The 51048-nt window shown below is 31.7% G+C and carries 41 protein-coding genes, 1 tRNA gene and 1 rRNA gene; 14 read left to right on the forward strand and 29 right to left on the reverse strand.

The genetic code is table 11. From position 1 onward, the window contains the following. Positions 1-81 precede the first annotated feature (81 nt). The 5 genes from BXY80_RS12685 (at position 82) to BXY80_RS12705 (ending at position 4837) form a co-directional block, all read left to right on the forward strand. Entirely contained in the window at positions 82-1236 is a 1155-nt protein-coding gene (locus tag BXY80_RS12685; protein ID WP_120202507.1) for a 5-(carboxyamino)imidazole ribonucleotide synthase, read from the forward strand. Positions 1237-1238: 2 nt separating this feature from the next. After that, entirely contained in the window at positions 1239-1721 is a 483-nt protein-coding gene (purE, locus tag BXY80_RS12690; RefSeq protein WP_120202508.1) for a 5-(carboxyamino)imidazole ribonucleotide mutase, read from the forward strand. 218 nt (positions 1722-1939) lie between these two features. Further along, positions 1940-3958, forward strand: a complete 2019-nt coding sequence (locus tag BXY80_RS12695) for a M3 family metallopeptidase (RefSeq protein ID WP_120202510.1) — start codon at positions 1940-1942, stop codon at positions 3956-3958. Between the two features lie 35 nt (positions 3959-3993). Continuing rightward, a complete protein-coding gene (locus BXY80_RS12700) occupies positions 3994-4545 on the forward strand; it encodes a sigma-70 family RNA polymerase sigma factor (protein WP_120202512.1) in 552 nt (183 codons plus the stop codon). Between the two features lie 34 nt (positions 4546-4579). Then, on the forward strand, positions 4580-4837 hold the full coding sequence (locus tag BXY80_RS12705) for a hypothetical protein (protein ID WP_162843316.1): 258 nt from the start codon (positions 4580-4582) through the stop codon (positions 4835-4837). Here the strand turns inward: BXY80_RS12705 and BXY80_RS12710 are convergent. Beyond that, entirely contained in the window at positions 4820-5650 is an 831-nt protein-coding gene (locus BXY80_RS12710) for a UbiA prenyltransferase family protein (RefSeq protein ID WP_120202514.1), read from the reverse strand. The two genes, BXY80_RS12705 and BXY80_RS12710, sit on opposite strands and share 18 nt — an antisense overlap. A gap of 120 nt (positions 5651-5770) precedes the next feature. On the opposite strand from BXY80_RS12710, the gene gcvP reads away from it, so the two are divergent. The 4 genes from gcvP (at position 5771) to BXY80_RS12730 (ending at position 11250) form a co-directional block, all read left to right on the forward strand. Continuing rightward, positions 5771-8620, forward strand: coding sequence for an aminomethyl-transferring glycine dehydrogenase (gene gcvP / locus BXY80_RS12715; RefSeq protein WP_245977303.1), 2850 nt, complete (start codon positions 5771-5773; stop codon positions 8618-8620). A gap of 173 nt (positions 8621-8793) precedes the next feature. Further along, the gene (locus BXY80_RS12720) at positions 8794-9852 is read left to right on the forward strand and encodes a 3-oxoacyl-ACP synthase III family protein (RefSeq protein WP_120202518.1); all 1059 of its coding nucleotides are present in this window, start codon (positions 8794-8796) and stop codon (positions 9850-9852) included. Between the two features lie 3 nt (positions 9853-9855). Further along, positions 9856-10377 carry a methyltransferase domain-containing protein gene (locus BXY80_RS12725; RefSeq protein ID WP_120202520.1) on the forward strand — a complete coding sequence of 174 codons (522 nt, stop codon included), beginning with the start codon at positions 9856-9858 and terminating at the stop codon, positions 10375-10377. Between the two features lie 24 nt (positions 10378-10401). Then, complete coding sequence (locus BXY80_RS12730) at positions 10402-11250, forward strand: glycosyltransferase family 2 protein (RefSeq protein WP_120202522.1); 849 nt, start codon at positions 10402-10404, stop codon at positions 11248-11250. A gap of 77 nt (positions 11251-11327) precedes the next feature. Here BXY80_RS12730 and BXY80_RS12735 read toward each other — a convergent pair whose 3' ends face one another. Next, a complete protein-coding gene (locus tag BXY80_RS12735; RefSeq protein ID WP_120202524.1) occupies positions 11328-12137 on the reverse strand; it encodes a DNA/RNA non-specific endonuclease in 810 nt (269 codons plus the stop codon). A 5-nt stretch (positions 12138-12142) separates the two neighbouring features. Further along, positions 12143-13822, reverse strand: coding sequence for an alkaline phosphatase PafA (gene pafA / locus BXY80_RS12740; RefSeq protein ID WP_120202526.1), 1680 nt, complete (start codon positions 13820-13822; stop codon positions 12143-12145). Positions 13823-13933: 111 nt separating this feature from the next. Between pafA and BXY80_RS12745 the strand changes: the two genes are divergently transcribed. Both BXY80_RS12745 and BXY80_RS12750 read left to right on the forward strand, forming a co-directional pair. After that, entirely contained in the window at positions 13934-14671 is a 738-nt protein-coding gene (locus BXY80_RS12745; RefSeq protein ID WP_120202528.1) for an MlaE family ABC transporter permease, read from the forward strand. Next, positions 14671-15438 (forward strand): ABC transporter ATP-binding protein, encoded by a 768-nt coding sequence (locus tag BXY80_RS12750; protein ID WP_120202530.1) that lies wholly within the window; start codon positions 14671-14673, stop codon positions 15436-15438. Before BXY80_RS12745 ends, BXY80_RS12750 begins: the two co-directional genes overlap by 1 nt. A 1-nt stretch (position 15439) precedes the next feature. Here the strand turns inward: BXY80_RS12750 and BXY80_RS12755 are convergent, their stop codons facing one another. The 17 genes from BXY80_RS12755 to porU all read right to left on the reverse strand — a co-directional run bounded on the left by BXY80_RS12755 (position 15440) and on the right by porU (position 38513). Further along, positions 15440-16927, reverse strand: a complete 1488-nt coding sequence (locus tag BXY80_RS12755) for a DUF389 domain-containing protein (RefSeq protein ID WP_120202532.1) — start codon at positions 16925-16927, stop codon at positions 15440-15442. A gap of 3 nt (positions 16928-16930) precedes the next feature. Continuing rightward, complete coding sequence (locus BXY80_RS12760; RefSeq protein WP_120202534.1) at positions 16931-18025, reverse strand: mannose-1-phosphate guanylyltransferase; 1095 nt, start codon at positions 18023-18025, stop codon at positions 16931-16933. Positions 18026-18222: 197 nt separating this feature from the next. Then, positions 18223-18837, reverse strand: a complete 615-nt coding sequence (locus BXY80_RS12765) for a SprT-like domain-containing protein (protein WP_120202536.1) — start codon at positions 18835-18837, stop codon at positions 18223-18225. A 515-nt stretch (positions 18838-19352) separates the two neighbouring features. Next, positions 19353-19811 carry a hypothetical protein gene (locus BXY80_RS12770; RefSeq protein ID WP_147376136.1) on the reverse strand — a complete coding sequence of 153 codons (459 nt, stop codon included), beginning with the start codon at positions 19809-19811 and terminating at the stop codon, positions 19353-19355. 17 nt (positions 19812-19828) lie between these two features. Beyond that, entirely contained in the window at positions 19829-20614 is a 786-nt protein-coding gene (locus BXY80_RS12775; RefSeq protein WP_120202541.1) for a hypothetical protein, read from the reverse strand. 104 nt (positions 20615-20718) lie between these two features. Then, on the reverse strand, positions 20719-21192 hold the full coding sequence (locus BXY80_RS12780; RefSeq protein WP_147376137.1) for a hypothetical protein: 474 nt from the start codon (positions 21190-21192) through the stop codon (positions 20719-20721). Positions 21193-21255: 63 nt separating this feature from the next. Then, complete coding sequence (locus BXY80_RS13975) at positions 21256-21978, reverse strand: helix-turn-helix domain-containing protein (RefSeq protein WP_162843317.1); 723 nt, start codon at positions 21976-21978, stop codon at positions 21256-21258. Between the two features lie 506 nt (positions 21979-22484). Next, positions 22485-24530 carry an OmpA family protein gene (locus BXY80_RS12790; protein WP_120202547.1) on the reverse strand — a complete coding sequence of 682 codons (2046 nt, stop codon included), beginning with the start codon at positions 24528-24530 and terminating at the stop codon, positions 22485-22487. A 1-nt stretch (position 24531) separates the two neighbouring features. Beyond that, entirely contained in the window at positions 24532-25443 is a 912-nt protein-coding gene (locus BXY80_RS12795) for a PorP/SprF family type IX secretion system membrane protein (RefSeq protein ID WP_120202549.1), read from the reverse strand. Between the two features lie 10 nt (positions 25444-25453). Beyond that, positions 25454-28240 carry a T9SS type B sorting domain-containing protein gene (locus BXY80_RS12800; RefSeq protein WP_120202551.1) on the reverse strand — a complete coding sequence of 929 codons (2787 nt, stop codon included), beginning with the start codon at positions 28238-28240 and terminating at the stop codon, positions 25454-25456. Positions 28241-28344: 104 nt separating this feature from the next. After that, positions 28345-29028, reverse strand: a complete 684-nt coding sequence (locus BXY80_RS12805) for an SDR family NAD(P)-dependent oxidoreductase (RefSeq protein ID WP_120202553.1) — start codon at positions 29026-29028, stop codon at positions 28345-28347. Then, on the reverse strand, positions 29021-30010 hold the full coding sequence (locus BXY80_RS12810; protein WP_120202555.1) for a M28 family peptidase: 990 nt from the start codon (positions 30008-30010) through the stop codon (positions 29021-29023). Before BXY80_RS12810 ends, BXY80_RS12805 begins: the two co-directional genes overlap by 8 nt. Before the next feature lie 84 nt (positions 30011-30094). After that, the gene (locus tag BXY80_RS12815) at positions 30095-31699 is read right to left on the reverse strand and encodes a pyruvate dehydrogenase complex dihydrolipoamide acetyltransferase (RefSeq protein WP_120202557.1); all 1605 of its coding nucleotides are present in this window, start codon (positions 31697-31699) and stop codon (positions 30095-30097) included. A gap of 3 nt (positions 31700-31702) precedes the next feature. Further along, positions 31703-32701: a pyruvate dehydrogenase (acetyl-transferring) E1 component subunit alpha gene (pdhA, locus tag BXY80_RS12820; protein WP_120202559.1), complete on the reverse strand. Its 999-nt coding sequence runs from the start codon at positions 32699-32701 to the stop codon at positions 31703-31705. Between the two features lie 88 nt (positions 32702-32789). Then, positions 32790-33272 (reverse strand): cytidine deaminase, encoded by a 483-nt coding sequence (gene cdd, locus BXY80_RS12825; RefSeq protein WP_120202561.1) that lies wholly within the window; start codon positions 33270-33272, stop codon positions 32790-32792. A gap of 76 nt (positions 33273-33348) precedes the next feature. Next, entirely contained in the window at positions 33349-34590 is a 1242-nt protein-coding gene (gene porV / locus BXY80_RS12830) for a type IX secretion system outer membrane channel protein PorV (RefSeq protein WP_120202563.1), read from the reverse strand. Positions 34591-34652: 62 nt separating this feature from the next. Further along, a complete protein-coding gene (gene porU / locus BXY80_RS12835; protein ID WP_120202565.1) occupies positions 34653-38513 on the reverse strand; it encodes a type IX secretion system sortase PorU in 3861 nt (1286 codons plus the stop codon). Between the two features lie 250 nt (positions 38514-38763). On the opposite strand from porU, the gene gldJ reads away from it, so the two are divergent. Next, positions 38764-40449: a gliding motility lipoprotein GldJ gene (gene gldJ, locus BXY80_RS12840; RefSeq protein ID WP_120202567.1), complete on the forward strand. Its 1686-nt coding sequence runs from the start codon at positions 38764-38766 to the stop codon at positions 40447-40449. Positions 40450-40516: 67 nt separating this feature from the next. After that, a complete protein-coding gene (locus BXY80_RS12845) occupies positions 40517-41803 on the forward strand; it encodes a UDP-N-acetylmuramoyl-tripeptide--D-alanyl-D-alanine ligase (RefSeq protein WP_120202569.1) in 1287 nt (428 codons plus the stop codon). Between the two features lie 54 nt (positions 41804-41857). Here the strand turns inward: BXY80_RS12845 and BXY80_RS12850 are convergent. The 8 genes from BXY80_RS12850 to BXY80_RS12885 form a co-directional block, all read right to left on the reverse strand. Continuing rightward, a tRNA-Val gene (locus BXY80_RS12850) sits at positions 41858-41932 on the reverse strand. Positions 41933-41994: 62 nt separating this feature from the next. After that, positions 41995-43212: a bifunctional folylpolyglutamate synthase/dihydrofolate synthase gene (locus tag BXY80_RS12855; RefSeq protein WP_120202571.1), complete on the reverse strand. Its 1218-nt coding sequence runs from the start codon at positions 43210-43212 to the stop codon at positions 41995-41997. Beyond that, on the reverse strand, positions 43213-44064 hold the full coding sequence (locus BXY80_RS12860) for an energy transducer TonB (protein WP_120202573.1): 852 nt from the start codon (positions 44062-44064) through the stop codon (positions 43213-43215). Between the two features lie 79 nt (positions 44065-44143). After that, on the reverse strand, positions 44144-44536 hold the full coding sequence (locus BXY80_RS12865) for an ExbD/TolR family protein (protein WP_120202575.1): 393 nt from the start codon (positions 44534-44536) through the stop codon (positions 44144-44146). A gap of 114 nt (positions 44537-44650) precedes the next feature. Then, positions 44651-45346 carry a MotA/TolQ/ExbB proton channel family protein gene (locus tag BXY80_RS12870; RefSeq protein ID WP_211328355.1) on the reverse strand — a complete coding sequence of 232 codons (696 nt, stop codon included), beginning with the start codon at positions 45344-45346 and terminating at the stop codon, positions 44651-44653. A 67-nt stretch (positions 45347-45413) separates the two neighbouring features. After that, positions 45414-46805, reverse strand: a complete 1392-nt coding sequence (gene nhaD / locus BXY80_RS12875; protein WP_120202577.1) for a sodium:proton antiporter NhaD — start codon at positions 46803-46805, stop codon at positions 45414-45416. Between the two features lie 4 nt (positions 46806-46809). Next, a complete protein-coding gene (locus BXY80_RS12880) occupies positions 46810-48036 on the reverse strand; it encodes a Glu/Leu/Phe/Val dehydrogenase dimerization domain-containing protein (RefSeq protein ID WP_120202579.1) in 1227 nt (408 codons plus the stop codon). Positions 48037-48107: 71 nt separating this feature from the next. Beyond that, entirely contained in the window at positions 48108-49172 is a 1065-nt protein-coding gene (locus tag BXY80_RS12885; protein WP_120202581.1) for an anhydro-N-acetylmuramic acid kinase, read from the reverse strand. Between the two features lie 92 nt (positions 49173-49264). Between BXY80_RS12885 and BXY80_RS12890 the strand changes: the two genes are divergently transcribed. Then, positions 49265-50407, forward strand: coding sequence for an acyl-CoA dehydrogenase (locus BXY80_RS12890; protein WP_120202597.1), 1143 nt, complete (start codon positions 49265-49267; stop codon positions 50405-50407). A gap of 548 nt (positions 50408-50955) precedes the next feature. On the opposite strand, the gene rrf is transcribed toward BXY80_RS12890, so the two are convergent. Then, positions 50956-51048: ribosomal RNA gene (gene rrf, locus BXY80_RS12895) — 5S ribosomal RNA — on the reverse strand; the annotation flags it as partial.

Raw genomic sequence — 51048 nt, forward strand, 5'->3', positions numbered from 1 at the left:
ATTTTTGATTTATGATTTTAGAAGTGAATATGATATTTAAGTGTATTTTTGCATATAATATGTCATTTTTTAGCACGAAACATGAATTATTTTTCTTCAGATTTTAAACTTGGTATTCTTGGTGGTGGTCAATTAGGCAAAATGTTGCTTAACAATACTCGAAAGTTTGATATTTACACGTCTGTCTTAGATGCTAGTGAAGAAGCTCCTAGTAAAATTGCATGCAATGAATTTCATTTAGGCGATTTAATGGACTATCAAAGTGTATATAATTTTGGTAAGCATGTTGATGTTTTAACCATCGAAATTGAAAATGTAAATGTTGATGCATTAGAAGCTTTAGAAAAAGAAGGGAAAAAAGTGTTTCCGTCATCTAAAACCTTACGAGCAATACAGAACAAAGCAACACAAAAATTGTTTTATAGAGACAACAACATTCCTACTGCAAATTTTATGCGTTTTGCTTATGCATCAGAAATTAAAGATGCCATTGAAAATGAAAGTTTGGCGTTTCCTTTTGTATGGAAGAGCGCACAGTTTGGTTATGATGGTAATGGTGTGAAAATTATTAGAAGTATTAACGACTTAAACGATTTACCTAAAGGCGAATGTATTGCTGAAGATATGATTCCTTTTAAAAATGAGCTGGCTGTTATCGTTGCTAGAAATGAAAATGGAGCGATTGCAACTTATCCAGTTGTTGAAATGGAGTTTCATCCTGAAGCCAACCAAGTTGAGTACGTAATTTGCCCTGCAAGAATTAATAATGAAATAGCAACAAAAGCAACAGAAGTAGCTTTAAAAGTTTCTAAAGCATTTAATCATGTTGGCTTATTAGCTGTTGAATTATTTCTGACACAAACCGATGAAATTTTAGTTAACGAAGTTGCTCCCAGACCACACAACTCTGGTCATCACACTATTGAATCTAGTTATACATCACAGTTTGAGCAACACATAAGAGCCATTTTAAATTTACCTTTAGGAAACACTAACACTAAAGCTGCTGGCGTTATGGTAAATTTAGTAGGCGCAGAAAATCATACTGGTAATGTACATTACCAAAATATAGAAACCATAATGAAATTTGAAGGTGTAACACCTCATATTTATGGCAAAAAACAAACACGCCCTTTTCGTAAAATGGGTCATGTAACTATAGTAAATAAAGACATAAACAAAGCACGTGAGATTGCTGAAGAAGTAAAAAACACAATTAAAGTAATAAGTAATTAATTATGAATAAAGTAGGAATTATTATGGGAAGCAAAAGCGACCTTCCCGTAATGCAAGATGCTATAGATATTTTAAAAAGCTTTGAAATTGATATTGAAGTTGATATTGTTTCTGCACACAGAACTCCAGAAAAATTATTCGATTACAGTAAAAATGCGCATACTAGAGGTATTTCTGTAATTATTGCAGGAGCTGGAGGCGCAGCACATTTACCAGGTATGGTAGCTTCATTATCTCCACTTCCAGTTATTGGTGTTCCTGTAAAAAGTAGCAACTCAATAGATGGTTGGGATTCTATTTTATCTATTTTACAAATGCCAGGTGGCGTTCCTGTTGCAACAGTAGCTTTAAATGGTGCAAAAAACGCAGGTATTTTAGCGGCACAAATTATTGGAGCCTCTAATGAGGTTGTACTAAATAAAGTAATTGCTTATAAAGAAGAATTAAAAATAAAAGTTTTTAAATCATCAGAAGATTTAAAATAAAAAAACCTCGATTTTATACGAGGTTTTAGAGCTATTAATCAATTATTTTTAAGAGTTATTAACTCTCATAAAAATACTTAATGGCAAAACTAACAATATATTTTATTATCAATACCAAAAAAACCACTAGTAATTAACAATTTAATAAACAATAAGTGTTTTAGGTAAGGTTATTATTACAAATAGGGATTTTTACTACATAATTCATAAATTTTAACATGAATATTTTAAATAAAAAATTTGATACAGCACCTTTTTCAAAAATAAAAGATGATCATTTTCTTCCAGCAATTAAAAATGCTATTAAAAGTGCAAGAGTAGAAATAGATGCTATAACAAATAATACAGAAACTCCAACGTTTAAAAACACAATTGAAGCTTTAGATTTTTCAGGAGAACAGTTAGATCGTATTACAAGTATCTTTTTTAATCTTAATTCTGCAGAGACTAATGATACAATTCAAAAAATAGCTCAAGAAGTTTCACCTTTATTATCTGAGTTTGGCAACGACATTACTTTAAATGAAAATTTATTTAAACGTGTAAAAAACGTTTACAACCAAAAGCCTGAGTTAAAACTAACTACAGAACAACAGACACTACTTGACAAAAAATACAAAGGGTTTTCACGAAATGGTGCAAATTTACCAGATAACAAAAAGCAACAACTTAGAGATATAGACAAGCAATTAAGTCAATTAAAACTAAAGTTTGGTGAAAATGTTTTAGCTGAAACCAATGCATTTGAAATGCTAATCACTAATGAAGATGATTTATCTGGCCTACCAGAAGGTGCAAAAGAAGCAGCACAACAATTAGCAGAATCTAAAGGTAAAAAAGGTTGGTTAGTCACTTTAGACTACCCAAGCTATATTCCGTTCATGACTTATGCTGATAATCGTGAGTTACGAAAAAAATTAGCTATTGCAGCTGGATCAAAAGCATTTAAAGACGACGCTTTAGACAACCAAGATAATGTTATTCAAATCGCAAAATTACGTCATCAACGTGCAAATTTATTAGGTTATAAAACTCATGCGCATTTTGTACTAGAAGAGCGTATGGCAAAAACCCCAGAAACAGTAACTCATTTTTTAAATGAACTCCTTGAAAAAGCAAAACCAGCTGCCGAACGTGAATTTAAAGCACTCCAAAATTTTGCTAAAGATTTAGACGGCATTGATAAGCTAGAAAAATGGGATTCTGCTTATTATTCTGAAAAGCTAAAACAAAAACTATTTAATTTAGATGATGAGCTTCTAAAACCTTATTTTAAATTAGAAAGTGTTATTAATGGTGCTTTTACAGTAGCAGAAAAATTATTCGATTTACAATTTGAAGCTATAGATACTATCGATAAATATCACAAGGATGTTTTAACCTATAAAGTAACAAATAAAGATGGTGATTTAGTTTCAATTTTTTATGCAGATTTTTTCCCAAGAGCAGGAAAACGAAATGGTGCATGGATGACATCTTATAAACCTCAGGCGTTTAAAAACGATGCTAATGAAAGACCTCACGTTTCTATTGTTTGCAACTTTACAAAGCCAACAAAAAGCAAACCTTCGTTACTAACCTTTAATGAAGTAACAACATTGTTTCATGAGTTTGGTCACGCACTTCATGGCATGTTAGCAAATACTACATACCCAAGTTTATCTGGCACTAGTGTGTTTTGGGATTTTGTTGAGCTACCAAGCCAGGTTTTAGAAAACTGGTGTTATCAAAAAGAAGCTTTAAAACTATTTGCTACACATTATAAAACTGGAGAGGTAATCCCAATGGAATTAGTTGAAAAAATAAAAGAATCTTCAACCTTTCATGAAGGTATGCAAACACTGCGTCAAATTAGTTTTGGTCTATTAGACATGTCTTGGCACGGTCAAGACCCAACACATATAACTAATGTAAAAGCTCATGAGTTAGAAGCTTTTAAAAACACTAAGCTTTTTCCTGATGTAGCAAACAATTGTATGAGTACATCATTCTCACATATTTTTCAAGGTGGTTACTCGTCTGGATATTACAGTTATAAATGGGCTGAAGTATTAGATGCAGATGCATTTGAGTATTTCTTAGAAAAAGGTGTTTTTAATAAAAATGTTGCAAATAAATTCAAAGACAATGTTTTATCTAAAGGAGGAACAGAAAACCCAATGACACTTTATAAGCGTTTTAGAGGACAAGAACCAAAACCAGACGCTTTATTAAAGCGTGCTGGATTAATTAAATAATTATTGCCTATTTTTGAGTCGAAAAAATTGTTTCAATGCCTAAACATCAAATAGATCCAAATAAGTGGATTAACGCTTACTCAGATTATTTATTCAACTATACCATTACACGAGTAAATGATAGAGAAATAGCCAAAGATTTGGTGCAAGACACTTTTTTTGCTGGCTTAAAATCGATGAAAAACTTTAAAGGCGAAGCAAGTGAACGTACATGGCTAATTTCAATACTCAAGCGAAAAATTATTGACCATTATCGTAAGATAAATTCAAACAAAGGAAAGGCAGAAGTTAGAATGAGCTATTCTAATAATGAAAGTGAAGGTGATTGGCTTGAAGAACGTGTAGCAGATCCATTTGATAAAACTGCCGAAGACGATATAGAAAACACAGAATTAGGTTTAGCAATACATGACTGTTTATCAAAGCTTCCAGAAAAACAAGCTAAAGTATTTAAGTTAAAAACAATATTGGGCTATGAAACTGAAGCTATTTGTAATGAATTAGATATCACAGCGTCTAACCTATGGGTTATAATCCATAGAGCACGTGTTGCCATGGCAAGCTGTATGGAAAAAACCTGGTTTTAAATTAAAAGTTCTCCTGCTTTCTCAGGAATATATTATGAAAAAAAGTATCTTATTTATATCATGTGAAGAAGCACATCATATTTGTGATAAATCGCAATATGGCGAAGCTAGTATATGGGAAAAATTTAAATTAAATCTTCGCCTATCTTGGTGTAGAATATCACGCGCTTACACGAAAAAAAATAGGGCTTTAACTAAAGCTGTAAATAATTCAGATGTAGATTGCCTTAAAGATAATGAGCGTAATGATTTAAAGACAAAATTTGATAGTCAACTACATAATCAAAATTAATACCAGCCATATTATAGGGATACTTTCTACCCAAAAACTACTATAATATTGTCCTTGGTTTTTTCTTGCTAATAGTAAAAGCATAAGTGTTATTAATGTTATTATAAAGTGAATAATAACACGTTTAGAATCAATATCATCTTTTAAAAATTCTAAAAATAAAAATATTGCTAATAGCAAAACACCTATTGTTTTTGTTCGTTTTACACCAATACTCTGCGGAATTGTAGATAACTTCAAACTATCATACTTCAAGTCTCTTATTTCAAAAGGAAACATTAAAACTATTACAAATAGAAAACGCTGCAATGCAGTAATAACAACATCTACATCAAATATATAGTCGTTATTTAGCAAAGGGAGACAAACTGTAACTCCAGACCATACTAAGCCTATTACATAAATTTTTAAACCACTAATGCTTCTTAAGTTTTGCTGACTATCCAAAAATATTCTTTTTGGTAAAAAAGGAATAGCATATAAAAAAGTAATTACTCCAAACAACACTATAGTTAGTAAAGTATTTGTCTCTAATTTAATTGCATAATAGCAGAGCATCACAAAACATAATAAAGAAAATATTTGAATAACTTTTAACCAATCTGCTAAGCTTCTATGATGAAATTTTGCCAGTCCAAAATACTTAACAAAATTATAACCAGTAATGGTTGCATAAAAAATAAAGTAGAGCACATTTTCATCATACATTATATCAAGCTCAATAAGTGTAATCCACGATAATGCATATACAGACAAAGCCACATGAACACTACTATTGATATAAAAATTAAAAACATGCTTCAACACCTTCATATTACAAAAATAATCAAAGTGTTAATAACCTAAGTTTTTGGTTAAAAACTTTGAATAATAGAGCTTAAAAAACTTTTACAAATGCTTATTTTTGCGAGACAAAACACAACACAATTTTTAATGAATACAAATGCTTTTGCAATTCGTCATATAGGTCCAAGAGAAGAAGACCAAAATCAAATGCTAAAAACTATTGGCATTGATAGTTTAGACCAACTCATCTACGAAACTGTACCAGATGATATTCGCCTAAAAAATGGGCTTAATTTAGACAAACCAATGTCTGAATTTGAATATAGTTCTCACATTCATGAATTATCTAAGCAAAATAAAATATACAAAACCTACATTGGTTTAGGTTACCATCCAACTATATTGCCTGCAGTTATTCAACGTAACATATTAGAAAATCCAGGATGGTATACTGCTTATACACCTTATCAAGCAGAAATTGCTCAAGGGCGTTTAGAAGCCTTATTAAATTTTCAAACCATGGTCACAGACCTTACAGGAATGGAAATTGCTAACGCATCACTTTTAGACGAAAGTACTGCAGCTGCTGAAGCAATGAGTTTATTATTTGCAGTAAGAGAACGTCCACAAAAGAAAGCAGGTATTAACAAATTTTTTGTTTCAGAAAACACTTTACCACAAACACTTTCTTTATTACAAACTAGAGCCATCCCAATTGGTATTGAATTAGTTATTGGAAATGAAGATGCATTTGATTTTTCATCAGAATATTTTGGAGCATTACTTCAATACCCTGGAAAAAATGGTCAAATTACAGATATCAAAGCATTCATTGAAAAAGCAAAAACAGCTCAAATAAAAGTTGCTGTTGCAGCCGATATACTAAGTTTAGTAAAACTTGAAGCTCCAGGTAAATTTGGTGCTGATGTTGTTGTTGGTACTACACAACGTTTCGGAATTCCAATGGGTTATGGTGGCCCTCATGCAGCATATTTTGCAACTAAAGATGCTTACAAAAGAGATATTCCTGGTCGTATTATTGGAGTTACTAAAGACTTAAATGGCAACAGAGCCTTACGTATGGCATTACAGACGCGTGAGCAACACATTAAGCGTGATAGAGCAACATCAAACATTTGCACAGCTCAAGTTTTATTAGCTGTAATGGCAGGAATGTACGCTGTATATCATGGCCCAAAAGGCTTAAAGTTTATTGCAAATAAAGTTCATAATACAACCTCTAGCTTAGCAAGTACTTTACAAGAATTAGGATATACTCAAACTAACACTTCCTTTTTTGATACGCTAGAAATAAAAGCCAATGCAAAAAAGGTAAAGGAAATAGCTGAAGCAAATGAGGTTAACTTCTTTTATCCAAATACCGAAACAGTTACAATTTCAATTAATGAAACAACATCATTAAACGATATTAATACTATTGTTTCAATATTTGCTAAAGCTATAAATAAAGACACTATTGAAATAAACACTATTTCAGAAAGCAATAATATTTCTGAAACGCATCAACGTCAATCAAATTTTTTAACCTTAGACGTATTTAATTCGCATCATTCTGAAACTGAATTAATGCGTTACATAAAATCTTTAGAACGTAAAGATTTATCATTAAATCATTCAATGATTTCTCTAGGTTCTTGTACCATGAAGCTAAATGCAGCTTCAGAAATGCTACCATTAAGCTCTCCAAACTGGGGAAACTTACACCCTTTTGTTCCTATAAATCAAGCAAAAGGTTATCTAACCGTTTTAAAAGCATTAGAAGACCAACTTACAGAAATAACAGGATTTGCTGCAACATCACTACAACCAAACTCTGGTGCTCAAGGTGAATTTGCAGGTCTTATGGTAATTAAAGCTTATCACGAATCTCGTAATGACCAACATAGAAATATTTGCTTAATTCCTTCTTCTGCACACGGTACAAATCCAGCAAGTGCAGTGATGGCAGGAATGAAAGTGGTCGTAACTAAATCTACTGAAGAAGGTAATATTGATGTTAATGATTTACGTGAAAAAGCAGAATTACACAAAGATAATTTAGCTGCTTTAATGGTAACTTATCCATCTACACATGGTGTATATGAAGCATCAATAAAAGAAATTACAAAAATCATCCATGATAATGGTGGTCAAGTGTATATGGATGGCGCAAATATGAATGCTCAAGTTGGATTAACTAATCCTGGAAATATTGGTGCTGATGTGTGTCACCTCAATCTGCATAAAACATTTGCAATTCCTCATGGAGGTGGCGGACCAGGAGTTGGACCAATTTGTGTTGCCAAGCAACTCGTTCCATTTTTACCAGGAAACCCAATTATAAAAACTGGAGGAGAAAACGCTATAACAGCAATATCTTCTGCACCTTATGGATCTGCTTTAGCATGTTTAATTTCTTATGGTTATATAAAAATGTTAGGCGCAAATGGCTTAACATGGTCAACAAAAATTGCCATTTTAAATGCCAACTATATCAAACAACGTCTTGAAGGCAGTTTTGATACACTATATTCTGGTGAACGAGGTCGTGCAGCTCACGAAATGATTGTAGATTGTAGACCTTTTAAAGCAAACGGTATTGAAGTTACAGATATTGCCAAACGATTAATGGATTATGGTTTTCATGCACCAACAGTATCATTTCCTGTTGCTGGTACGCTTATGATAGAACCAACAGAAAGCGAAAGCAAAGCTGAAATGGACCGCTTTTGTGATGCCATGATTTCCATTAGAAAAGAAATTGATAATGCTTCAAAAGAAGACACCAACAATGTACTCAAAAATGCACCTCACACATTAGCGATGCTAACTGCTAATGAATGGGATTTTAATTATTCTAGAGAAACCGCAGCTTTTCCATTAAACTATGTAAAAGACAATAAATTCTGGCCATCTGTAAGACGTGTAGACGACGCTTACGGCGATCGCAATCTAATTTGTACTTGTGCTCCTATTGAAGATTATATAGAAGCTTAACATTAAATATCTAAACAAAAAAGCTCTCAGTCTGAGGGCTTTTTTTTAATAAATATTTAGTTTAATAGCTGTTTTTTATGAATATGCTAAAAATCAATAATTTATTACTAAAATAAACATATCTAATTGCATTTTAATTACCTTAGTAGTTACGCATTAACAATACATAGCAAATGGCTATCAAAATAACAGGAACAGGAAGTTTTATTCCTAGTCAAATTGAAAAAAACGAAGATTTTTATAAGCATGAATTTTTAAATGCAGATGGATCTTCTATTAATAACTCTAATGAAGTTATTGTTAAAAAATTTAAAGCTATAACAGGTATTGGAGAACGACGTTATATTAAACCTTCCTTAACCAATTCTGATATTGCTTACTATGCGGCTCAAAAAGCCATAGAAGATGCAAAAATCAACCAAGAAGAATTAGATTATATTATAGTTGCTCATAACTACGGAGATGTAAAACACAATACCGAACAAAGTGACACAGTACCAAGTATTGGATCAAGAGTAAAACATCTTTTAGGAATTAAAAACCCTAAATGTGTAGCTTACGATGTCCTTTTCGGCTGTCCAGGTTGGGTTGAAGCTGTTATACAAGCTAATGCATTTATAAAAGCTGGCATTGCAAAAAAATGCTTAGTCATTGGATCTGAAACCTTATCTCGTGTTATCGATAAACACGATAGAGACTCTATGATATATAGTGATGGTGCTGGCGCTACTATTATTGAAAATACAGTGCATGAAGGCGGCATTATTAATCACGAAAGTGCAACTTACGCTTTAGATGAAGCTCATTTTATATACTTTGGAGAAACAAACAATCTTGAAGTTACAGATAAGCGTAGGTATATTAAAATGTATGGCAGAAAAATCTACGAGTTTGCTTTAAACAATGTTCCTGCGGCAATGAAATCTTGCTTAGACGGAAGTGGAATTGACATTAGAGACATAAAGAAAATACTAATTCATCAAGCTAATGAAAAAATGGATGAAGCTATTGTAGAACGTTTCTATAAATTATACAATATGGATATGCCTGAAGGCATCATGCCAATGACTATAAACAAATTAGGAAATTCTAGTGTTGCAACTGTACCAACGTTATTTGATATGATTTTAAAAAATAATCTAGAAGGTCATTCTATAAATGAAGGCGATCTAATTATGTTTGCAAGTGTTGGAGCAGGCATGAATATAAACGCTATTATTTATAAACATTAAGTAATGTACGAAAATAGTTATCCTAACAAACGTTTTAAGCACACCATACATTTTTTAAAAAAACACATTGACACATCATCTTCTATTTTAGATTTAGGTGTCGAAAATCCATTTAGCAAAATCATGAAACAAGAAGGTTTTGTGGTGTCAAATACTAAAGGTGAAGATTTAGATGTTGATGTTTCTGCAATTACAAACTCAACAGAAAAAGTAGTAACTGCTTTTGAAATTTTTGAGCATTTACTTTCTCCTTTTACAGTTTTAAAGAGCATTAAGGCAAGTCAACTTGTCGCTAGTGTCCCACTAAAACTATGGTTTGCTTCAGCTTATCGAAGTAAAACAGATATGCGCGACAGACACTATCATGAATTTGAAGATTGGCAATTTGATTGGTTATTAGAAAAATCTGGTTGGAAAATTATTGCTACAGAAAAATGGACAAACCCAACTAAAAAAATAGGCTTTAGACCTTTACTAAGATGGTTTACACCTAGATACTATATAGTTTATGCAGAAAGAGTTTAACTTTGCTTATTAAACAGTAATTTTTTGAATTTTTACATCATCATTCCTGCACATAACGAAGAAGATTCAATTGGGTTTACCTTAGAGTCTTTGGCATTACAAACGCTTTTACCAAAAAAGGTTGTTGTTGTAAATGACAATTCAAATGATAGCACACAAAAAATCATTACAGATTATGCTTCAAAATTTTCATGGATTAATTTAGTAAACACAACATCTTCTAACACACATCTTCCTGGCTCAAAAATCATTAATGCCTTTAATAAAGGTCTTGAAACACTAGATAACAACTATGACGTGCTTTGTAAGTTTGATGCCGATTTAATTTTTCCTGAAAACTATTTAGAAGAATTATCAAATCATTATAAGCAAAACGGAAAACTAGGTATGGTTTCTGGTTTTTGTTATATCGAAAAAAACAAGCAATGGGTTTTAGAAAACCTAACACGTAAAGATCATATTCGTGGTGCTTTAAAAGCCTACAGAAAACAATGTTTCTTAGATATTGGTAAACTCAAAGCATCTATGGGTTGGGACACAGTTGACGAGTTATTAGCAAAATATTATGGTTGGGAACTGCTTACCGATGACACATTACATGTAAAACATTTAAAACCTACAGGAATAAGCTACAACAAAGCTTCAAAATACCTGCAAGGTGAAGCAATGTACAAAATGCGATACGGTTTTATTATTACTTTAATTTCTGCTTTAAAACTCGCTTATAAAAAACAAAGTTTTTCGCTATTTAAAGATTATATAACTGGTTATTTCAAAGCTAAAAAAAATAAAGTTGATTACTTAGTAACTACTGAGCAAGGCAAATTTATTAGAAAATTACGATGGAAAGGCATGCTTAACAAACTTAGTTAATGCTTTGTCTTTCTAAATAAAATGAAGAATCTAATAAGCAAGATGCTTCAACTACATTCAGCATAACAGCTCTTATTTTAATTAAAACTCCATTCTTTGTAGCTTTTTGATGCTTCTAGTTTGTTTTCAATAGCATCTTCAAGCTCAGGAAAGAAATCTATTCCAGTAAGTTTTTCTACCTCATCAACAGAAACTACAAATTCATATAAAGGTTTATTTGAATTTTTATGAGGCATTATAAAAGCAATCATTTTAGTCTTACCAGAATTATTATCTATTAAAACCTTATAAAACAGATTTGGCACAGATACTTTTTCGTCTCCTATAGTTTTCATATTCCCTTTTAAAACGCCACCGGTAACTACAAAAACACCATCATATTTACGTGCCCAATACCTGACTTTTTGTTCTAAAGTATTCCAAATTCCTGAATTAAAATTATGCTTTTGAGGAGATATATTACTCGTTAAAAACGTTTCATCATGTGCTTCTTTACTAAATCGACGATCTCCAGCTGGACATAAATGTCCACGATCATAACCAGATTTTTTATAATTACGCCAATGAGCAGCTCCAGTTTTTACGGCTTTATCAATTTGAAAGTAAGGACGTTTAAAATTAATATTAGATAGATGTGATTTTTTAAGTTCGTAAGCAACCCATTCTGCTTGTTCATGCGGTTCGCTATATGATAACGAATAACCATCATGATGAACAATTTGATTTGTTGTACTTGTAGGTAAAAAATACGCGTTAGTATCCATTTTAACGGTTTCACCTTCAAGTATAATTTCTACCTTTTCTTCTTCAACTAAAAAATGTTCGTAGCCATATATTCCTATAATAATTAGTATGGCTATTACTGAATAAAGTGTGCGTTTGTTCAAACTAATTAATCTAAAACAAATTCTAATGGCTGACCAATTGCTGCATTTGGAAAACTAATTCCTAAAAGTGACGATACTGTTGGCGCAATGTCTGTAATATTAGTATTCTGTAAAGTTTCTCCATGTTTAATCCCTTTTCCAAAAAACAACAATGGCACATGTGTATCATAACTAAAACCTGTTCCATGATCTGTACCTTGCCTATTCCAAAAAGTATCTTTAAACACACTTGGGTCTGTCACCAATAATATATCACCAGACCGCTTTTGATTGTATCCATTATTTAATAAATCTTCAATTTGCGCACTATTGCCATTACTATGGTTTTTAACTTCAGAATCTAAGTACACTTTATCTATTAGCTTATATGCTAAGATTTTCTTTACTAATACGTTTTTAATTGCTTCTAAGTTGAGGTTTTCAGCATTAATTTTATCGTGGTCAAGAAATATCTGATTATTTATTGTGCTTAATATCAAACTCGACACACCATATTTAACTTCAAGTAGAGTATTCAAATCAGCTTTCATTTTATTTAAATCAAATAAGCCAGCTGGCACTTTTACAGACAATAAGTAATCTGGAACGTAAGGCGCGCCATGATCTGCAGTTAAAAACACAGTATATTCTCCTACCCCAACTTTAGCATCTAAAGCTTTAAAGAAGCGCTCTAAATCTTTATCTAGGCGTAAATATGTATCTTCTATTTCTTTAGAAATTACGCCAAAATTATGCCCTACATAATCGGTTGCCGAGAAACTTAGCGTAAGTACATCTGTAATATTATCTTTACCTAACTGTTCCCCATCTAAAGCAGCTAAAGCAAAATCTGTTGTTAGCGAGTTTCCATATGCAGTTGATTTTAAAATATCATAACCTCTATTTTCGCTATTTATTTCATTTAAATCATAAGGAAATGTTGGAGTGTCTTTCCCTTTAAAACCTTCCTCAAAAGTGGATAAATCTTTTCCGCTTTCAGCATATGTATTAATATCATATAATGTGTTCCAAACTTTTAAATAAGATTTCGTTATTCCTGAAGCATTAAAATCATTAACCCATTTTGGTAAAGCGTTCATATAAAAACTACTTGTAATCCAATTGCCCTCATCTCTTCCATGAAACCAATATGCTGCATTTGCAGTATGTCCTGCAGGTAAAATCGCGCCGCGATCTTTAATAGATACACCAATGGTCTTACCGCGCATTTGAGTAAACAACCTATTCTCGTCAGCAAAAGTGGTTACTTTCATTCTATGCGGAGACATTTTACCATACTTACTTGTAGTGCCTATAGATTGCATCATTTCATCACCTGTGCAATACACAATTTTCTTAAGTTCTTTATCAAACCAATCATTGCCAATTACACCATGATACTTTGGCGTAGTCCCAGTAAAAATCGATGCATGACCAGCTGCAGTTTTTGTTGGTATATAATTAAAATGATTGTTTTTACAATTAAACCCTTCATTTATCATGCGTTTAAAACCACCTTCTCCAAATCTATCATAGAAACGCGTTAAATAATCATAACGCATTTGATCTACAACAATACCAACAACTAACTTTGGGTTAGTAGTAGCTGTAACAGTATTAGTCGCTTTTTTATCATTAACAACATCTTGCGATTTACAAGACAGCGACAAAAAAAGAATTAAAAGAAGTGAAGTTATGTTTTTCATCTTAGTATTATATTTTTGGACGTCTAAAATACAGATTTTAAAACATCAAAATTTAAAATTAAGGTTAAATACGTGTAACTTTTTTTTACATTAGCAGTTACAAATTTTACTATGTCATACCTAAATAATATTGGTGCCTATTTTTTAATGATTGCAGAAATGTTTCGCAAGCCAACCAAATGGTCTGTGATGAAAAATTTAATCTTAAAAGATATTGACGATTTAGTAATTGGTTCTCTTGGTATTGTTGCCTTTATCTCGTTTTTTGTTGGTGGTGTTATTACCATTCAAACGGCTTTAAATATAAGTAATCCACTGATTCCAAAATACCTTGTAGGTTTTGCAACACGTCAATCTGTTATTTTAGAGTTTGCGCCTACATTTATTTCTATTATTATGGCTGGTAAAGTTGGGTCGTTTATAACCTCTAGTATTGGAACAATGAGAGTTACTGAGCAAATAGATGCTTTAGAAGTTATGGGAATAAACGCTTTAAACTATTTAGTGTTTCCAAAAACAGTTGCCTTAATGCTATATCCTTTTATTATTGCTATTGGTATGTTTTTAGGGCTTATTGGCGGAATGGCAGCATGCGTTTTTGGTGGCTATACTAGTTTAGAAGATTATATTATCGGGTTACAAACAGACTTTGATACGTTTCATATGATCTATGCTTTTATTAAGACTTTTATTTTTGCTTTTGTATTAGCAACTATTCCGTCGTTTCATGGGTTTTATATGAAAGGTGGTGCTTTAGAAGTTGGTAAGGCAAGTACAACCTCGTTTGTTTGGACTGCTGTTGTTATTATTTTATTGAATTATATATTAACCGATATGATGCTAGGCTAATGATAGAAGTAAAAAATTTACATAAATCGTTTGGAGACGTTCATATATTAAAAGGAATTGATACCACTTTTGAAAAAGGAAAAACCAGTCTTGTTATTGGGCAAAGTGGTTCTGGTAAAACCGTATTTTTAAAATGCCTTTTGGGCTTATTTGATTATGAAGAAGGTTCAATTTCTTACGACGGGAAAATATATAAGCAATTAAACGAAGACGAAAGACGTAATCTTCGTGCAGAAATTGGCATGGTTTTTCAAGGCAGTGCGCTTTTTGATTCTATGACTATTGCAGAAAATGTAATGTTTCCATTACAAATGTTTACTAAGCAAAGTAAAAGCGAAATGGAAGAACGCGTCAATTTTGTTTTAAAGCGTGTAAACTTAGATAATGCACATAATAAAATGCCAAGTGAAGCTTCTGGTGGTATGCAAAAACGTGTGGCTATAGCTAGAGCGATTGTAAACAACCCTAAGTATTTATTTTGTGACGAACCCAATTCTGGTTTAGATCCTAAAACTGCTATTGTTATTGATAACTTAATTCAGGAAATTACAGACGAATATAATATTACAACAGTGATCAACTCGCATGATATGAATTCTGTAATGGAAATTGGTGAAAAGATTGTGTTCTTAAAAGATGGTCATAAAGCTTGGGAAGGCTCACATAAAACCATTTTTAAAACCGACAACGAAGTAGTTACAGACTTTGTGTATTCTTCAAACTTATTTAAGAAAGTACGTAAGATGTACTTAGAAGAAAATCAATAATCTACTTCAACTGCTTTACAACCAAGGTATCTAGTTTAAACTTCAGCTTCAACCATTTTTCGAGTTTCACAATATCTTTTGAACGTGATTCTTCAGTTGACAGCGAATCATTCCATTTTACTGTAAACACAGACAATGTATCAATCTTTGAAAAGTTTGAACGCAACTCATTAGAATATGACAGTTGATCTAAATTTTCATAATTAATTTTTACTTCTTTAGTCAACTCTTCAAAAGGAATATGTTCAATTTCAAACTTAGACAGTGCTTTTACTTTATCTTCTAAAAAAGTAATTTTTTGTTGTTGTGTCATTAAATCTAAAGAATCACGTGTACGTAATTCTTCCATATACTCTAAATTATTAACTACTCTATTTTTGGTTTGATTAACAACAAGCTTTGTATTGTCTAAATTACTATAATCAGAAAAACGCTGTTCTAAAACAGCTTTTGTAGCTTCAGGAATTACATCTGCGCCAAAGGTTGTTAATTCTATAGTAGATACTCCATCAGGCTTATAATCTGGAGTTGCATACTTTTCAATATACTTTGCATTAGGCAATGCTTTAAGTTCTTTAGCGATAAACTGTTTTGCTTGCGCTTCCCATTGGCTCTTTTTTAAAACCGTTAAAAAAGTCATCACAGCAGGAATCATAACAAGTATCGCAACTAAAGAAGCGATTCTTGCTGTACGCTTACGTTTAGCCGAATTTGCATATTTAAGCATAGGGAAGCGTAATAACTTCAAGACTAAAAACGTTGCTAAAGCAATAAAAATAGTGTTGATTGTAAACAAATACATCGCACCTTTAGCAAAATTCAATCCTTTTACTGCATCATCTGATACTGCAACGGCAAGCCCATAACCAACAGTACATAAAGGTGGCATTAACGCTGTAGCAATTGCCACACCAAAAATTACCGATGCAATTGTTCCTTTTTTTGTTCGTGCAATAATTAAAGCTAAACCACCAAAAAAGGCAATAAGAACGTCACGAATATCTGGTGCTGTTCTTCCGAGAAGCTCAGAAGTTTCAGCACTTAATGGAAATAGCCAGAAAAACAAAAAAGCAGTTATTAAACTCAATACAATCATGGTTGCAAGGTTTATTAACGACTTACGTAATGTATCAATATCATTAATAGCAATCGACATACCGATACCAAGAATTGGCCCCATTAATGGCGAAATTAACATGGCTCCAATAACAACTGCTGTTGAGTTAGCATTCAATCCGACTGAAGCGACAAAAATGGAGCAAATTAAAATCCAAGCAGTTGCACCTTTAAATGGAATATCACCTTTTATAGCATCAATAGTAGCATCACGATCGGTATCGTATCTAAAATCTAATAGCTCAACAAAAAAGGTCTTTAAACTTACCCAAAGTCCCTTTGCATCTTGTTTTACAGCTTCCTTACTTTGCTCTACAGCTGCTTCTTTTTTTATGTCTTCTTCAGAAAAATCGAATTTACTCTCTTCACTCATATATTAACCATAATGCTCTCCAAACTTAGCTTTCACCTTTTGGAGTACTGTTTTAATGTCTTGTTCTTTTGTTTTCGGAAAGATAAGCAAAACTTCGTCTTTATCTACAATGATATAATCTTGCAAACCATCTACAACTACAACCTTATCACTTTTGGTTCTAATCATATTTCCTGATGCATCTTCAGTTAAAGTTTTTGCATTAACTACTGCGTTATTACTTTCATCCTTATCTAGTTTATCATATAAACTTCCCCAAGTTCCGAGGTCATTCCAATCGAAAGTTGCAGGAATAACGTAGACGTTTTTAGACTTTTCCATAATGGCATAATCCACAGAAATATTTTCGGACTTGCTGTAATTATCTCTTATAAAATCGTCTTCAAAATCTGTATTATAAACATCTATTCCTTGCTCAAACAGTTGAAACAATTTGGGTTGATTAGTTGTAAATGCAGCGACAACACTTTTGGCGCTCCACATAAAAATCCCTGCATTCCATAAAAAATTACCTTGTGCGATAAACTCTTTAGCTGTTTGGTAATCTGGCTTTTCTCTAAACTGATTTACTTTCTTAATACTTTGATTGCGCTCAGTAACCATATTAGAGTTATCATACTCAATATAACCGTAACCTGTATTTGGAAACGTTGGTGTAATACCAAGCGTCATTAAGGCATCGTTTTGTGAGCAAAAATCAAATGCTTGTTGTACATTTTGAGTAAAAGCATTTTCGTCTTCAATCCAGTGATCACTTGGTGCTACAATCATTACAGCATCTTCATTTTCTTTCTGAATTTTTAAAGCAGCATACAAAATACAAGGTGCAGTATTACGCATTGCAGGTTCTAAAACCACCTGACGTTTAGTAACATCTGGTAACTGTTCAAATACCAAATCGTTATAACGCTCATTGGTTAAAATAAAAATATTTTCTTTAGGAATTAGGTTAGCAAGGCGATTAAATGTTTTCTGGATAAGCGTATCTCCTGTACCTAACATATCATGAAATTGCTTTGGAAAATCTCCTGTACTTACTGGCCAAAACCTTGAGCCAACACCACCAGCCATTAAAATTGCGTAATAATTTTTGTTCATTTTTTTATTTTTGTTTCCGTGACAACGGAAATGGTATTAACTTTATTTTTTTGTCTTTCTGAACGAAGCGAAGCATCTTTTAATAATAAAGACACTTCGACAAGCTCAGTGTGACATTCAATTTATAATAATTTCACCTTAGCACATTAGGGTTGAAAAGATACAACTTTCCTGTTTTGCTTCGACAAGCTCAGCAATCAAATACTTACTTCATTTTTATCCATCAACTCTACTTCTGCATTGGGATTAAACAAATATAGCTTTCCTGTTTTTAGTTCTACACATTCAAAACGTTTTGTACGTTTGTTTCCTCTTTTAAAGATTCTACCATTATACAATTTAAAATCGCTACCAAAAGGCACTTCAAAAATATAAGTTTTATCGTTAGGTTCGTCAAACTGTTTTAAAGCCAAGGCAAGCGTAGCATCTGTATCGCTACTTGCTTTAGGGTTTTTAAAGTGTTTTGCTAATAAAGGCAATAATGCCTCAGGGAAAACTGCAGGATTTAAAAAGGGTAACATTAAATGCTGAAACGTACGTTTCCACTCAATACCATGAGGTTTTATAAATTTGCCATAGGTTTTATAGGCTTCAAAATGTGCAATCTCATGAATTAGCGTAATTAAAAACCTGTAGGTATTTAGATTAGAGTTTACCGTAATTTGATGCTTGCCATTTGGTAAACGCTTATAATCTCCATGACGTGTTTTGCGCTCATTTTTTACTTTAACCACCAAATACTCATGCTCTAATAATTTTAAAACAGAAGCTATTGCTGGTTGCGGAATGTAATTTTGAAGTGTGCTTTGCATTAGCACAAAAGTAAAACAAATATTTTCAGTAATTCGTGTAAAGCACTAGACAAGATTGCTTCTATTATAAAAAACTGAATCCGTAATTGTTTTAATTGTTCTCTTGTTTTTCATCCAAGTATTTTATGCTTTTAGTTAAAAAAAGCATAAGCTTTTTATAAAGCTTAACTATAAAAAAGATAAAAAGCACTGATATAATAAAGCTGATGATTTGCCATATTACAAGACTTGGTTCAAAAATATCTAAAGTTGTTTTGTTTTGCATAAGTATTATTGTTGAGTAATTAAAATTATTGTCCAGCATCTGTATTTACATTCATTGGATAATGAACTACACATATAAATACAATACCAATACCCTCAAAAATATATTATAATTTAATTATGGCATTCTATTTCAAGCAAAATAGTTTCTTCAATATGATTATTATTGATTTCATCAAAATTTTCATATTAGGTTTTACTAAAAAGAATAGAAGCAATCATAAAAAATTGCTTCTATTAATAAAAACCGATTAATTATTCAATAACATTGGTCTTGATTCATTCTCTTTTTTTGTTAACCCATAAAAGAAAGAAACAATTTTATCATTCTTTATAATAATTGGCGTTATAATTTTATTTTCGACAATTACATAATAAACTTTAGAATAATCATTATATATTAAATTAGAAGTAATGCCTTTCTCAATTGCTTCTTTATTAGAAAGTATTATATAGTTCAACTCATTTTTATCAATCTTTTGTTTAATATCTATAATATTATCGTCCATTAAACTGATAAAAAAATCTTTTTTATTTTTATCCTCTAAAGTTTCTTTATCAATATCTAAATAATACTCTAAATCAGAGGAATCATAGTTAGAATTTAAAACTATATTATTAATAAATTTTATTATTGTTTCTTTATTTTTATCTTGAGATTGGCAAGAAAAAATTGCAATGCAAAAAAAGATTATAAATATTTTTTTCATTTCTTTGTTATTTAAAATTAGCATCCTTTATTTGTAGCTGGTGCAGTACCTCCATTCGTATTTATTATTGTATTATTCGTTGTAGTCGCACTTCTTATATACATCCCCAAAGTACCAGGATTAGAGCCATTTCCTCCTAACCAAACACCATTTGAGGCAGGCAAGTTCAATCCTCCTAAATTTCCTGCATCAATAGCAAAATCTGTACAATTATATGTATTTAAATTATAGGTTGCAGTATGATTAATAGAATGATTAATAATTTGCTCTAATTGATTAGCCGTTATTGTTGTAGAAATACTTGCAGAAAAATGTTCTAATCCATTCCCATCATCACCTAAAACAGCAATGCTAGATTCATTTATAACTGGATAAATATTAGTTTCGTCTGGATAATACCCATAGGTACTCGTATTAACACCTTGAGATATTGAAATAAAAGTATGACCAACAAAACCTCCTTGATGTGTTTGCCCAGACCCAGGGTTAGGTTCCTCAACATAGATTGTTAATACTGCATCTTGAGTTACATCAAAACATTCAAGAAAGTCCTGAACATCAATTATGGGTAAATCTGGTCTAATAACTACTAGTATATTTTCCTCTTCAACTATATTTTCAATACTATGGTTACTAGCTCCCCCATAACTTGAGTCACCACTTACGTGATGATGATATGTATATGAACTAGTTCCTGCTCCTACATAAACGTATTCATATGTAGTAGAGTTATACACTGAATGTGTATAATACAAAGTTGAACCTCCTTCTATATTTGCATACCAATCTGTATAATTTGTCACAGTAATCCATTGGTATCCACCTGAGCCGCCTCCATCTTCATTTTCTGGTGGATCTTCTCGCTCAGGGTTTCTAAAAAGTAAATCTCCATTTGATAATTCGTTTATTAACTCTCCGTTTTCATAGCCTTTATTTTTAATGGCTTCCCATTTAAATCATAATGATATAATGTGCCAGAAAAAGATGTAGGAGAAAATGATGAAACATTACTTAACGTTTTAGCATTTTTTGTTAAAAATTTTATTAACTCTATACTCCAATTTTTATCAACATCTTTAAATGCAAGCACCTTATATTTGTAGTCTAGAGCTTCTTTTTCATTTTCCAATCTACTTTTAGTTTTTAAAGATGTATTGAATTCGTACATAAAAGTAGAATTTTTCATATTATCATTTTTAATAAAATCGTTCCAATTAACTTCCAAGTTCTCCTTTATAAAAGATTTTTCAAAATCCTTAAGAGAAAATTTATTTTGTATTTGCTGTATATCTTCATACGGATTAGTTTCAATAATTTCATTTTCGCAATTATACATTATAAGAGTTAAAAATAAAAAGGTAATCTTTAAAAGGTGTTTCATAAGTTATTCTGTTTAAATTAAATTCATGAAGCAATATTAAATAAATGATAAAAGAATAGAGTTCTATATATTAACATCATTCATTATTTCGGACTCTTTTTTATATTGATTAGGTGTTTTATTGGTGAATTTTTTAAATGCTGAATAAAAACTAGTCTTTGAGTTAAAACCAGACTCTAAACCAATAGCTAAAATTGTATAATCATTATATACTTTATCATTCAACATTGTTTTTGCTTCTTCAACCCGTAAAGTGTTAATGTAATCGTTAAAATTTAATTCGCTATTAAAACTTATCAATCTAGAAAGATATCCTTTACTTATATTAAAGGTATTAGCTATTATGGAAACATTTAAATCAGGATTTAAATACAATTTATTTTTTTCTATATATGAAAAAATTTCATTAAACAAATTTACATTAGAATACTTTATCTTCTTATCACCTCCAATTTGTTGTATATTCTTAGGAAGAATAGAATTTCTTATATGAATACGTTGGTTAAAAACATATGTCTGAAAAATTGAACCATATGCAATCCAATATATTAAAATAGAAATTCCTATCCATAAAGGGTAATATTGATAATAACCTTCTTTAGAAAATGACTCAAAAAAGCTTACAGACAAAAACCATAGAACACATAATATTAAACCTATAAGCAAAACTTTTTTAAGCCATTTAGTATTCATTTTAATTTTAGAAGAATGATATTTTATATTTTCTTTTTCATAAACAATAATACATCTAAACACTAAAACAATTATCACTATTGAAAAAGTCATTGATACATACTCTATAATTAAGTTTATAATATCAATGATTTTAGGATAAACAAAATAACTATTAATAATTATTTGGTATATAATAACTAAAACAAAAGGGGTGAATAAAATAATACTCTTATAAATAATTATTTTTTTATTCAAGTAGCTTCTTACAAAAAAATAAAAAAATGGTAACATTAAAAACTCAAAAGGAATAAATAGGTTTAAACCGAAATTCAATGAAAGCCCAACATCTTTTAACCAATATTGTAAATTACTAAATACTAATGTCAAAACCGTAAATGCGAGAAATAGGTTAGTTTTTGAATTTAATTTTCTATTAAAAAAAATTATAAAACTAAAGATGACTCCATGGATAATCCCTACTAAAATGAGAACATTATATATATTAAAATTTAATTCGTCCATTAAGTAAATATAAAATTATTTGCGCTTTTTTGATTTTAAGTTTGAATGCAAGTGAAATTTCATATCGTGATTATTCCATAATCTAATACTATAATTCAATACTCCACAATCTCAAACTCGCTACGTCTGTTAAGTTGGTGTTCTTCTTCTGTACAGTCTAACATTGGGCAATCTACTTTTGGAGACAGCTCACCAAAGCCTTGAAATTTCATGCGCCTGGCATTTATATAAGCTTCTAATGCTAGATAGTTTCGTGTAGATTCTGCACGTCGCTCAGACAAGATTTGGTTATACCTAACTGTACCTCTACTATCTGTATGTGAGCTAATTTTTAAATGAATGTCTGGATAGCGTTCTAGCTTTTTAGCCAAAGCATCTAAAATGAGTTTTGAGTCTGCACGAATGTTCCACATATCAAAATCGAAATAAATAGGTTCGAGCTCAAAAAACAGCTTTCCGTCTTTTTCTACAATTGGTGGACCTTCAACATCTGTTAGCATTTCAAAACGCTTTGGGTCTTCTTCTTTTAAGTTTTTATCTATTCCTTTTTCTGCTATAATTACCTCAATTGGGTCTGGTGGCTCAACAGGTTCTGGTGGCGGCGGAGGCGGCAGCTTTTTTAAATACAAGACATGCTTTTGGTCTTGTTTTTCTAAAACTGTTACATTAATGACTCCAGGAATATACGCTTCGTTAGAAGCCTTAAATTCATAACTTGACGCTAGTAGGTTTTTATTAAAATTGGCAATAGAATCTAAAGTGTTGCTGTAAATTTCGTTTCCTCTTTTATCTGATAATGTTACCTCAGCATTTGGTATGTAAGCTTTAGTATCTTGATCACGTACTTCAAACTGGTTAATGTACTCTCTTATAAAAATCTCTCCTGTTTGCTTAAAACTATAAATGTTGTCGTCTATTCTATTTCGGTTAGATGCAAAAAAGCCTTCGTTATCGTTATAATAATTAAGATTAAAATCGTCGTACTGCGAGTTAATTGGCACACCTAAATTTACTGGCGTTGTAAATTTGCCTTCGACATACTCAGACACGAAATTGTCTAACATCCCAAGTCCTAAATGACCATTAGACGCAAAAAACAAATGACCTTCGTTAGAGATAAACGGGAAATGTTCTCTGTTTTTTGTATTAATAGTTGACCCTAAATTAATAGGTTGACCGTAAGTTAAATCGACATTAACAGCTACATAATACAAATCGAAACTTCCTAGGCTATCTTCTCGGTTTGATGAGAAATACAACTTCTTACCATCTGGACTCAAAGCTGGATGTTGGTAGGAATAGTTCTTAGTATTAAAAGGGAGTTTTTCTAATTCAGACCATTTACCGCCACTAAACGTTGACGCATATAAATGGATATTGTTATTAGCGTTATCGTCAAACTCCTTTTTGCCATCATTGAAGTTACTTCGTGATACATATAAGGTTGTTCCGTCATTACTGAAACAGAAATTTCCTTCGTGAAGTTTTGAGTTAATGGTTTCTGGCAATGGTTTTACGCCACCAACAACAAGGCCTTCATCATTTACTTTTACAGCATAGATATCTAAAAAAGGTTGATGTGTCCACTTGTATTTTTTTGACAATAGTTGTTTGTTGTCTCTATCTGATGTAAAATAAATACTGTCGTTAAACTTTACAGCTCCAAAATCTGAAGCTTCAGAATTGAACGCTGCTCTTTCTACAGTATAATCTGGATTTTTTAATTTAAACTCTTCAATGGTTTCAATGGCATCTTGCTTTTCTAAGGAAGCTGATAGGTTTTCTTTATATAATATATAATAATCTAAACCCGTTTCATAATCACCTAAAGCCGATAAGACTTGGTATAATTTAAAATTGAATTCGTTATCGTAAGTTTTATCTTTCTCGGCGTAATTTCCTTTTATAAGTTGCTTTATATAACGTGATGCTTCTCTATATTTAAATGTATTATAATAGGAAATTGCTATATTCTCTAAGTCTTTTTTATGCTGTTTTTTTTCTAAATCTTCTTCGTAATATTTAGCTGCATTGATATAATCTCCTTTTTCGAAAAAACGATCAGCTCTCGATTTCTTTTGCGAAAACAATGTTTGTGTAACACACAACAACACTAATACTATGACTATTTTTTTTAGCATATTAATAGAATCTTGGAGATGAATATTTTTTACTTAAACCAAGTACATCAAATCTATAGGTTAGTATAAACTCGTGACTTCCGCTATTAAAATCATTTAAAACACTTGTATTAAAATCATAAGCATAACCAACTCTTAAATCTGGTAAAACCTCGATACCAACCATGGCTGTAACTGCATCTTGATAACGATACGAAACGCCTAGCTCAAACTTTTCTTGATACAATACATTTGTAGAAATATCGAAAGATAAAGGCGCTCCCATAGTTTGTTTAACTACTGTTGAAGGCTTTAATTTAAAATCGTCATTAATATCAAAAACATAACCACCAATTAAAAAGAGATGCGCAGCATTTTGATATAGAATATCATTATTAACATCTAAATCATTAGGAAGTAAATTTGGAGATGATAAGCCTACATAATATTTCTCTTTAAATAAAAACACACCTGCTCCAATATTTAGCACTGTTTTTTTAGCATTATTAAACAATGGGTCTCCGCTTACGTTACTTTGATGTGAGTTTGTACTTAAATGATCAAAGCCAACTTTCATCCCGAAAGACAAGTTTAGAGTCTCGTTAAGTCTAATTTTATATGCTGCATCAATATTAAGTACATTTTCGGTTTGTTTAATGTTTCCTCCTATTTCATCATTTAAATAATTAAGACTTATTTCTATTCTATCACTTAATGGAATGTTAGCAAATGCATTTCCTGTTTTTGGCGCACCATCAATACCAACCCATTGTGTGCGATATAATGTACCAACCTCAACAAGTCCTGGTTCGTTAATCATATACGCAGGATTTATAATACTCATATTATACATATACTGTGTGTAATGTGGTTCTTGTTGCGCAAAAGCACAACAGCCAACAAACATGAATAGTATATAAATCTTTATCTTCATTCTATATCAATTATCTACTTAAATACACATCACCTTGAAAAGGTGCTATAACACCATCATTAGGATTAAACACATAAAAATATACTCCAGATGGCAACCTATCTCCTATGGTTAATGAGACATTAGATGTACCATCAAAAAGAGGTGTGTTCTTATTGCCTTTAAACACAATAGTTCCGTATCTATTAAAAATTTCAATTTCAAAATCTGGGAAAATAAGTGGTAGATTACAAAGATCTAAGAATTCGTTTTCGCCATCGTCATTATCTGAAATTCCATCGTTTATTTCACAGTCATCGCAAGTGTCATCATTAAGTGGTAATAATGTTACTATAATTTGTGTTCTACTAGACTCGCATCCATCTCCATTAACTGCTGAAACAAAATAGTCTTCTCCATTTGCTAACAACAAACTTGTTGTTAATAAATCTGTTGATGTTGCTGTATCGTACCAATTAAAGCTTACTGCGTTGCTAGTAATTTGCAAATCTGAAATTGTAGCAGCATCTATTAAACAAAAGGTTTGGTTTTGTGCAACTGGCGGATCTTCATCTAAAACGGTTAGCGTTAGTATTGCTGTTGACAAAGTACATAAAGGACTCGCTTGTACTTGGTATTCAAAATCATAATCTCCAGTAGCCAACTGAGATACATCTACGATGCCTCCTGTTAATAGGTTTGTATTGTCTGTATCTATAAATATTCCGCCAGCATCTGCTAGTGGATCTAATAAACTATTTAAATCTACTTGTAAATCTGACACGCAAGCCATGCCTAACATATCACTTCCTGCATTTAAGTTTTGAGCTATAGTAACAGTAATAGTAGCTTGATTACCAGGACACATCACATCTGCTCCATTTCCGTTATCCGGAACTATATAAGTATAAACTCCAGCATCAAATGTAGCAGGATCAAAAAAGACATCGCTAACAGCAGAAGTAAAACCATTTGGTCCTTCCCATGTTCCGTTAGTATTTGGGTTTCCTCCTAAAGATTCAAATAAATTAAACGCGGTATCATCATCACAAACATCTATAACATTACTAATACCAGATTGATACTCTTCATAAATAGTAAATGTTAAACTTGCTCTGTCAAAACAATTCTCAGCTGTGTTTGTATTGTAGGTAAAATTAAATGTTTGCTGATCAATAATTTCTGGTAAAACAAATGGATTTGTAACCAAAGCTCCAGTATTTAAATCGAACCAATTACCAAGTGGACCAACATAAATAGGATCAACGCCATTAGTTGTTAATAGCGTAATTAAATCTGTTGGATTAGCAAAGTTAGACTCACAAAAATCTAAATTACCTGTATTTTCACCAGCATAATTACTTGGGTTTATAATTATAGTTACTTCAGCAAATTCGGGTTGGCATGGATGATTTACATCTGTAGTTTGTGTGCAGCCATCTGGAACCGAATTAATAACTTCAGGGTTTATAGCTTCACAATTATATTCTGGTGAAACATAATATTGAAATGTATATGTTCCAGCATCTGCATTTGTAATATTAGCTAAACTTATTGTACCGTCTGATGAATAAGAAGAATCAAAAGCACAGATGTCTCCAGAATGACTCATCAATCCTAAGCTTGAAGGTCCTGACATTAAAGTCCAATTTGTACATGAATTATTTGGATAATCATACAACACACCATTTTCTGTTGTAAACATCAATAAATCGTAAAGATTTAGTGTAGACAAATTAGGATCTCCAACACAAAACTCAGGAATTGGATTTACTTGTGAAAAAGGTCGTAAGGCTTCAAAAATTGTAAATGTTACTGTACTTGATTTATCGGTACAAACTGCAGAACGACTTTCAACAAAATAAGTAAAATCATAAGTCTCACAGCCAAAACGTTGATTGCTTTGGTATAAATCTGTATATATCTGACCTAAATCTATAACAGAATCTCCAGGTCCAGTTACTTGACCAGTTGGATCTAAAGCATCTAACCAAATACCTTCTATATCTTCATTAACCAAATAGGCATCATCTCTTAAATCTAAAACACCAAAACTTCCAGCAATCATTTCGGTTTCACAAATATTAAATTGATTTGCTGCTCCAGAAAAAACTTCTCTAATTACAGACACTTTAACTCGTGTTTCTACCGAAGGACTACAAGGTGAGATTCCAGGCACTGTATACACAAGTTCGAATGTTTCTTCGTCTACTAATGGCATTCCTGGTTGGTAAGGTACATCGGCAACAAAGAAACTATCGTCAGCTATTTCTATAAAATTTGTGCTAGAGCCTTCGTAAGTCCAAATACCATTTGAATGCGCGCTTGGTACTGATAGTAATGTTTGATTTAAATCGAAAAAAGTAGAAGAACCGCAAGGATCAACACCAATATCACAGATTTCAACATTTACATCATTCCCATTTATTGTTGGTACAGCAAACCCTGAAAATGGTCCTAAAACCAAATTTATGGTTAATGCGATGTCAGTTCCGCAATTAGCATTTGATAACTCAAATTGATAATCGGTTGTAGTTTCTGATGAATTATCTAAATCCCATAAAAACACATCTCCTGTAGTTTCATCTAAAGCAAAATTAAACCCTGGATCAAACCATGTTCCTGCTTGAATTGTATTTCCTGTAAGGTTTGTATACTCTGTATATAAATTTATAACGCCATCAAAAGTGCCATCATTATCACCATCAATTTGGGTCATATCACAAATAATGATGGTTTCTTCTAAATTACATTGGGCTTGAATTCTTGTTAATGAAAAACATGCAATAACAAAAATTAAAAACTTAGTTTTATTCAATAGTCAATGGTTTCTAAATTGAAAGATAATTATTACAAACAGATAAATACAGTCTTAATTTTTAAATTGTCAACATCATATTAACAACACTTAACATTTCTCTTTTAAGGTGTAGAGTTTGAAACTTGTAATACTTTACCGTTGTAATATTTGTTTCCGTTAAGTGAAAACTCATAAATATATTGTGCCATTTCTAAAGCTGTTGTTGGTGCTTGATAATCTGGAAACGCTTCTTTAAGCATTTCGGTTTGAACAGCACCTAAAGCCAATACATTAAATTGTGGTCCAGATTCTTTATGTTCTTCGGCTAGTAACTCTGTAAGTGTAATTACGGCGCCTTTACTAGAACTGTATGCTGCTAAACCTGGGAATTTAACACTACCTTGGATGCCTCCCATCGAGCTAATTGTCACTACGTGACTATTGCTCTTCATAAACGGAAGTATAACTCTTGTCATTTCTGCTACGCCAAAAACATTGGTTTTATAAACTTGCTCAAAATCTTGCATTGTAGTTTCTGTAAAAGGCTTATTGAGTAATGTTCCCGCATTATTAATTAATACATCTACATGTTTCCACTCATTAATCACAAATGTTTCAACCTTTTTATAGTCATCTTGATTACATAAATCAAAAGCCATCGATGTAATGTTATCAAAATGCAAATTATTTACTGGTTGCGCATTTCGTGATAATGCTAATACATTGTAACCTTGGCTAGCAAATAAATGCACAAGCTCAAAACCAATACCTCTACTTGTTCCTGTTATAATTATATTTTTACTCATGGTTTTTATTAGGTTTCATTACAATTTCTCTTGTTGGTGTATTAGTCATTTTTTCAATTGCTAAACTTGTATTATTCATTAAATTTGCCATAAACTCATAGTCCATTAACTCAGTTTCATCATCAACATGATGATAATAGTCATAGTTAGATAAATCACAGCTCGAAATTGTTTGGCAAGGTGTTTTAAACTGCTCGTAGAATGGATAATTATCAGACTGCTTAAACAGATTATATTTTTTAGATACCTCAGAAAAGCCTATAAATTTTGAACCATTATATTCATTAAGTTTTGAAGCCATGTTAGACAAATCGTAACCAGATACAAATGCTAAATAATCTCTGCCTTTAAGAGGCACGCCTATCATCTCGAAATTTACCATTGTATACAAGTTAACTTGCTTTGCTTTTAATTTCTCTGACAGATGTTTAGACCCAAACAATCCCCATTCTTCTGCTGAAAATAAGGCAAATATAATACTGCGCTTATTGCTTTTTTTAGTTGCAAAATAATTGGCCAACGTTAATACTGCACTTACACCAGTTGCATTATCATTAGCACCATTTGAAATGGAATCTTTTTTTACCAATCTACCACCATATTTTTTAATGTTTTGTCCAAACCCAATATGGTCATAATGCGCTCCTATAATAATAACTTCTTCTTTTAATTTTGAATCGCTGCCTTCAATATATCCAACGACATTAAAAGCATTAATACTATCCTGTATTTTAAAATTATCACGATAGCTATCAAAGTAAGGATTTACTCCATAGGATTTGAATTGATTCTCAATGTACGTTGCAGCTTTATCAATTCCTACACTTCCAGCTAAACGCCCTTGCAATTCATCTGAAGCCAAATAAGATACAATCTCTTTTAATTGATTACTTGTGATTTGAAGCGTTTCTGAATCTTTCTTAATTGTAGACTTACAACCAAACAAAAGCGCAATACATACTAAAGCAAATATATTTTTCATTGACCAATTTATTATGGTTTAAAGATAAAAAAACCTGTTACAAATTCATGAAACAGGTTTTTTTATAATACGATTAAGGAAAACTTATAATAACATCGTTATTGGGTTTTCGATATATCCTTTTAAAGTTTGCAAAAATTGAGCGCCTGTTGCACCATCAACTGTTCTATGATCACATGCCATAGTTAGTTTCATAGTATTTCCTGCAACCACTTGTCCGTCTTTAACCACTGGCTTTGCAACAATAGCTCCTACAGATAAGATTGCAGAATTTGGCTGATTAATAATTGATGTAAAGCTTTCTATACCAAACATTCCTAAATTAGAAATTGTAAATGTACTGCCTTCCATCTCGTCTAGTGATAGCTTTTTATTTCTAGCTCTACCAGCATAATCTTTTACAGCAGCTCCAATTTGTGGTAAACTTTGCTCATTTGCAAAACGCACTACAGGAACAACCAATCCATCTGGTACAGCAACTGCTACTCCAATATGCACATGATTATTTAACTGCATTCTATCATCAAACCAACGTGAGTTAACTTGTGGATGCTGTTTTAGAGCTAAAGCACATGCTTTAACAATCATATCATTATATGATATTTTTGTATCTGGCATCGAGTTGTACTGTGCACGGAAAGCCATAGCATTTTCCATATCAAACTCTACGTTTAAATAATAGTGAGGTGCTGTAAATTTAGACTTAGCTAAATTTTTAGCAATTGCTTTACGCATATTTGAATTAGGAATCTCATCAAAATCTTCTTGACCTGTAGGCACAAATTTACCTACTGATGCAGATTGGGCTGCAGGCGTAAAGTTTTCAATATCACGTTTTACAATACGTCCGTTTTCTCCAGATCCATTAACTTGTGATAAGTTAATTCCTTTTTCCTCAGCCATTTTCTTTGCTAATGGTGATACATATAATCTTCCGTTAGAAGAATGTGCAGCAACAACCTCAGCTTTTTTAGCTTCTACTTTTGGAGCTTCTTTTTTAGGAGTCTCCATTTTATGTTCATGCTTAGCTTCTACTTGTTCTGAAACTCCAGAATCAACTTTAAAATTCTTTGCAATATCTGACACATTTGTTCCTGCTGGACCAATAATTGCTAATAAAGCATCAACCTTAGCAGATTCTCCTTCGTTTAAACCAACATGCAGTAAAGTACCTGATTGAAAAGACTCAAATTCCATTGTAGCTTTATCTGTTTCTATTTCAGCTAAAATATCACCTTCTTCAACAGTATCTCCAACTTTTTTAAGCCAAGTTGCTACTGTTCCTTCTTCCATAGTATCACTTAAACGTGGCATTGTAACGACAATAACACCTTCAGGAATTTCTGTAGTTTGAGTATTTTCATTTGAAGACTCTTCGACTGCGCTCAGAGTAACATCTGCTTCTTTTTCTTCTGAAGCACTTCCATTTAACAACTCAGAAATATCTTCGCCTTCTTCACCTATTATAGCTAAAAGCGTATCTACTTTAGTTGTTTCTCCTTCTTTAACACCAATATAAAGTAAAACACCTTCATTAAATGACTCAAACTCCATTGTAGCTTTGTCTGTTTCTATTTCAGCTAAAATATCACCTTCTTCAATCTTATCGCCTACTTTTTTTAACCATGAAGCGACAGTTCCTTCTTCCATTGTATCGCTCAAACGAGGCATGTTAATTACTTCAGCCATAGCTTATATTTTATGTTGTATAAATGGATAATCTTCTTGCTCGTACACAGCATCGTACATCACATTCTTTTCAGGATATGGAGATTCTTCTGCAAACTTTTCACATTCAGATACTAAATCTTTTACACGCTTGTCAATGACTTTAATATCATCTTCTGTAGCATATTTTTCATCAAGAAGAATATCTTTTACTTGTTTAATAGGGTCTATTTTTTTGTATTCCTCAACTTCTTCTTTAGTTCTATAATGCTGTGCATCACTCATTGAGTGTCCTCTATAACGATACGTTTTTACTTCTAAAAATGTTGGCCCATCACCACGTCTTGCACGTTGAATTGCTTCATCAAAGGCTTCAGCAACTTTTATAGGGTTCATCCCATCAACAGGTCCACAAGGCATTTCATAACCTAAACCTAACTTCCATATATCTGTATGATTGGCAGTACGTTCTACAGATGTTCCCATTGCATAGCCATTATTTTCACAAACAAAAATTACTGGCAACTTCCATAGCATAGCTAAATTAAACGTTTCATGCAGCGATCCTTGTCGAGCAGCACCATCACCAAAACAGCATAAGGTAACAGCATCACTATCGTGATACTTGTCTCCAAAAGCAATTCCAGCTCCTAAAGGAATTTGACCTCCAACAATACCATGACCTCCATAAAAACGGTGCTCTTTAGAAAAAATATGCATTGAACCTCCAAGACCTTGCGATGTCCCAGTTGCTTTTCCATATAATTCTGCCATAACCCGTTTTGGATCTACACCCATGCCAATTGGCTGAACGTGATTACGATATGCTGTTATCATTTTATCTTTAGTCAAATCCATTGCATGCAAAGCTCCTGCTAACACTGCTTCTTGACCATTATATAAGTGAAGAAATCCTCTTACTTTTTGCTGAATGTAAACTGCAGCTAGTTTGTCTTCAAACTTTCTCCAGAATAACATATCTTCATACCATTTTAGGTATACTTCTTTTGTTATTTTTTGCATTGGTTACGCTTTTTAAGAAACGAATAACAAAAGTAACACTTTAGTTAGTAATAAAAAAGACTGGAAATTGTAAAGTTTTTCGAAATCGTTATAGGGCAGATTTATCAAAAACAAATGGAAGCAAATTCGCTAGTGAATCTGATTTTGCTACTCTACCTGTTTCTCCCATAAAATAAATTTCTATAGCAGTCTCTTGTTTAACTTCATATTCTGCAATTGCCTGTCTGCACGCCCCACAAGGAGGAATAGGTGACGTGGTTTTTTGATTTTGAGATGCTGCTGTAATTGCCATTGTAACAACTTTAGCTTTTGGGTATTTTGCACCTGCGTAATATATTGCTGTACGCTCTGCACATAAACCAGAAGGATACGATGCATTTTCTTGATTACTTCCTGTAATTATTTCTCCATTGTCTAATAGCAAAGCTGTACCAACATGAAATTTAGAATAAGGCGCGTAAGCTTTCTCTCTAGCCTGAATAGCATCATTCATTAAAGATTGTATCTCTTTAGATAATTCATCTATTGATTCATAAACAAAAAGTGTTGATTCTATTTTAACTTCCTTCATTCTGAATTGATTTTAGACAAAAAAACTATTGCTTTTAAAAAACAATAGTTTAAATCTTTTTAATTATATGGTTATTCTAATATTCGTCATATGTGCCATCACCAAAATTAAATGTTAGTGAAAAACGCAGTGTATTTTCTAAAGGGCTCTGCACTTTAGATGCTGAGAATAAATATGATAAATCTATATTAATTGTTGTGTATTTAAATCCTGCTCCTAATGCAAAAAACTTTCTTGCTCCTTTTTCTTCGCTTTCGTTAAAATATCCTGCTCTAAATGCAAAAGAATCTTGATACATATACTCAGCTCCTAAAGACCAAGTAAACTCTTTTAACTCTTCGCTAAAACCTCCTGGTGCATCACCAAATGATTGAAAGATACCTTTACTAAAACTCACATTATTATCTTGGCCAGCTATTATTACATTATCATTAACAACAGCTCCTAAATCTCCATCTTCTTCCTCGTTATATACACCATTTCCATCAACATCTGTATACTCATACTCTGTTCCTGTAATTGGTGGTGTTGGTACTAAAAGCTTAGCTACCTCAGCTGTTACAGATAGCTTATTATACTGATCAAAAATAAAATCGAAACCTCCTCCAAGTCTTAGTGTTGTTGGTATAAAATTTTCTCTACCAGCATCATCATATTTAATTTTTGGTCCTAAATTTTGAATGGCAAATCCACCTCTCCATCGTCCATTAAAACTATCATAAGCCTCTTCTTCACTTTGGTAATAACCAGCAATATCTACAGCAAATGTACTTGCTGCTTTTGCATTAGCATCTACAGCTTGAATTCTTAAATCTGAACGTAAGTAGCGTAATGCTACTGCCATAGAAAATTGTTCTGCTAATCTTAGCGAATAAGACACATCAAAAGTTAACTCATTAGGTTTTTCAATTTGTGGCTCAGAGAATTCATCTTGCACCAACTCAATTTCACCAAGGCTAAAATATTTAAAACTTGCTGCAAATGCGCTTCCTTCACTTAACCTATTAAAATACGTTACATGACCAATAGCTATATCTTTTACCAATTTACTTAAATATGGTGTGTAATTTACACCTATACCTGATTTTGATAACGAAAATGCATACTTTGCAGGGTTCCATTGTTGCGAATTAGCATCGGCAGATGTAGCAACTCCTATATCTCCCATACCAGCAGCGCGAGCATCTGGAGCAATTAATAAAAATGGAATTCCTGTAGTAATTACTCTTGTATCTTGATCTGGTACTACAGTAGTAGTTTGAGCATTTGAAAAATTAAATACTACAATTGTAAAAAGGGCTAAAATGTATTTTTTCATGTGTTTAATATTGTAGCTAGCACTTTTACCATGCTAAACCATTAGGCAAATATAAATTTTTATTATAGGATTACAAGTTTTTGTATTTTTTCTACTTGTTTGTTTAGTTGGTTTGATTTCACTTTAAGTTTATAAATATAGACTCCTTTCCCTATTTTTTCTCCAAAATCGTCTCTTCCGTCCCAAACAATGTCTTTAGACAATGAACTTGTAACTTTACTTCCTCCAGTGGTTTGACCATTAATTGTTCTAACCAATTTACCCGAGACAGTAAATATCTGTACTGAAACGTCTAAAACATCAGAACTATTGTGATTAAACCAAAATTCTGTATAATCAATAAATGGGTTTGGATAATTTAAAACGTTAGTAATTACTAATTCTTCATCTTTATCATGCACAATAAATTCAATTTCTGCTATTGATGAGTTGTTATAAACATCCCAAGCTTTTAAAGAAAGTGTATGTAAACCTGGTTCTAAATCTCTTAAAGGATAGGATAACTCTCCATTTTGAAAATCATCAACATTTGCTTGGTAATAGTCATTTAACACATATGGATTTGTTTCGTCACCATCTATGATTGCAACAATATCATGACCAACACCACTAGCCGTATTGATACCATTATCATCTTGTAGTTTTGCTAACAAAGTTGGCTCTTCGTTAGTTATACCACCTGAAACAAAATTTTCATCATTCATAAAAAGGTTAATTACTGGCCCAATATTATCTTCTTCTGCATTTTCATTTATACCTCCAATTTGAATATCGAAATTTGCACCTGCTTGATCTTGCAAGGGCACTTCAGTTTTAGCGTAAAAACTAACTTTACCATTACCTATCGGAATACCAATATCTCTTGGTACAATAAATTCAAAATCAAACAAACCATTAGTTATTGTTGCTTGGCCTTTAAATATTATTTCTCCTAAGGTTTTAAAATCTAACAGTATAAGATTACTATTGAGGTTAGTTCCATCGTTTGCTAAAGTTTGTCTATCTATTTCTTTATCAAATACAGTGGCTGTTAGTGTACCGTTATAATTTGACAATACATTGCCAGATTCATCAACAACCTCTCCAGATAATTTGGCTCTACTTAAAGCTTTTAAGACATCTGTTTCTTGATCAATCGTTACATCGTTTATTTTAGTAAGTCTTATGTTAGGCTTTGGAAATGCTAATTTCATAGCTGGGTCTCCAATAAAAAAGACCAATCGTCTTTGGGTAATCCCACCAAAATTTGGATTTATTTTGGTTAATCTAAGTGCTTCTGCCATGCTTGGATACTCATTAGAGTTAAACGCAAATAAGTATTCTTCTAAAATAGTATTAAATGAAACACCTACTGTAACAAAAATTTGTCTTGTTGTTGTAATTAAACCTATGGCACCTCCTTCTTTATTCCAATATGTATACTCTCCAGCTGTTGGTCTTTGTGGGTTATCAAACTTTGTAAACTCGCAGGTGACAGTTACAAATAGATTAAACTTACATATATTTTTTACATCTTGGGCATCAACTTTAGTGAAAACACGTTCGGCTGCAAGCCCATCTTCACCACCATGACCAAAATAATTTACTACTAAAGCACCTACTTCAATTCCATCTCTAATCACCTGATTAACTCGCGGATAACGTTCTCCACTTGCTGTTGATTCTTGCAAATAAGAATCACCTATTATTTTAATAGCATTAATAAAAGGTTTGTTTTCTGTAACCGTATTTGCTATATCATTAGTAGTTTCTTGTAAAATACCTTCCCAAGACTTATCTACATCGTCTGCAATTGCAATAAAATTATTTCTCCAACTACCATAAGAACCACTTTGATAATACGTTTCAACTTTATCAACCATTTCTTTAGCACGTTGAGGACTTTCTGCTAAAATTCTACCAACAGCAATATCTAGTTTATTAAAAGCATTGAAGTTTCCATCCATATTTCCTTCGTTTTCATTCATCATACCATAAAAATCATCTGAAACAAAAGAACTCGTTAAACTAAAACTATCTAGCGATTGCCATGATGGTACTATATTAGTATTGTTAGTTATTCTATTTTTATAATCGTAAGAAGCATCTCCAAAAAGACAAACATACTTAACTCTATTTTCTGGTGTACTTGCATTATTATAGACATACCTAATCATATTTCTTATGGCTGAAACATCTTGATTTCCAGAACTAAACTCAGTGTATATTTCATTTAAAGTTAAAACCTTGACATTTAGTCCATATCTATTTCTATTAATATCTGCCAAACGCTCTGCTTGTGATACAAGATTATTATGGGAAACAATTATATAGTCAACATCTTGAAATTCGCCTTGAGCATTTTGAAAAATCGTTCCTTTTATATTTTGGTTACTAACTGAAGTATTATTGTCTCTTAAAGGTTCAAAATAACCTTGAGAATTAACTGTAACATAATTTCTTAATTCTCCAGAAGATGTTTTAAAACTAAAATTAGCTTCGTTATTAGAATTAGCTACACTTGTAACATTATACTTGTCTGTAATATCCCAAATTTCTACTATTGATGTTGCATTAGAAATACTATATTCTGCTATACCTGGTACAGTTTCTACACTATAATTTTTAAATATTAATTGCTCGCCTTGATAGGCTAAATCTCTAGTAGCTTCAATAGAAATATAATTTAGGTAAGCATAAGACACTGGGCTTCCGTTATTATTATAATTTAAATTAATTGTTATTTCGGGTGATGAGACCATAACATTCCCATTAAAAGAGTCTACAGAAGCTAATGTTGGATCATCAATAGGCAAAAAAGATAATGTGTTTTCTAAATTGCCATTTACTTTTACTTGCATGGTTGTAGAACCGCTTCCTTCATGAACACCAGCTGCTTTAACAATAACTTTTGTTGGCTCTGTAGTTATTAAGTTTGGAAAATTAAATGTAAACTCTTTTTCATTCTCTACATCAAATCGTTCTCCAAACCATTGCCTTCCCAATTTTCCAATATTAAACTCATCTAGTTCATGAAATTGATAATCTTGAAATGTATTAATAACAATATCTGCATTTCCTTGAGGTTGAATCATGTTTTGAATTCGTTTACCAAAACCATTTCCTCCGCCTGTGTTTACAAAATAGTATGATTTATTGGTATACACATTAATGTTAGTATTATTTTCTTCACTAAATCCAGTAGGACCTTCAGCATAGAATAAAATATAATCATTGTCATTAAATACGCCATCTTCCTCTCCTATAAACTTTACTGCGTTCTCAGTTAAATCTATTGGGTAGTTTGCATCATTTTCTAATGGAAGCATTGCGCCTCCATTACCGTATATTTTAATAGTTCTTGGGTCCACATTAGTATTAACTCCAATTTGATTTAAAAAACTTTTACTTAATCTAAAAACTCCTGTTTTATCTACGTAAAAACGGTGCCAACTTCCAGTACTTAAAACTGAGTTAGTAACTGCTTGCGCATCTTGAGCGCTTCTATTAGCTATCGAACTATAATTTATTGTAAAAGCTGTGATTTTTTTATAAACTCCATTTTCTTTAATAATTGGAGAAATTGTCAAGCTTGCAAATTGCTTATCTCTTGCTGTAGTATTCTTTAAAACAACTAATGGAGCAGAAGGTATAAATTTTGTTTGTAAATCTTTTAACTCTCCTCTTGAAATTGGACTATAATTAATTGCACTAACAACAACTGAGGCTTCATTAATAAAAGTGTTGTTATTCCACTGTGCAAAAAAGGTAAGACCAGAAGAATAACTATAACTAAAATTTTCTTTTTGAAATGATGGCACTTCTATTTTAGAATTTTCTGTTTCTAAAATTCTTGTACCATTCCATTTTATTTCAAACCTCTTTTGCTGAGAATGCCCAAAAACAAAAGAAAATACAAAAAGAATTAGTAAATATTTTTTCATAGCTAAATAACGCATAATTATACGTGTTATTATTATAATTCAATTTTTATTCAAAATTACAACAATAATTGATTTATACTACCGTTATTTAAAAACAAATTACATCGGTAAAATGAGCAAAAATCCGTTATTATGTATAAAAAACAGGATGAAATGCATGTTTTTTTAATCTATTTTATAAAAAAACCTTGTTATTTTACCTTTAATTACTATATTGCGTCTCTAAAATTAATTAGCTTACTTAAAAAGTATGGATATGAAAAACATCTTAAGTCTAAGGATTCTATTAGCCCTAATGATTTCCTTAACAATTGTTGGTTGTAAAAGATCGTCTTCTTCAAAAAATAGCTCACGAGCTACTGGTTGGAATATTAATGATAAAAATGGTGGTTTTCAATACAACACCAAGTTTCAAGAACAAGAAACTGCTCCTGGATTAGTATTTATTGAAGGAGGTACATTTACTATGGGTAAGGTACAAGATGATGTGATGCATGATTGGAATAACACACCAAATCAGCAACATGTACAATCATTTTATATGGATGAAACAGAAGTAACTAATATGATGTATTTAGAGTACTTAGATTGGTTAAAAAGAACATATCCGCCAGACGACCCAAATTTTAAATTAATATACCAAGGCGCTTTGCCAGATACTCTTGTTTGGAGAAATCGTTTAGGTTATGCAGAAATGATGACAGAAAATTACTTACGCCACCCTGGTTATGCAGAATATCCAGTTGTTGGAGTAAGTTGGATTCAAGCGGTTGAGTTTGCTAATTGGAGAACAGACAGAGTTGCAGAAATAGAATTACAAAATGCTGGATATTTAGAAAGAGATACTCATTTATCTGCAACCGCAGAAAGCAATTTTAATACAGATACTTACATTAATGCACCTACAAAAACTTTTGCAGGTAATGACAGTATTATAAAACCTGAAAAATCTAGAAAACGTGTTCAAGTGAATGCAGCTACAGGAGATACAATTAATCAATTTGCTAGAAGAGAATCTGGTTTAATTTCGCCTAAATACAGATTGCCATCTGAAGTAGAATGGGAATATGCTGCTCTTGGTTTAAGTGAATTAAGAAGTTATAATGTATATAGAGGTAGAAAAAAATATCCATGGGACGGTCAATACACGCGTTCTGGAAAAAGAAAATCTAGAGGAGATCAGTTAGCTAACTTTAAGCAAGGAAAAGGTGATTATGGCGGAATTGCTGGTTGGTCAGATGATGGAGCAGACATTACTAATCAAGTAATGTCTTATGAACCAAATGATTTTGGACTATATGATATGGCTGGTAATGTTGCAGAATGGGTTGCAGATGTTTACAGACCTATTGTTGATGATGAGTTTAGTGATTTTAACTATTATAGAGGTAACGTATATACAAAAAATGCAATCAATGATGATGGTACTGTAAAAATAGTTACTACAGATGAAATCGTTTATGACACACTTTCTAATGGAAAGATAGTCGCAAGAAATTTACCAGGTGAAATATTAAAAGTTTCTGTAGATGAAAATGAAACCTACCTAAGAACAAATTTTGACACTAGTGATAATAGAAATTATCGTGACGGTGATAAAAGATCTTCACGTCAATATGGAGACAGCTTTGATGAAGATGAAGAAAATGAAAACAGCTCAACAAGAAAAATGTACAACTCACCTAATCACAACATCAAAAAAGACTCTACTGGGGTTATGATTAAAGAGTATGATCAATCTAATGATAGAACGTCTTTAATTAATGATGAAGTTAGAGTTTACAAAGGAGGTTCTTGGAAAGATAGAGCTTATTGGATTGATCCAGCGCAACGACGTTATTTCCCACAAGATATGGCTACAGACTATATTGGGTTTAGATGTGCTATGTCTAGAGTAGGTTCTAAATCTAAAGGAGGAAATAAAAAGAGAAATTAATTCGATTTTAATAAAATAAAAAAGTCCTAGCATACATACGCTAGGACTTTTTTATTACATTTATTTCATGACAATAAAAGACATATACAAGCACTTTGTTAAATGTAATGGCACCATAAGTACTGATACAAGAAACATTGAAAAAAACTCTATCTTTTTTGCATTAAAAGGAACCCATTTTAATGGTAATAAATTTGCAAAATCAGCATTAGAAAAAGGAGCCTCTTTTAGTATTATAGATGAAAAAGAATATGCAATAAACGAACAATACATTCTTGTTAAAAATGTTCTAGAAACATTACAACAACTTTCAACATATCATAGAAAAAAATTAAATATCCCAATAATCGCTTTAACTGGAAGTAACGGAAAGACAACCACTAAAGAACTCATCAATGCAGTACTATCTACAACTTATAAAACTTCAGCTACAATAGGCAATTTAAACAACCATATAGGCGTACCCTTAACACTTTTACAAATGTCTAAAGAAACAGAAATAGGCATAGTAGAAATGGGCGCAAACCATTTAAACGAAATAGAATTTCTTTCAAATATAGCATTACCAGATTATGGATTAATTACAAATTTTGGTAAAGCACATTTAGAAGGTTTTGGTTCTATTGAAGGTGTTATAAAAGGAAAATCTGAACTTTATAATTACCTGAAAACTCACAATAAAACTATTTTCATTAATAAAAATGATATCACACAAATAAAGCAAGCTGATAATTATAAGAGCATTGTAGAATTTGGAGCAGATAGCCAAAATAAAATTCAAATTGAACTTGAAAACTCTCAATCGTATGTTTCAGTAAAATATGATAATAAAATAATAAAGAGTAATTTAATTGGTGCATATAATTTCAACAATATTTCAGTTGCAATAGCTATTGGCAAGTATTTTAATGTAAGCACTAAAAACATTACTTCAGCCATTGAGAATTATACACCTACTAATAATAGGTCACAAATAATTAATAAAGGAAGTAATACTATTGTTTTAGATGCTTACAATGCTAACCCAACAAGCATGATTGCTGCACTAGAAAATTTTAAAAATTTAGAAGCAACAAATAAGTCATTATTTCTTGGCGATATGTTTGAGCTTGGTAAAAAAGCAAAGCAAGAACATCAAGATATAGTTAATTTTATTGAAAGTAATTTCTCTGAATCTGTGTACTTAATAGGTGAGCATTTTTACAACACAAAAACTGACAAAACATTTATAAATAGATTTAAAACTTTTGAAGAATTAAAACTACATATTAAAAAAGCTCCTATTAATGATAAATCTATTCTTATAAAAGGCTCAAGAGTAATGGCCTTAGAGCGTATTTTAGATTTAATATAATTCAATTTACACAAATAAAAAAGTTCATACTTTTTAGCATGAACTTTTTTGTAGTGGGCGCGAAGGGATTCGAACCCCTGACCCCTTGGGTGTAAACCAAGTGCTCTGAACCAACTGAGCTACGCGCCCTAAATATTGGACTGCAAATATAGTCTAGATTTTTAATTAGCAAAAGCTTTTTTGAAAAAAAATTAAATTATTTCTGCCACAACAAAAGTACTACCTCCAACATATATTAAATCATCATCTTTTGCTTGTTCTTTTGCATCTTTAAATGCCTCATTTACACTATTATAAGCTTTCCCTTTAATTCCTTTTGAGCTAAACATTTTTTGCAATTCTATCACACCTAATCCTCTATTAATATTTGCTTTACAAAAGTAATACTTAGCTTCACTTGGAAACAAGCTTAACAAATCCTCTAAATTTTTATCGTTCACAAATCCAATTACAATATGTAATTCATTATATACTTGCTCTTTTAACTGATGCATAGTATATAAAAGCCCTTCTTTATTATGAGCTGTGTCACAAATAACTTTTGGATTGTTGTGAAGAATTTGCCAACGTCCTTTTAATCCAGTATTTTTTGAAACAGAAGTTAAACCTTCTATTATATGATGCTTTAAAACTTTAAACCCTTTTTTATTAAGAACTTTAATAGTTTGAACTGCCGTTTTGCTATTGTTTTTTTGATAACCACCTTTTAAATCACTTTTGTAATCTTTCGTAATTAATTGATCAGCAAAATATATTTGAGATACATTCTCTTTAGCTAGGTTTTTAAAAATGGCTTCTGTTTCTTTTTGAGTTTCTCCAATAACAACTGGAATGCTTTTTTTTATAATTCCGCCCTTTTCATAAGCAATTGCCTTTAAGGTATTGCCTAAAAACTGAGTATGATCTAAGCCAATATTAGTTATCACTGAAACTTCTGGAGAAATAATATTTGTAGAATCTAAACGTCCACCTAAGCCAACTTCTATAATAGCTATATCTACTTTTTTCTTAGAAAAATAGTCGAAAGCCATACCAACTGTCATTTCAAAAAAAGATAGTGAATGTGACTCAAAAAAAGTCTTATGTTTTTTTATGAAACCCATTACAAATTGCTTACTAACTTCTTTACCATTGATTTTAATTCGTTCTCTAAAATCTTTTAAATGTGGAGATGTGTATAAACCAACCTTATAACCTACTTCTTGTAATATAGAAGCTAACATATGGCTAGTAGAACCTTTACCATTTGTTCCAGCTACATGAATACTTTTAAAAGTGTTTTCAGGGTTTTTAAGATAATTAGCTAAAAGAAGTGTATTAGATAAGTCTTTTTTATAAGCCGTTTTACCTTGGTTTTGATACATTGGTAACTGCTTAAACATCCAGTTGATAGTATCTTGATAATTCATTTATTGACTTAGACTAAAATCAATTACTATAAATCCGATTTGTTGACTAGGTGCTTTTGAGTCTTCTGGCCATTTATAAGATAATGCTGTTTTCTTTGCTGGACTCAATAAACATGAAGCGCTATTTGTAGTACCTCTAACACCTGGCTCAGCACTAATAACTTTTCCGCTTCTATCAACAGTAATTTTAACAACTACACGTCCTTCTTCATTACAGTCTTGTTTCACAACTCTTTTAGAAGGTTTTCCTCTTCCATTTAACCCGTAACCATTGCCTCCAGAGCCATTACCTGGTTGCCCAAAATAACTAGGCGCATAAGGATCACCATCTAATTGTCCTTTATCTCCAGCTTGGTTATCTGGACCTTCGCCACCAGTTTGAGCTCCTTCAGAATTACTAACACCTCCAATTAAGGCATCTAGCTCTTTCCTTTTCTGCTCTTCTTCTAAACGTTTCTTTTCTTCTGCTTCTCGTATTTCTCTCTCTGCACGCTCTGTCTCAGCTTTAGCTTTTGCTTCAGCTTCTTTTTTCTTTCTTATTGCAATAGACTCAGCAGATTCTTGTGTAATTACATCTTCAGCTTTACTATTAGCTTCAGAAGATTCTGTTGGTTTAACATCTTCTGGTTCAACATTTTCAACAACTTCTCTTGGTTTGGATTTAATTGGTTCTGTTGGCTGAACTTTACCACTGCCAAAATCTGTAGTTCCAAAATTAACAGCAACACCATATTCTAGCGGAGGATCTAAATAAGGCGGACCAACAACAAATAAAAGCAGCAATAGAATTACAACTATTAAAGCTGTAATTTTAGCTGAATTACGTTCGTGTTTGGTCTCTAAATATTTCATCAGTAAATTTCTAAATTCTACTATTATTAAATGTTATATAACACTTAATACAAGATCTATTCCGAAAAAAATAAAAGTCTTAATTTGGTTTAACAGCTAGAATAACCTTAAATTTATTTCTATTAGCAATATCCATCACTTTTACTACATTTTCTACAGGAACAGATTTCTCAGCTCTTAAAACCACTGTTGGTTGGTTTTCTTTTGAAAGCGCGGCTATTAACTCGCTTTCTAAAACACTTTCTCCTACTCGTTTTTGGTCTATGTAGTAAGTCAAATCCTTTTTTATACTCACTGCTACCGATTTTTTGTTTTCGGTTTTTCCACTAGCTTTTGGTAATAAAATGTCTATTGCATTAGTAGTTACCAAAGTAGACGCGAGCATAAAAAATATTAATAACAAGAATACAATATCTGTCATTGACGACATATTGAATTCTGGTGTTACTTTATTTCGTCCTCTAATGTTCATTTATTTTAATTTTTTATAAAAGAATCAAATAAAAAATTCTTCATATTCAGGAATTCGTTCAAAAAATTTCAGTCTATAAAAAGATAGCACTCAAATTTTTAATCTCTCATTTCATTAAATAGGCTCGTTTAAGTGATCTAAAAATTCTAAAGAATTCGCTTCCATTTGGTAAACAACTTTATCTGTTTTTACCACCAAATGGTTGTATGCTATGTAACCAACAATACCAACTATAAGACCTGCAACTGTAGTCGTCATTGCTGTATATAATCCGTCTGCTAATAGTTTAATATCTATTTGACCTCCAGAATTTGCAATTTCAAAAATGGACAAAATCATACCGATTACTGTCCCCAAAAATCCAATCATTGGAGCTGCTCCAGAAATAGTTGCCAAAATACTGACGTTTTTTTCAAGCCCATAAACCTCTAAACGTCCAGCATTTTCAATAGCTGTATTAATATCTTCAAGAGGTTTGCCAATACGAGAAATTCCTTTATTAATTAATCTAGATACTGGCGAGTTTACTTGATCACATAGCGTTTGAGCCGAATCAATTTTACCATTAGTAACATGATCTTTTATTTGGTTCATGAAATTTGCATCTACCTTTGAAGCCGCTTTAATAGCAAATAAGCGTTCAAAATAAATGTAAATGGCAACGACAAGAAGTATAAACAGAAGACCAATAATTACTTGTCCTGCAGTTCCTCCACTTCCTATTAACTCTATTATAGAGAGTGTTTTTTCAGTTGTTTCTTCGTCTGTAAGCAATTCTGCTCCATCTTGGATAGTACTGGCTAACATCATATTTAAGCTGTTGAAAATTAATTTTAACTAATGTAATAACGTTGGTTTTATTGGTAAAGTATGTATACTAAAATATAGTTCTAGTAAACATAAATGCGATTGCGCCGGCAAGGAAACCAATAAGTGCTAACCAAGATATTTTTTTTAGGTACCAGAAAAAATCTATTTTTTCCATTCCCATTGCAACAACACCAGCTGCAGAACCTATAATTAACATACTTCCTCCGGTACCAGCAGAATAGGCTATAAAATGCCACAACTCGTTATCAATTGGTTCTGAAAACATCCCTAAACTAGCAGCAACTAGAGGCACATTATCAATTACTGCAGATCCAACACCAAGCAATAAAATCACTAAATCTGAAACACCTTCATGATGTAATTCTGTTCCTAACATCGGCATATAATTTTGCAATGATGTTGCAAAACCAAATAATATACCTAAAGACTCTAAAGCTGCAACTGCCATTAAAATTCCTAAGAAAAATAATATGCTAGGCAATTCTATTTTAGATAACGAATGATGTACTGGACTGTGGTGTGCATGTGCATCACTTTCGTCTGAATCTGAACTTGTAATACTAAACTTTGAGTTACTATATATTTCGGCAAAAATTGCCACAACACCTAAAGCTAACATCATACCAACATAAGGTGGTAAATGTGTTACTGTTTTAAAAATTGGCACAGAAATTATTCCTGCTAAACCAAGATATAACATGGTTGCACTAAACTTACTTTTTGGTTTATCTTCTACTTCTTCAATTTCCAAATTTCCTTTAAAAGCTGGCATAAAAGACGCAATAACTGTTGGAACTAACATACATAATAACGAAGGGATAAACAAATAACCTATTAAATGTCCTGTTGTTACTTTTTTGCCAATCCATAGCATCGTAGTTGTAACATCTCCTATTGGGGACCAAGCTCCACCCGCATTTGCAGCAATAATTATTAACCCAGCATACCAAATACGAACGTTTCTGTCTTTAACAATTTTTTGAAGTATAGAAATTAAAACAATTGTAGCCGTTAAGTTATCTATAATAGCAGAAAGTATGAAGGCCAAAAACGCAAAAATCCATAAAATTTTAGACTTCTTTTTAGTTTTAATAAAACTCTTAATCGTTGAAAACCCATCAAAATAATCTATAATCTCTACTATAGTCATGGCTCCTAAAAGGAATACTAATATTTCTGCTGTTTTCCCTAGATGATGAAGTAAGGTTTCTTCCATTAAATGCATTTTCTCATCATGAGAAAACAAACCAAAATTATCTAAAAGCGTATGCTTTGCTGAATCAAACCATTGCGGAAAGCTATCTATTCCTAGAGAAATTAAAGCCCAACAAATAGCCATCATAACTAATGCTGGAATTAGCTTATCAATTTTTATACTATGCTCTAAAGTGATGGCTAAATAGCCAAACACAAAAACTAAAATGATTACTGTTTCCATAGGATTAAATAAGTTGTTTTAATGCAATCTCAAAAGCTGTTTTACTAAGTTCTGTTTTACTTGAACTCTTATCATATACATTTTGAATTGCTTGTTTAATTATAGTTGATGTATCTTGAAAAATTGCGTCATCTGTCATTTGTACTTTACGCTCCATAAAGTATGCAAAAACACGAGCCATACCACAATTTGAAATAAAATCTGGTATTAGACTCACCTTTTCATCTGTATGTTCCATAATAGAACCAAAGAAAATTTCTTTATCGGCAAAAGGTACGTTTGCGCCACAAGAAATAACTTCTAAACCTGAACCTATCATTTGATTAATTTGATTTTGAGTAATTAATCTAGATGCCGCACATGGTGCAAAAATTTCAGTCTGTAACGACCATATCTTTTCGTTCATTTCATTAAAAGGAATCATATTATCTGTAGCTAATGTATTTCCGTTTTTGGTTAAAAAGAAATTTGTAATCTCTTCAGAAGAAAACCCATTTTCATTAATAACTCCACCTGAAATATCAATAATACCAACAACTTTTGCTCCCATTTGTGCTAAGTAATAAGCTGCTGCAGAGCCAACATTACCAAAACCTTGTACGATTGCTTTCTTCCCTACAACGCTGCCGCCATAAATATCATAATAATGTCTTACTGCTTCTGCAACGCCATAGCCAGTAATCATATCTGCTACGGTATATTTTCTAGAAACGTCTGGAGAATAGTTTATATTTTCTATAACTTTAATAACGCCTTGACGTAATTGACCAATTCTGTTTATTTTATCAGCTTCAGTAGGCTTAAAATGCCCATTAAAAACGCCTTCTTGTGGATGCCAAACACCACTTTCTTCAGTAATAGGAATCACTTCATGAATCTCATCTACATTTAAATCGCCTCCAGTACCATAATAGCTTTTTAATAATGGTGAAACTGCTTTGTACCAACGCTCTAAAACTCCTTTTTTTCTTGGATCTTTTGGATCAAAATTAATTCCTGATTTTGCGCCTCCAATTGCTGGTCCAGATACAGTAAATTTAACTTCCATGGTTTTTGCCAATGAGAGTACTTCATTCATGTCTAAGCCTTTTCGCATTCTAGTTCCGCCACCAGCTGCTCCGCCTCGAAGTGAGTTTATAACAGTCCAGCCTTCGGCTTCAGTTTCTGAATCTTTCCAATTAAAAATAATTTCTGGTTCTTTATTCTCATACTTGGCAAGTAAATCTCTCATGAATGCAATTGGGTTAGTTTTGAGCAAATATAAAAAACTAAAAATCCTTAGATATTAATTTTTTAATAATTTTAAGGATAATATATGTTACCTGAAGAATGGTTTTTTAAAGCTCCAGTTACACTAGACAAACAATTAGTTTCGTTTCTGAGTTTTAAAACTCCTAGTAACCCAAAAATCAAGGCCTCTTTATACTCAATTAAATCTTGACTAGGGATGCATATTTTGTTTTTTGTTTTAGTCTGTATCCTTTCGATTAAGAATGAATTATAAACGCCTCCACCAGTTATTAAAACAGATGCGTTTTCTTTTATATTTATTTCATTAACAATTTGAATGGCAATATGCTCAACAAAAGTTATAAGTATATCTTTTATTTCTAATTTATAACTATCAACTAATGGTATAACATTTTTATTTACCCATTCTAAACCCAATGATTTTGGATATGATTGCTGGTAAAAATCTAATAAATTCAAAGCATCTAATAATTCAATATTCAACATTCCTGTTGAGGCTATTTTTCCTTTATCATCATAATTATAACCAATTAACCTAACATAATGATTAAGCACAATATTTACTGGACAAATATCGTATGCTATACGTTGATTTTTTATTTCTGTAGAAATATTAGCGAAACCTCCAAGGTTTAAGCAATAATCATAGTCAGAAAACAACAATTGATCGCCTATAGGAACTAAAGGTGCTCCTTGGCCACCAAACTCGACATCTTGTGTTCTAAAATCACAAACTATAGTTTGATTAAGCAAACCTGATAATTTGGGTAAATTTCCAATTTGATATGTTAATTTGTTTTCTGGCTGATGTAAAGCTGTATGACCATGTGAACAGATGGCATCTATAGCATTAATATTATGCTTTACAATAAATGCATTAATAACCTCAGAAAGATAAACTGTATAATCTTTATCAAGTTCTTTTAAATTTGACAAAGGCAGAGAAACTAAGTTTTTAAGTGCATTAATCCAAAAACTATTATAAGTAACAGTTTCGCACTTAAGTATCTTAAATGTATAATTAGAGGAAAAATCAAATTGAATTAAAGCTAAATCAATTCCGTCTATAGATGTGCCAGACATGACTCCAATAACTTTATAAGATGATTTTATCATATTATGTAAAAATATACATTCCTATTGAAAAAAAAGACATTAAAGCTTTATCTTTGTACTCATTTTTTATCAAATCAACAATTAATCAAATTATGGATTTTAATCTTTCAGAAGAACATATAATGATTCGCGACGCAGCTCGTGATTTTGCTCAAACCGAATTACTTCCAGGTGTTATAGAACGTGATAACGCTCAAACATTTCCTGACGAACTCGTTAAAAAAATGGGAGAATTAGGTTTTATGGGAATTATGGTAGACCCTAAATATGGAGGTAGTGGTATGGATGCAATTTCGTATGTACTTATTATGGAAGAACTATCAAAAATTGATGCATCTGCCTCTGTAATGGTATCAGTTAACAATTCATTAGTATGTTATGGTTTAGAAGCTTACGGTACCGAAGAGCAAAAACAAAAATACCTAACCAAACTTGCTACAGGCAAGTTTATGGGAGCATTTTGTTTAAGTGAGCCAGAAGCGGGAAGTGATGCCACTTCTCAAAAAACAACAGCAATAGATAAAGGTGATCATTATGTTATAAACGGAACAAAAAACTGGATAACAAATGGTGGTCGATCAGATGTGTATTTGGTAATTGCCCAAACCGATAGAGAAAAAGGGCATCGGGGTATTAATGCTTTTATTGTTGAAAAAGGGACTCCTGGTTTTGATATAGGACCTAAAGAAGATAAATTAGGAATTCGCGGAAGCGATACACATACATTACAATTTAATGATGTAAAAGTGCCTAAAGAAAATAGAATAGGTGAAGATGGTTTTGGATTTAAGTTCGCTATGAAAACTTTATCTGGTGGAAGAATTGGAATCGCATCTCAAGCCTTAGGAATTGCATCAGGAGCATACGAATTAGCTTTAAAATATTCTAAAGAACGTAAAGCTTTTGGAACAGAAATTTGTAATCATCAAGCTATTGCATTTAAATTAGCAGACATGGCTACAGAAATTGAAGCCGCTCGTATGTTAGTAATGAAAGCTGCTTGGGATAAAGATCAAGGCAACAATTATGATATGTCTAGTGCTATGGCAAAGCTTTATGCTTCGCAGGTTGCAATGACACATACTGTTGAAGCTGTTCAAATTCATGGCGGAAATGGTTTTGTAAAAGAATACCATGTTGAACGTTTAATGCGTGATGCAAAAATTACTCAAATTTATGAAGGCACCTCAGAAATACAGAAAATTGTAATTTCAAGAGGTGTTATAAAAGGATAAACATTATAAAAAAGAATAATACCTAGTCCAACTTTAATTAGTTGGGCTTTTTTTATGGCTTACATTTACTAAAAAGTAAGAACGACACTATCCATTATATTTTTTTATCTTATAAAAAAGAATACCATTACTATCGTTAATGGAGAAACTAAAACTACTAATCCATTCAAATGAAAATATAAAAAAGCTACAAGAATTAATATAGAAAATGAATCTTTTAAAAATATAACAAATCTATTAGAAGCGAAGTTCTTTTAAACATTTAAAAATTCAGCTATTATTTTTTTACTCCCAAAGTAGATAAGAATAACCAATAGACATCATATAAAAACAATGCCCCAAAAGTTAAAATAAACAAATGCTATGCTTTGGATAAGATAAAATTAAAGCCTCTACGATTATATCATTAACTTCAGGAAACATCACATATATTTTTGAAGATAGACAAATTTAAAAATATTTATGATAAGTATTAAATTAATGCATAAAAAAACCCTTCATAGAAAACTATGAAGGGTTAATAAATTCTAAAGTTATATTTAGAATAAAAAAGGCAACGACCTACTCTCCCACAAATGCAGTACCATCGGCGCAAATGGGCTTAACTTCTCTGTTCGGAATGGTAAGAGGTGAGCCCCATC

Origin of the sequence: Ichthyenterobacterium magnum (assembly GCF_003610635.1) — a bacterium.
GTDB classification, from domain to species: domain Bacteria; phylum Bacteroidota; class Bacteroidia; order Flavobacteriales; family Flavobacteriaceae; genus Ichthyenterobacterium; species Ichthyenterobacterium magnum.

Excerpts from the sequence above, each read along its gene's own strand:
- BXY80_RS12705 (WP_162843316.1), top strand. The coding sequence starts at position 4,580 with ATGAAAAAAAGTATCTTATTTATATCATGTGAAGAAGCACATCATATT.
- BXY80_RS12810 (WP_120202555.1), bottom strand. The coding sequence starts at position 30,010 with ATGAAAAATATATTTGCTTTAGTATGTATTGCGCTTTTGTTTGGTTGT.
- purE (WP_120202508.1), top strand. The coding sequence starts at position 1,239 with ATGAATAAAGTAGGAATTATTATGGGAAGCAAAAGCGACCTTCCCGTA.
- BXY80_RS12795 (WP_120202549.1), bottom strand. The coding sequence starts at position 25,443 with ATGAAGATAAAGATTTATATACTATTCATGTTTGTTGGCTGTTGTGCT.
- BXY80_RS12765 (WP_120202536.1), bottom strand. The coding sequence starts at position 18,837 with ATGCAAAGCACACTTCAAAATTACATTCCGCAACCAGCAATAGCTTCT.
- BXY80_RS12700 (WP_120202512.1), top strand. The coding sequence starts at position 3,994 with ATGCCTAAACATCAAATAGATCCAAATAAGTGGATTAACGCTTACTCA.
- pafA (WP_120202526.1), bottom strand. The coding sequence starts at position 13,822 with ATGAAAAACATAACTTCACTTCTTTTAATTCTTTTTTTGTCGCTGTCT.
- gldJ (WP_120202567.1), top strand. The coding sequence starts at position 38,764 with ATGGATATGAAAAACATCTTAAGTCTAAGGATTCTATTAGCCCTAATG.
- BXY80_RS12885 (WP_120202581.1), bottom strand. The coding sequence starts at position 49,172 with ATGATAAAATCATCTTATAAAGTTATTGGAGTCATGTCTGGCACATCT.
- BXY80_RS12880 (WP_120202579.1), bottom strand. The coding sequence starts at position 48,036 with ATGAGAGATTTACTTGCCAAGTATGAGAATAAAGAACCAGAAATTATT.
- BXY80_RS12815 (WP_120202557.1), bottom strand. The coding sequence starts at position 31,699 with ATGGCTGAAGTAATTAACATGCCTCGTTTGAGCGATACAATGGAAGAA.
- pdhA (WP_120202559.1), bottom strand. The coding sequence starts at position 32,701 with ATGCAAAAAATAACAAAAGAAGTATACCTAAAATGGTATGAAGATATG.
- BXY80_RS12855 (WP_120202571.1), bottom strand. The coding sequence starts at position 43,212 with ATGAATTATCAAGATACTATCAACTGGATGTTTAAGCAGTTACCAATG.
- BXY80_RS12860 (WP_120202573.1), bottom strand. The coding sequence starts at position 44,064 with ATGAAATATTTAGAGACCAAACACGAACGTAATTCAGCTAAAATTACA.
- BXY80_RS12760 (WP_120202534.1), bottom strand. The coding sequence starts at position 18,025 with ATGAACAAAAATTATTACGCAATTTTAATGGCTGGTGGTGTTGGCTCA.
- BXY80_RS12725 (WP_120202520.1), top strand. The coding sequence starts at position 9,856 with ATGTACGAAAATAGTTATCCTAACAAACGTTTTAAGCACACCATACAT.
- BXY80_RS12695 (WP_120202510.1), top strand. The coding sequence starts at position 1,940 with ATGAATATTTTAAATAAAAAATTTGATACAGCACCTTTTTCAAAAATA.
- BXY80_RS12720 (WP_120202518.1), top strand. The coding sequence starts at position 8,794 with ATGGCTATCAAAATAACAGGAACAGGAAGTTTTATTCCTAGTCAAATT.
- BXY80_RS12805 (WP_120202553.1), bottom strand. The coding sequence starts at position 29,028 with ATGAGTAAAAATATAATTATAACAGGAACAAGTAGAGGTATTGGTTTT.
- BXY80_RS12685 (WP_120202507.1), top strand. The coding sequence starts at position 82 with ATGAATTATTTTTCTTCAGATTTTAAACTTGGTATTCTTGGTGGTGGT.
- BXY80_RS12710 (WP_120202514.1), bottom strand. The coding sequence starts at position 5,650 with ATGAAGGTGTTGAAGCATGTTTTTAATTTTTATATCAATAGTAGTGTT.
- cdd (WP_120202561.1), bottom strand. The coding sequence starts at position 33,272 with ATGAAGGAAGTTAAAATAGAATCAACACTTTTTGTTTATGAATCAATA.
- BXY80_RS13975 (WP_162843317.1), bottom strand. The coding sequence starts at position 21,978 with ATGACTTTTTCAATAGTGATAATTGTTTTAGTGTTTAGATGTATTATT.
- BXY80_RS12790 (WP_120202547.1), bottom strand. The coding sequence starts at position 24,530 with ATGCTAAAAAAAATAGTCATAGTATTAGTGTTGTTGTGTGTTACACAA.
- BXY80_RS12755 (WP_120202532.1), bottom strand. The coding sequence starts at position 16,927 with ATGAGTGAAGAGAGTAAATTCGATTTTTCTGAAGAAGACATAAAAAAA.
- BXY80_RS12865 (WP_120202575.1), bottom strand. The coding sequence starts at position 44,536 with ATGAACATTAGAGGACGAAATAAAGTAACACCAGAATTCAATATGTCG.
- BXY80_RS12845 (WP_120202569.1), top strand. The coding sequence starts at position 40,517 with ATGACAATAAAAGACATATACAAGCACTTTGTTAAATGTAATGGCACC.
- nhaD (WP_120202577.1), bottom strand. The coding sequence starts at position 46,805 with ATGGAAACAGTAATCATTTTAGTTTTTGTGTTTGGCTATTTAGCCATC.
- BXY80_RS12890 (WP_120202597.1), top strand. The coding sequence starts at position 49,265 with ATGGATTTTAATCTTTCAGAAGAACATATAATGATTCGCGACGCAGCT.
- BXY80_RS12750 (WP_120202530.1), top strand. The coding sequence starts at position 14,671 with ATGATAGAAGTAAAAAATTTACATAAATCGTTTGGAGACGTTCATATA.
- BXY80_RS12770 (WP_147376136.1), bottom strand. The coding sequence starts at position 19,811 with ATGAAAAAAATATTTATAATCTTTTTTTGCATTGCAATTTTTTCTTGC.
- BXY80_RS12745 (WP_120202528.1), top strand. The coding sequence starts at position 13,934 with ATGTCATACCTAAATAATATTGGTGCCTATTTTTTAATGATTGCAGAA.
- gcvP (WP_245977303.1), top strand. The coding sequence starts at position 5,771 with ATGAATACAAATGCTTTTGCAATTCGTCATATAGGTCCAAGAGAAGAA.
- porV (WP_120202563.1), bottom strand. The coding sequence starts at position 34,590 with ATGAAAAAATACATTTTAGCCCTTTTTACAATTGTAGTATTTAATTTT.
- BXY80_RS12780 (WP_147376137.1), bottom strand. The coding sequence starts at position 21,192 with ATGAAACACCTTTTAAAGATTACCTTTTTATTTTTAACTCTTATAATG.
- porU (WP_120202565.1), bottom strand. The coding sequence starts at position 38,513 with ATGAAAAAATATTTACTAATTCTTTTTGTATTTTCTTTTGTTTTTGGG.
- BXY80_RS12870 (WP_211328355.1), bottom strand. The coding sequence starts at position 45,346 with ATGATGTTAGCCAGTACTATCCAAGATGGAGCAGAATTGCTTACAGAC.